This window comes from Pseudomonas sp. BNK-44-b, from assembly GCF_047456245.1.
GTDB classification, from domain to species: Bacteria; Pseudomonadota; Gammaproteobacteria; order Pseudomonadales; family Pseudomonadaceae; genus Aquipseudomonas; species Aquipseudomonas machongensis.
The window spans coordinates 4,429,552-4,487,222 of record NZ_CP179908.1 but is presented as its reverse complement, the minus strand read 5'-3'; the positions used below and the strand labels follow the sequence as shown (position 1 = coordinate 4,487,222).

39 protein-coding genes and 2 rRNA genes (2 of these 41 only partly in view) are annotated in these 57,671 nt (G+C 65.0%); 33 read left to right on the top strand and 8 right to left on the bottom strand.

Annotated elements, in window-relative coordinates; all coding sequences use genetic code 11:
• The 8 genes from ACMGGG_RS20470 to ACMGGG_RS20435 form a co-directional block, all read left to right on the top strand.
• Window positions 1-1,268: ribosomal RNA gene (locus ACMGGG_RS20470) — 23S ribosomal RNA — on the top strand (it extends 1,625 nt beyond the left edge of the window).
• A 133-nt stretch (window positions 1,269-1,401) separates the two neighbouring features.
• Window positions 1,402-1,517: ribosomal RNA gene (gene rrf, locus ACMGGG_RS20465) — 5S ribosomal RNA — on the top strand.
• A 166-nt stretch (window positions 1,518-1,683) separates the two neighbouring features.
• Window positions 1,684-5,166, top strand: a complete 3,483-nt coding sequence (recC, locus tag ACMGGG_RS20460) for an exodeoxyribonuclease V subunit gamma (RefSeq protein WP_414154323.1) — start codon at window positions 1,684-1,686, stop codon at window positions 5,164-5,166.
• Complete coding sequence (recB, locus tag ACMGGG_RS20455; RefSeq protein WP_414154322.1) at window positions 5,163-8,840, top strand: exodeoxyribonuclease V subunit beta; 3,678 nt, start codon at window positions 5,163-5,165, stop codon at window positions 8,838-8,840. Before recC ends, recB begins: the two co-directional genes overlap by 4 nt.
• A complete protein-coding gene (recD, locus tag ACMGGG_RS20450) occupies window positions 8,837-10,912 on the top strand; it encodes an exodeoxyribonuclease V subunit alpha (RefSeq protein ID WP_414154321.1) in 2,076 nt (691 codons plus the stop codon). The genes recB and recD overlap by 4 nt, the downstream gene beginning before the upstream one ends.
• Window positions 10,913-10,988: 76 nt before the next feature.
• Window positions 10,989-11,564, top strand: a complete 576-nt coding sequence (locus ACMGGG_RS20445) for a YfiR family protein (RefSeq protein WP_371105626.1) — start codon at window positions 10,989-10,991, stop codon at window positions 11,562-11,564.
• Window positions 11,561-12,805: a diguanylate cyclase domain-containing protein gene (locus ACMGGG_RS20440; RefSeq protein WP_414154320.1), complete on the top strand. Its 1,245-nt coding sequence runs from the start codon at window positions 11,561-11,563 to the stop codon at window positions 12,803-12,805. The genes ACMGGG_RS20445 and ACMGGG_RS20440 overlap by 4 nt, the downstream gene beginning before the upstream one ends.
• A 63-nt stretch (window positions 12,806-12,868) precedes the next feature.
• On the top strand, window positions 12,869-13,336 hold the full coding sequence (locus ACMGGG_RS20435) for an OmpA family protein (RefSeq protein WP_414155830.1): 468 nt from the start codon (window positions 12,869-12,871) through the stop codon (window positions 13,334-13,336).
• A 32-nt stretch (window positions 13,337-13,368) separates the two neighbouring features.
• On the opposite strand, the gene ACMGGG_RS20430 is transcribed toward ACMGGG_RS20435, so the two are convergent.
• Window positions 13,369-14,319 carry a LysR family transcriptional regulator gene (locus ACMGGG_RS20430; RefSeq protein WP_054894277.1) on the bottom strand — a complete coding sequence of 317 codons (951 nt, stop codon included), beginning with the start codon at window positions 14,317-14,319 and terminating at the stop codon, window positions 13,369-13,371.
• Between the two features lie 131 nt (window positions 14,320-14,450).
• Here ACMGGG_RS20430 and ACMGGG_RS20425 point away from each other — a divergent pair, with 131 nt between their 5' ends.
• Both ACMGGG_RS20425 and mmsB read left to right on the top strand, forming a co-directional pair.
• Window positions 14,451-15,974, top strand: a complete 1,524-nt coding sequence (locus tag ACMGGG_RS20425) for a CoA-acylating methylmalonate-semialdehyde dehydrogenase (protein WP_414154319.1) — start codon at window positions 14,451-14,453, stop codon at window positions 15,972-15,974.
• A gap of 10 nt (window positions 15,975-15,984) precedes the next feature.
• Complete coding sequence (mmsB, locus tag ACMGGG_RS20420) at window positions 15,985-16,872, top strand: 3-hydroxyisobutyrate dehydrogenase (RefSeq protein WP_063546218.1); 888 nt, start codon at window positions 15,985-15,987, stop codon at window positions 16,870-16,872.
• A gap of 103 nt (window positions 16,873-16,975) precedes the next feature.
• On the opposite strand, the gene ACMGGG_RS20415 is transcribed toward mmsB, so the two are convergent.
• Window positions 16,976-17,659: a FadR/GntR family transcriptional regulator gene (locus tag ACMGGG_RS20415; protein WP_414154318.1), complete on the bottom strand. Its 684-nt coding sequence runs from the start codon at window positions 17,657-17,659 to the stop codon at window positions 16,976-16,978.
• A gap of 341 nt (window positions 17,660-18,000) precedes the next feature.
• Here ACMGGG_RS20415 and ACMGGG_RS20410 point away from each other — a divergent pair, with 341 nt between their 5' ends.
• Together ACMGGG_RS20410 and gudD are read left to right on the top strand one after the other, a co-directional pair.
• Window positions 18,001-19,353, top strand: a complete 1,353-nt coding sequence (locus ACMGGG_RS20410; protein ID WP_414154317.1) for an MFS transporter — start codon at window positions 18,001-18,003, stop codon at window positions 19,351-19,353.
• Between the two features lie 20 nt (window positions 19,354-19,373).
• Window positions 19,374-20,723 carry a glucarate dehydratase gene (gudD, locus tag ACMGGG_RS20405; RefSeq protein ID WP_372822005.1) on the top strand — a complete coding sequence of 450 codons (1,350 nt, stop codon included), beginning with the start codon at window positions 19,374-19,376 and terminating at the stop codon, window positions 20,721-20,723.
• Between the two features lie 97 nt (window positions 20,724-20,820).
• Here gudD and ACMGGG_RS20400 read toward each other — a convergent pair whose 3' ends face one another.
• On the bottom strand, window positions 20,821-21,927 hold the full coding sequence (locus ACMGGG_RS20400) for a peptidase C39 family protein (RefSeq protein WP_414154316.1): 1,107 nt from the start codon (window positions 21,925-21,927) through the stop codon (window positions 20,821-20,823).
• Window positions 21,928-22,127: 200 nt separating this feature from the next.
• On the opposite strand from ACMGGG_RS20400, the gene ACMGGG_RS20395 reads away from it, so the two are divergent.
• The 16 genes from ACMGGG_RS20395 (at window position 22,128) to ACMGGG_RS20320 (ending at window position 41,115) form a co-directional block, all read left to right on the top strand.
• Window positions 22,128-23,606: a RimK family protein gene (locus ACMGGG_RS20395; protein WP_231100340.1), complete on the top strand. Its 1,479-nt coding sequence runs from the start codon at window positions 22,128-22,130 to the stop codon at window positions 23,604-23,606.
• A 12-nt stretch (window positions 23,607-23,618) separates the two neighbouring features.
• The gene (locus tag ACMGGG_RS20390) at window positions 23,619-24,551 is read left to right on the top strand and encodes a magnesium transporter CorA family protein (protein WP_414154315.1); all 933 of its coding nucleotides are present in this window, start codon (window positions 23,619-23,621) and stop codon (window positions 24,549-24,551) included.
• A 418-nt stretch (window positions 24,552-24,969) separates the two neighbouring features.
• Window positions 24,970-26,361, top strand: a complete 1,392-nt coding sequence (gene gabP / locus ACMGGG_RS20385; protein ID WP_063546206.1) for a GABA permease — start codon at window positions 24,970-24,972, stop codon at window positions 26,359-26,361.
• Window positions 26,362-26,509: 148 nt separating this feature from the next.
• Entirely contained in the window at window positions 26,510-27,535 is a 1,026-nt protein-coding gene (locus tag ACMGGG_RS20380) for a PDDEXK nuclease domain-containing protein (RefSeq protein ID WP_414154314.1), read from the top strand.
• Window positions 27,536-27,784: 249 nt separating this feature from the next.
• A complete protein-coding gene (locus tag ACMGGG_RS20375; protein WP_414154313.1) occupies window positions 27,785-29,134 on the top strand; it encodes an NAD(P)/FAD-dependent oxidoreductase in 1,350 nt (449 codons plus the stop codon).
• Window positions 29,135-29,146: 12 nt separating this feature from the next.
• Entirely contained in the window at window positions 29,147-30,577 is a 1,431-nt protein-coding gene (locus ACMGGG_RS20370) for a gamma-aminobutyraldehyde dehydrogenase (RefSeq protein WP_414154312.1), read from the top strand.
• A 114-nt stretch (window positions 30,578-30,691) separates the two neighbouring features.
• Window positions 30,692-31,720 (top strand): ABC transporter substrate-binding protein, encoded by a 1,029-nt coding sequence (locus tag ACMGGG_RS20365; RefSeq protein ID WP_063546200.1) that lies wholly within the window; start codon window positions 30,692-30,694, stop codon window positions 31,718-31,720.
• Between the two features lie 50 nt (window positions 31,721-31,770).
• Window positions 31,771-32,802 (top strand): ABC transporter substrate-binding protein, encoded by a 1,032-nt coding sequence (locus ACMGGG_RS20360; RefSeq protein WP_112899221.1) that lies wholly within the window; start codon window positions 31,771-31,773, stop codon window positions 32,800-32,802.
• Between the two features lie 69 nt (window positions 32,803-32,871).
• Complete coding sequence (locus tag ACMGGG_RS20355) at window positions 32,872-33,954, top strand: ABC transporter ATP-binding protein (protein WP_063546196.1); 1,083 nt, start codon at window positions 32,872-32,874, stop codon at window positions 33,952-33,954.
• Window positions 33,951-34,835: an ABC transporter permease gene (locus tag ACMGGG_RS20350; protein WP_112899220.1), complete on the top strand. Its 885-nt coding sequence runs from the start codon at window positions 33,951-33,953 to the stop codon at window positions 34,833-34,835. Before ACMGGG_RS20355 ends, ACMGGG_RS20350 begins: the two co-directional genes overlap by 4 nt.
• Window positions 34,836-34,839: 4 nt before the next feature.
• Window positions 34,840-35,661, top strand: coding sequence for an ABC transporter permease (locus ACMGGG_RS20345; protein WP_054894290.1), 822 nt, complete (start codon window positions 34,840-34,842; stop codon window positions 35,659-35,661).
• Window positions 35,658-37,121, top strand: coding sequence for a 2Fe-2S iron-sulfur cluster-binding protein (locus ACMGGG_RS20340; RefSeq protein WP_414154311.1), 1,464 nt, complete (start codon window positions 35,658-35,660; stop codon window positions 37,119-37,121). Before ACMGGG_RS20345 ends, ACMGGG_RS20340 begins: the two co-directional genes overlap by 4 nt.
• Window positions 37,118-38,287, top strand: a complete 1,170-nt coding sequence (locus ACMGGG_RS20335) for an NAD(P)/FAD-dependent oxidoreductase (RefSeq protein ID WP_414154310.1) — start codon at window positions 37,118-37,120, stop codon at window positions 38,285-38,287. Before ACMGGG_RS20340 ends, ACMGGG_RS20335 begins: the two co-directional genes overlap by 4 nt.
• An 89-nt stretch (window positions 38,288-38,376) precedes the next feature.
• Complete coding sequence (locus ACMGGG_RS20330; protein WP_054894293.1) at window positions 38,377-39,168, top strand: IclR family transcriptional regulator; 792 nt, start codon at window positions 38,377-38,379, stop codon at window positions 39,166-39,168.
• A gap of 89 nt (window positions 39,169-39,257) precedes the next feature.
• On the top strand, window positions 39,258-39,617 hold the full coding sequence (locus tag ACMGGG_RS20325) for a RidA family protein (protein ID WP_414154309.1): 360 nt from the start codon (window positions 39,258-39,260) through the stop codon (window positions 39,615-39,617).
• Between the two features lie 4 nt (window positions 39,618-39,621).
• Window positions 39,622-41,115 (top strand): CoA-acylating methylmalonate-semialdehyde dehydrogenase, encoded by a 1,494-nt coding sequence (locus tag ACMGGG_RS20320; protein WP_414154308.1) that lies wholly within the window; start codon window positions 39,622-39,624, stop codon window positions 41,113-41,115.
• A 149-nt stretch (window positions 41,116-41,264) separates the two neighbouring features.
• Here the strand turns inward: ACMGGG_RS20320 and ACMGGG_RS20315 are convergent, their stop codons facing one another.
• Genes ACMGGG_RS20315 through ACMGGG_RS20300 form a run of 4 tightly spaced genes read right to left on the bottom strand, consistent with a single transcriptional unit; the run spans window position 41,265 to window position 51,049 of the window.
• On the bottom strand, window positions 41,265-43,106 hold the full coding sequence (locus ACMGGG_RS20315) for a peptide transporter (protein WP_414154307.1): 1,842 nt from the start codon (window positions 43,104-43,106) through the stop codon (window positions 41,265-41,267).
• Window positions 43,107-43,114: 8 nt separating this feature from the next.
• Window positions 43,115-46,948 carry a filamentous hemagglutinin N-terminal domain-containing protein gene (locus ACMGGG_RS20310; protein ID WP_414154306.1) on the bottom strand — a complete coding sequence of 1,278 codons (3,834 nt, stop codon included), beginning with the start codon at window positions 46,946-46,948 and terminating at the stop codon, window positions 43,115-43,117.
• 10 nt (window positions 46,949-46,958) lie between these two features.
• Complete coding sequence (locus tag ACMGGG_RS20305; RefSeq protein WP_414154305.1) at window positions 46,959-49,991, bottom strand: ShlB/FhaC/HecB family hemolysin secretion/activation protein; 3,033 nt, start codon at window positions 49,989-49,991, stop codon at window positions 46,959-46,961.
• A 41-nt stretch (window positions 49,992-50,032) separates the two neighbouring features.
• On the bottom strand, window positions 50,033-51,049 hold the full coding sequence (locus ACMGGG_RS20300) for an alpha/beta fold hydrolase (protein WP_414154304.1): 1,017 nt from the start codon (window positions 51,047-51,049) through the stop codon (window positions 50,033-50,035).
• A 286-nt stretch (window positions 51,050-51,335) separates the two neighbouring features.
• Here ACMGGG_RS20300 and ACMGGG_RS20295 point away from each other — a divergent pair, with 286 nt between their 5' ends.
• From ACMGGG_RS20295 to ACMGGG_RS20285, 3 genes are all read left to right on the top strand, one after another.
• Window positions 51,336-52,928, top strand: coding sequence for an argininosuccinate lyase (locus tag ACMGGG_RS20295; RefSeq protein WP_414154303.1), 1,593 nt, complete (start codon window positions 51,336-51,338; stop codon window positions 52,926-52,928).
• Between the two features lie 1,118 nt (window positions 52,929-54,046).
• Window positions 54,047-54,295: a hypothetical protein gene (locus ACMGGG_RS20290; protein ID WP_414154302.1), complete on the top strand. Its 249-nt coding sequence runs from the start codon at window positions 54,047-54,049 to the stop codon at window positions 54,293-54,295.
• Between the two features lie 13 nt (window positions 54,296-54,308).
• Window positions 54,309-54,548 (top strand): DUF3077 domain-containing protein, encoded by a 240-nt coding sequence (locus ACMGGG_RS20285; RefSeq protein WP_065861877.1) that lies wholly within the window; start codon window positions 54,309-54,311, stop codon window positions 54,546-54,548.
• Window positions 54,549-54,684: 136 nt separating this feature from the next.
• Here the strand turns inward: ACMGGG_RS20285 and ACMGGG_RS20280 are convergent, their stop codons facing one another.
• A complete protein-coding gene (locus tag ACMGGG_RS20280; protein WP_414154301.1) occupies window positions 54,685-55,899 on the bottom strand; it encodes a cation:dicarboxylate symporter family transporter in 1,215 nt (404 codons plus the stop codon).
• A 101-nt stretch (window positions 55,900-56,000) separates the two neighbouring features.
• Here ACMGGG_RS20280 and ACMGGG_RS20275 point away from each other — a divergent pair, with 101 nt between their 5' ends.
• Both ACMGGG_RS20275 and ACMGGG_RS20270 read left to right on the top strand, forming a co-directional pair.
• The gene (locus ACMGGG_RS20275; RefSeq protein ID WP_063546177.1) at window positions 56,001-56,948 is read left to right on the top strand and encodes a LysR substrate-binding domain-containing protein; all 948 of its coding nucleotides are present in this window, start codon (window positions 56,001-56,003) and stop codon (window positions 56,946-56,948) included.
• 269 nt (window positions 56,949-57,217) lie between these two features.
• On the top strand, window positions 57,218-57,671 hold the 5' portion of the coding sequence (locus ACMGGG_RS20270; RefSeq protein WP_197893285.1) for an MFS transporter. 1,070 nt of this gene lie beyond the right edge of the window; the window shows 454 of its 1,524 coding nt (coding positions 1-454); it begins with the start codon at window positions 57,218-57,220; its stop codon lies beyond the right edge, outside the window.

The window sequence follows — 57,671 nt, the reverse complement described above, 5'->3', positions numbered from 1 at the left end:
AATACCAAGGCGCTTGAGAGAACTCGGGTGAAGGAACTAGGCAAAATGGCACCGTAACTTCGGGAGAAGGTGCGCCGGCGAGGGTGAAGGACTTGCTCCGTAAGCCCATGCCGGTCGAAGATACCAGGCCGCTGCGACTGTTTATTAAAAACACAGCACTCTGCAAACACGAAAGTGGACGTATAGGGTGTGACGCCTGCCCGGTGCCGGAAGGTTAATTGATGGGGTTAGCGCAAGCGAAGCTCTTGATCGAAGCCCCGGTAAACGGCGGCCGTAACTATAACGGTCCTAAGGTAGCGAAATTCCTTGTCGGGTAAGTTCCGACCTGCACGAATGGCGTAACGATGGCGGCGCTGTCTCCACCCGAGACTCAGTGAAATTGAAATCGCTGTGAAGATGCAGTGTATCCGCGGCTAGACGGAAAGACCCCGTGAACCTTTACTATAGCTTTGCACTGGACTTTGAGCTTGCTTGTGTAGGATAGGTGGGAGGCTTTGAAGTGGGGACGCCAGTTCTCATGGAGCCATCCTTGAAATACCACCCTGGCAACCTTGAGGTTCTAACTCAGGTCCGTGATCCGGATCGAGGACAGTGTATGGTGGGTAGTTTGACTGGGGCGGTCTCCTCCCAAAGAGTAACGGAGGAGTACGAAGGTGCGCTCAGACCGGTCGGAAATCGGTCGTAGAGTATAAAGGCAAAAGCGCGCTTGACTGCGAGACACACACGTCGAGCAGGTACGAAAGTAGGTCTTAGTGATCCGGTGGTTCTGTATGGAAGGGCCATCGCTCAACGGATAAAAGGTACTCCGGGGATAACAGGCTGATACCGCCCAAGAGTTCATATCGACGGCGGTGTTTGGCACCTCGATGTCGGCTCATCACATCCTGGGGCTGAAGCCGGTCCCAAGGGTATGGCTGTTCGCCATTTAAAGTGGTACGCGAGCTGGGTTTAGAACGTCGTGAGACAGTTCGGTCCCTATCTGCCGTGGACGTTTGAGATTTGAGAGGGGCTGCTCCTAGTACGAGAGGACCGGAGTGGACGAACCTCTGGTGTTCCGGTTGTCACGCCAGTGGCATTGCCGGGTAGCTATGTTCGGAAGAGATAACCGCTGAAAGCATCTAAGCGGGAAACTTGCCTCAAGATGAGATCTCACTGGGATCTTGAATCCCCTAAAGGGCCGTCGAAGACTACGACGTTGATAGGTTGGGTGTGTAAGCGCTGTGAGGCGTTGAGCTAACCAATACTAATTGCCCGTGAGGCTTGACCATATAACACCCAAGCAATCTGCTTTGCAGATTGTGGTGGTGAAGACGAAACGAACCGAAAGTTCGAAGCGACTCACAAAGATCACATATCCGAATTGGCTGGCGTGTCTGCAAAGACGCACTGGCAACCGAATTTCTTGACGACCATAGAGCATTGGAACCACCTGATCCCATCCCGAACTCAGCAGTGAAACGATGCATCGCCGATGGTAGTGTGGGGTTTCCCCATGTGAGAGTAGGTCATCGTCAAGATTCATTTCGCAAAACCCCTATCTGCGCGAGCAGGTAGGGGTTTTGTCTTTCTGGCGTTCGCCAGATCTCATCGCTCCCCCGCGCCGACACCACGCACGCCACGGGACAAGCCTGCCTCTACAGGGTATGGTTCCGTCAGCGCACCCCGTCTTCCAGAGAGCACCCAATGGCCAACAGCACGTCACTGCACCCAGGTTTCATGATCGTCCAGGGCAACCGCCTGGACGATTTGCGCAACCTGGTCGTGAGCGTGATGCGCAACTATCCTCTGGCGCCTCTGGAGAACGAAATCGCCCTGGTGCAGAGCAACGGTATTGCCCAATGGCTCAAGCTCGCACTGGCCGAAGATCCGCAGGACGATGATCAAGGCGGCTGCGGTATCGCGGCGGCCATCGACGTCCAGTTGCCCGGCACTTTCATGTGGCAGCTCTATCGCCTCGTGCTGGGCCGCGACGAGATTCCCGAGGTGTCGCTGCTCGACAAGGCACCGCTGACCTGGCGCCTGGTGCGCTTGCTGCCAGCACTGATCGAGCGACCGCACTTCGAGCCACTCAAGCGTTTTCTCACCGACGACAACGACCTGCGCAAGCGCTACCAGCTCGCCGAACGTCTGGCTGACTTGTTCGACCAATACCAGGTCTACCGCGCCGACTGGCTCAAGGACTGGGCCGCTGGAGAGCACGTGCTCAACACCGCCCGCGGCGAGCGCAAGCCGCTGGCGGATGGCAACCGCTGGCAGGCCGAGTTGTGGCGTGCATTGCTCGACGATGTCGGTGCAGAGGGGATGGCGCAGAGCCGTGCCGGCGTCCATCAGCGTTTCATCGCGCGCATGGATACCCTTGAGCAAGCTCCCGCGGGCCTACCGTCGCGGGTAATCGTCTTTGGTATCTCGTCGCTGCCGGCCCAGGCCCTTGAAGCCCTGGCCGGGCTGGCCCGCTTCAGCCAGGTATTGCTGTGCGTGCACAACCCTTGCCGCCATCATTGGGGGGATATCGTCGCGGACAAAGACCTGCTCCGGCACCAGTACAAGCGCCAACAGCGCAAGCACGGCATGCCCCTGCAACTGGACGACGAATCGATGCACCAGCACGCTCATCCGCTGCTGGCCGCCTGGGGTAAGCAGGGCCGTGACTACATCAACCTGCTCGATAGCTACGATGATCCCAACAGTTACCGTGGTGTCTTCAGCGACGGGCGTATCGACCTGTTCAGCGACGCCCAGCCCACCACGTTGCTCAACCAGTTGCAGGACGACATCCTCGAACTGCGTCCCCTGGCTGAAACCCGCGACACCTGGCCTGCCATCGATCCCAGCCGCGACCGTTCGGTACGTTTCCACATCGCCCATAGTCCGCAGCGCGAAGTGGAGATCCTCCACGACCAGTTGCTTGCGCGCTTCAGCAGCGATCCGACCCTGCGTCCGCGCGACGTCATCGTCATGCTTCCGGCCATCGATGACTACGCCCCGCATATCCGCGCTGTCTTCGGCCAACTCGACCGCCATGATCCGCGCTACATCCCCTTCACCCTCACCGACCAGGGCCAGCGCGGCCGCGATCCATTGCTGATCGCCCTGGAGCATCTGCTCAAGCTCCCCGACAGCCGTTTCGCCGTGAGCGAGATCCTCGACCTGCTCGATGTCCCCGCCGTGCGCGCCCGCTTCGGGATCAAGGAGAGTGACCTGCCGACCCTGCACCGCTGGATCGAGGGGGCCGGCATCCGTTGGGGCCTGAGCGGTGAACAACGTGCCCGCCTCGGGTTGCCCGAAGGCCTGGAGCAGAACAGTTGGCGGTTCGGCCTGCGCCGGATGCTGCTGGGTTACGCCGTAGGTGTCGGCGAGGCCTGTGACGGCATTGAGCCCTATGACGAGATCGGTGGCCTCGACGCGGCCCTTATCGGCCCGCTGGTGGCCCTGCTCGATGCCCTGGACGTGGCGTTCCAGACACTCGCCGAGCCGGCCAGCCCCGTGGCGTGGGGGGCGCGCCTGCATGCGCTGTTGCAGGTGTTCTTCCTCGCCGAGGAGGAGCACGACGAGCTGCTGCTGGTGCAATTGCAGGACCTGCGTGATACCTGGCTGGAAACCTGCGAGACCGTCGGCCTGCACGATCCACTGCCGCTCACGGTCGTGCGCGAGGCCTGGCTGTCGGGGTTGGACCAGGGCAAGCTGTCCCAGCGTTTCCTGGCCGGCTCGGTGAACTTCTGCACCTTGATGCCCATGCGCGCCATCCCATTCCGCGTAGTCTGCCTGCTGGGCATGAACGACGGCGACTATCCTCGCGCCCAGCCGCCGTTGGACTTCGATCTGATGGCCAGCGATTACCGTCCTGGCGATCGTTCGCGCCGCGAAGATGACCGCTACCTGCTGCTCGAGGCGCTGCTGTCTGCCCGCGACCAACTCTATGTGAGTTGGGTGGGGCGCAGTATTCGCGACAACAGCGAACGCCCAGCCTCGGTGCTGGTTGGCCAGTTGCGCGACCATCTTGCCGCCGGTTGGCTACTGGCCGGTGCCCAGCAAGGCCAGCGTGATGACCCCGGCCAGCAGTTGTTGCATGCCCTGACCCAGGAGCATCCCCTGCAACCCTTCAGCCAGCGCTACTTCCAGAAGGGCAGCGCACTGTTCAGCTACGCCCACGAATGGCAGGTCTTGCATCAGCCCGTCGAGCCGGTCTCGGAGGTCGATCAGGCGCTGCCGCCCTACGACAGCGATGAGCCACTGAACCTGACGCAACTGCAGGATTTTCTCCGCCATCCGGTCCGGCATTTCTTCAGCCAGCGCCTCAAGGTGTTCTTCGAAGCGCTGGAGGCGCCAACGCCGGACGAGGAGCCTTTCGTGCTCGATGCCCTGCAACGCTACAGCCTCAGCGAGCGGCTGCTTGGCGCTGCATTGGCCACACCCGACGACGCCGAACAAGCGCTGCGTACCCAGGCCCGACGCCTGCAGGCATGTGGGCTGCTGCCATTGGCGGGTTTCGGCGAGTCGCTGCAGGCGGAACTGATCCAGCCCCTGCCAGACCTACTGCAACGCCATCGCCAGCTGTTGCAGCGCTGGCATACCGTGGTAGAGGGCGCTCTGCCGCTGCACTTCGAGCGTGGCCCGCAGCGCCTGGAAGGTTGGCTTGGGCGCGTCTATCAGGATGATGAACAGAGCCTTCTGAGCATCACCACCGTGCCCAACAGCCTGGGTGCCGGGCGCAACAGTCTCAAATGGCATCGGCTGATTCCAGCGTGGGTCATGCACCTGGCGGCCTGCGCTGCCGGTTATCCATTGCACACGGCCCTGGTCGCCAGTGACCGCACCTTGCTGCTCGCACCGATGGCCGCGGCACAGGCGGGGGATCTGCTTGCCGATCTTCTGGTGGCGCGTCAGGCTGCAATGAATGCGCCCCTGCCGGTGGCGCCCAAGACTGCTTTCGCCTGGCTGGCCCAGCCAGACCCGGACAAAGCCCAGGCTGCCGCCGAGCGCGCCTATGAAGGCGACGGCCAGAACAGCTTCGGCGAGCGCAGCGAGAGCCTTGCACTGATGCGTCAGTTCCGCGACTTTGCTGCGCTCACGGCCGACGAGACCTTCGAAGGCTGGTGCGAATCCCTCTACCGACCCCTGTTTGCCGCCGCCTGGCAGACCCAAGGCAATCCGGAGACCGTCGCATGACCCAGGCCCGTCCCCTGGCCCTGAGCTTTCCCCTGCACGGCAGCCAGCTGATCGAAGCCAGTGCCGGCACCGGCAAGACCTTCACCATCTCGGCGCTCTACCTGCGTCTGATCCTCGGCCATGGCGGCGAGCAAGGCTTCGCCCGCGAGCTGCTGCCGCCGCAGATTCTCGTCGTGACCTTCACCGACGCTGCGACCAAGGAGCTGCGCGAGCGGATTCGCGCGCGCCTGGCCGAGGCTGCACGTTTCTTCAGGGGCGAGCTGGACGACGCCGACCCCTTGCTGCACCTGCTGCGCGACGATTATCCACAGGAGCTCTGGGGCCGTTGCGCCAGTCGCCTGGAGGTCGCAGTGCAGTGGATGGACGAAGCGGCGGTCTCGACCATTCACGGCTGGTGCCAGCGCATGCTGCGCGAGCATGCCTTCGACAGCGGCAGCCTGTTCACCCAGAGCCTGGAGACCGATCACAGCGAGCTGCTCGGCCAGGTCATGCGCGATTACTGGCGGCGCTTCTGCTACGGCATGCAGGGCGAAGCGCTGGCCTGGGTGCGCAGCCATTGGGTGAGCCCGGACGCGTTGCTGCCGCGCATCCGTCCGTTGTTCGGCCGCGTCAGCAGGGAAGACGACGGTGCCGATCCACAGGCGCTGATCGAATCCGCTCTGCAGCGACGCCAGGCGCAACTGGGCGCGCTGAAGGCTCCCTGGGTCCAGTGGGCCGACGAGCTGCACGAAATCTGCCGCGCGGCGGTGGCCGCCAAGCAGGCCGATGGCCGCAAGTTGCAGGCGCGTTACTTCGACCCCTGGTTCGACAAACTGCGCGCCTGGGCGGGTGACGAGCAGGCCATGGAGCTCGACCTGGGCACCGGCTTCACCCGCCTGACGCCTGCAGGCATGGCCGAGGCCTGGAAATCGGGCGAGCCACCTGAGCATCCGGCATTGCACGCCATGGAGACACTGCGCGAAACCTTGCAGGGGCTGCCTGGCCCCGATTCGGCGGTGCTGGAACATGCTGCCGCGTGGGTGGCGGCGCGTTTCGAAGTGGAGAAGCGCCGGCGCGCCGAAATGGGTTTTGACGATATGCTGTTGCGCCTCGAGCAAGCGCTGCGTAGCGAGGCCGGCGAGCGCCTTGCCGCGCTGATCCGCGAGCAGTTCCCCGTGGCCTTGATCGACGAGTTCCAGGACACCGATCCGGTGCAGTACGGCATCTTCGAGCGCATCTACCGGATCGCCGAAAACCGCCCGGAAACCGGCCTGTTCATGATCGGCGACCCCAAGCAGGCGATCTACGCCTTCCGCGGCGCCGATATCTTCACCTACCTCGGTGCCCGCCGTGCCACGGCTGGGCGCCTGCACAGCCTGGACACCAACTACCGCTCCAGCCAGGCCATGGTTGAGGCGGTCAACCGCGTGTTCCTGCTGGCCGAGCAACGCCCCGAAGGCAAGGGGGCGTTCCTGTTCCGCGAGGCCAACGACAACCCGCTGCCGTTCATCGAGGTTCATGCCAAGGGCCGCAGCGAGCGCCTGCTGATCGACGGCCAGCCCTGCGCCGCCCTGCATTGCTGGCAGTTGCACAGTGACGAGCCGGTTGCCAACACACTGTACCGTCAGCAACTGGCCGCCAGCTGCGCCAGCCATATCGTTGCCCTGCTCAACGGCGGCCAACGAGGTGTGACGGGGTTTGCCAATGCGCAGGGCGAAGTGCGCGGCTGTCTGCCTTCGGACATCGCCATCCTGGTGCGCGATGGCCGCGAGGCGCAGTTGGTCCGTGCCGAGCTGGCTGCCCGTGGAGTACGCAGTGTCTATCTGTCGGACAAGGATTCGGTCTTTGCCGCCCAGGAAGCCCACGACCTGCTGGCCTGGCTCAAGGCCTGCGCCGAGCCCGACGCCGAGCGCCTGCTCAAGGCCGCCCTGGCCAGCCTGACGCTGGACCTGCCGTTGCTCGAACTGGAGCGGCTTAACCAGGACGAGCGGGTCTGGGAAGACTGGGTGATGCGTTTTCGTCTGTACCGCGACACCTGGCAGCGCCAGGGCGTGCTACCCATGCTGCGCCGCCTGCTGCATGACTTCCAGCTGCCACGCACGTTGATCGCTCGCACCGATGGCGAACGTGTGCTGACCAACCTGCTGCACCTGGCCGAACTGCTGCAACAGGCGGCCGGCGAGCTGGATGGCGAGCAGGCCCTGATCCGTCACCTGGCCGAGCACCTGGCCAACGCCGGGCAGGCCGGTGAAGAGCAGATCCTGCGCCTGGAGAGCGACGAGCAACTGGTCAAGGTCGTGACCATCCACAAATCCAAGGGCCTGGAGTACCCGCTGGTCTATCTGCCGTTCATCTGCACCAGCAAACCGGTGGATGGGCAGCGCCTGCCATTGGCCTGGCACGACGAGAATGGCCAGGTGCTGCTGACGCTTACCCCCACCGACGAGCAGATTGCCCTGGCCGATGATGAGCGTCTGGCCGAAGACCTGCGCCTGCTCTACGTGGCTCTGACTCGTGCCCAACATGCCTGCTGGCTGGGTGTTGCCGACCTCAAGCGTGGCAGTCAGAAAACCTCGCAATTGCACCGCTCGGGCCTGGGTTACCTGCTGGGCGGCGGTGTCCCTCTGGCGGCTTCCGTGCAGTTGGCCGATTGGCTGCAGGCGCTGTGCGCCGAGGATGCACCTATTGCCTGCGCACCGGTGCCCGACGCTGACGAACAGTGCTATCGCGCACCGCAGGACGGCGCCGAACGCCTGCCTGCTCGCAAGCCGCGCCGCGCCGCGGCAGAGCAGTGGTGGATCGCCTCCTACAGTGCCTTGCGCGTCGGCGACCAGAGTCTCGGCGCCGACAGCTCCCAGGCCCAGCAATTGCTCGACGATGAGAGCGTCGACGCACAGCGGCTGCGTGAAGTCCCGGCGGAAAACGGCGATATCCACCGCTTCCCTCGCGGGCCGAACCCCGGCACCTTCCTTCACGGCCTGCTCGAGTGGGCCGGGCGTGAAGGGTTTGCCGACGTGGTCAGCCAGCCTGCGTTGATCGAACGCACTGTCGGCCAACGCTGCAACCGCCGCGACTGGACCGGATGGATCCCGACCCTGGTGCCCTGGCTGCAGCAGTTGCTGACGCAGGCCATGCCGCTGTCGTCGGATGGCCCGGTCCTGACCCTGGCGCAGCTTCAGCAGTACCAGATCGAGATGGAGTTCTGGTTCGCCAGCCATCAGGTCGACGTGCTGCGCCTCGATCAGCTCGTCGTCCGCCACACCCACGGTGGCGCCGCGCGACCGGCAGCGCTGGCGACCCAGCTCAATGGCATGTTCAAGGGCTTCATCGACCTGGCGTTCGAGCTGGACGGGCGCTACTACGTGGCCGACTACAAGTCCAACTGGCTCGGCCCCGATGGCAGCGCCTACAGTACCCTGGCCATGGAACAGGCGATCCTCGACCACCGCTACGACTTGCAGTACGTGCTCTACCTGCTGGCCCTGCATCGCCAGTTGCGCGCACGGCTGCCCGACTACGACTACGACCGCCATGTGGGCGGTGCCCTGTTCATCTTCCTGCGCGGTATCGGCAGCGCCGGTCATGGCCTGTATTTCGCCCGGCCGCCCCGTGAGCTGATCGAGCAGCTCGATGCGTTGTTTCGGGGCGCCTGTGCGCCCGAGCAGCAGGACCTGTTTGCCGGAGCCGCACCATGAGCCGCACCCTCGATGACCTGTTGCCGACACCGTTGCAGGCCGAGCACCTGGCGGCCCTTGCGCCGTTGAAACACAGCCAGGACCTGCTGGCCCTGCTCGACCGTTGGGTCGAGCGCGGTTGGTTGCGTGCGCTGGACCGGGCATTCGTCAGCTTCCTCGAGGAGCGTGAGGCGGGCAGCGATCCCTTGCTGTTGCTGGCTGCGGCGCTGGCCAGTCACCAGTTGGGGCATGGGCATGTCTGCCTCGACCTCGAGCAGACCCTGGCCGAGCCCGATTTCGCCTTGTCGCTGCCGCCAGAGGGCGATGCACTGGCGGGGCCGTTGCTGTTGCCGTCGCAGTTGCTCGCCACGCTTGAACCGAGCACCTGGCGCCAGCGCATCGCGGCCAGTCGGCTGGTGGCGTTGGGCGATGCCGAGGGCCAGGACGCGCGGCCCCTGGTACTCAGCGGCCAGCGTCTGTACCTGCGCCGTTACTGGAGCTATGAACGGCGTATCGACCGGTCGCTGCAGCAACGCATCGTGGCAGATGAGTCGATTCCCGCCGACCTGCCCGCGCGCCTGGAGCAGTTGTTCGAGGACGGCGCCCCGGCCGGTCAGGTGGACTGGCAGAAGCTCGCCTGTGCCCTGGCGACGCGTGCCGCGTTCAGCATCATCACCGGTGGCCCGGGCACCGGCAAGACCACCACGGTCGTACGCTTGCTGGCCTTGCTCCAAGGGCCGGCGGTGGAGCAGGGCAGGCCCTTGCGCATCCGCCTGGCCGCACCCACCGGCAAGGCTGCTGCGCGCCTGACCGAATCCATCGGCCAACAGGTCGAGCGTTTGCGGGTCAGCGCCGAGGTGCGGGCCCAGATTCCTACCGAAGTGAGCACGGTACACCGCCTGCTGGGCAGTCGCCCCGGTTCGCGGCATTTTCGGCATCACGCCGGTAACCCACTGCCGCTGGACGTGCTGGTGGTCGATGAAGCGTCGATGATCGATCTGGAAATGATGGCCAACCTGCTTGATGCCTTGCCAGCGCAGGCTCGCCTGGTGCTGCTGGGCGACAAGGACCAATTGGCCTCGGTGGAGGCCGGCGCGGTGCTCGGCGACCTGTGTCGGTATGCCGAAGAAGGGCGTTACACGCCCGCCACCCAGGCCTGGCTCGAGCAGGTCGGCGGCCAATCGCTGCAGGGCAGCGGTCTGCAGCCAGGTGATGCGCACCAGCATGCGCTGGCCCAGCAGGTGGTGATGTTGCGTTACTCCCGGCGTTTCGGCGAAGGCAGTGGCATTGGCCAGTTGGCGCGCCTGGTCAACCTGCAGCAAGCCCGCCAGGCGCGGGATCTGCTGAGCATGCCGCCTGAGGATGTGTTCGGCCTGTCCCTGCGTGGTGAGCATGACCGCGCCTTCGATCGCCTGCTGCTGGACGGCCTGGGTCGCGGTGAAGACGGCCCGCAGGGGTATCGCCACTATCTGCGCAGTATCGGTCGCCATCGGCCGGCGCCCGGCACCCCCGCCGATGCCCCGGCATGGGAGCAATGGGCTGCCCAGGTGCTCAACAGCTTCGAAAGCTTCCAGCTGCTGTGCGCGGTGCGCAAAGGGCCCTGGGGGGTGGACGGGCTGAACGAGCGTGTGGCGCGGGTGCTGCACAACGCTGGGCTGATCGACACCCGCCAGTCCTGGTACGAGGGCCGTCCGGTGCTGGTCACCCGCAATGACTACGGCCTCGGCCTGATGAACGGTGATATCGGCATCGCCCTGCGCCTGCCCGACGAGAATGGCGAGCCATTGCTGAGGGTCGCCTTCCCGCGCAACGACGGCTCGGGCGGGGTGCGCTTCGTGTTGCCCAGTCGCCTCAATGAAGTGGAAACGGTGTTCGCCATGACCGTACACAAGTCCCAGGGCTCGGAGTTCAGCCATACCGCGCTGGTGTTGCCTGATGCGCTAAATCCTGTGCTGACCAAGGAACTGGTGTACACCGGCATCACCCGTGCCAAGCACTGCTTCAGCCTGGTGGAACCACGGGCGGGGGTCTTTGAGGAGGCTGTCGAGCGCAAGGTGCGTCGGATTTCTGGCCTAATGCTCGACCAAGGGTGACATTCGTCAATACCTTGGCACTGCGGCCTTATGCTATCGTGCGGGTTATCTGAATCTAATTTGAGAGATTTCCCACATGACAGTGGTTGTCTCGCCCAGGGGGCGAGTGACGGGCTGTGTGCTTTCGCTAGTGATTGCCGCCCTGTCGCTGTTCGCCTCACCGGCCTGGGCGGACCTCCCTGCCACTGCAGCCCAGGTGCAGCAACGCGCCAAAGCGGTGACCCAGGTCGTGCTGGGTATCTTCAGCTATGCCCGCTGGCCTGCTGATCCTTCGCCGCTGCGCCTGTGCCTGGTCGGCCCCACCGAATATGCCGACGACCTGATCAAGGGCAATGTGCAGAATGCCGGCCAGCCCCTGCAGGTGCGTCGCCTGCTGGTCGACGATTCGGGCGTTTCCGGTGCCTGCGACGCGGTGTACATCGGCAAGCTCGACGCCGGACAGCGTGACCGCCTGTTCCAGGCCCTGGTCGGGCATCCGGTCCTGAGCATCAGCGAGGCCGATGACCCGTGCACCGTCGGCAGCCTGTTCTGCCTGCACGTCGATGACGAACAGGTCAGCTTCGATGTGAACCTCGACTCGGTGGCGCGCAGTGGCGTGCGCATCCACCCCAGCGTGCTGCAATTGTCGCGGCGCAGGGCGGCGCAACCATGAAACTTACCGGCAGCCGCAGGACGCGGCCGACCTTGCGGTCAGTGCTGGGGCGAGGGCACCTGGGTGTCGCGCTGATCGCCGTCGGACTCGTGGGCGTGTCCCTGACCGTGCTCGGGGTAGCGGCATTGCGCGTCTATGCCAATCACAACCTGCACCTGATCGCCCGCTCGATCAGTTATACCGTGGAGGCGGCGGTGGTGTTCGACGACAGCGGGGCGGCCAGTGAAGCCCTGGCGGTGATTGCCGCCACCGAAGAAGTGGCAGATGCCAAGGTCTTCGACAGCCAGGGGGAGCTGCTGGCGCACTGGCAACGCGATGACACGGGCTTGCTGGCACCCCTGCAGCGCCAGGTGGCCAAGGCCTTGTTGGGCGAGGCCATCCACCTGCCGATCGTCCGTCAGCAGCGCACGGTCGGGCACATCGAGCTGCTGGGCCAGGGCGGCAGCCTGCTGCGTTTCCTGCTCAGCGGCCTGGCGGGCATCCTCTTTTGCAGCTTGCTCAGCGCCGCAGTCGCCATCCACCTGTCGCGCCGGCTGTTCGGCGATATCGTCCGTCCTCTGCGGGGCCTGGCCAGCGTCGCCCATGCGGCGCGGCGCGAGCGCAGCTTCGACCGGCGCGTGCCCGAGGCTCGGATTGCCGAGCTCAATGAGCTGGGCAACGACTTCAACGCGCTGCTCGACGAGCTGGAGGTCTGGCAGAGCCACTTGCAGAGCGAGAATGAGACCCTCGCGCACCAGGCCAGCCATGACAGCCTCACCGGCCTGCCCAATCGCGCCTTCTTCGAAGGGCGCCTCAACCGTTGCCTGCGCAACGCCGCCCGGCAGCAGGACCATTTGGCGCTGCTATTCCTCGACAGTGACCACTTCAAGCAAATCAACGACAACCTTGGCCATGCCGTTGGCGACGAGGTGCTGATCAATATCGCCAGCCGCGTGCGTGCGCAGTTGCGCGAGCACGACCTGGTGGCGCGCCTTGGCGGTGACGAATTCGCGGTACTGCTGACCCCCCTTCATTCGCGCGAGGATGCCCAGCGCATCGCCGAGAAGATCGTCGCCAGCATGAGGCTGCCGATCCTGCTGGACGATGGCCAGCGCGTCAGCACCTCGCTGAGTGTCGGCATCGCCTATTACCCGGACGATGGCCAGGATTCGGCCAGTCTGCTCAATGCCGCCGATGCGGCGATGTACCAGGCCAAGCGCAATCGGCGCGGCCATTGGCAAGTGGCCCAGACGGAACGCTGAGCCAAGGATATGAACAACAGGAGCTGAACCGTGAAACACCCCGTTTCCCTACTGCGTTTTTCCATGCTGGCCATGTTGCTGGCGGTATTGGCCTTGACCGGTTGCCAGACCGTACCGCCCAGCGGGCTGACCCCTGAACAGATTGCCGTGCTCAAACGCGAAGGGTTTACCCCAAGCGACGAGGGCTGGGCGTTCGACCTGTCGGGCAAGGTGCTGTTCGGCAGTGACCTGGACGGGCTCAACGGCCAGAGCCAGGCGATTGTCGAGCGGATCGGCAAGGCGTTGCTGTCGGTGGGCATCGTGCGTGTGCGCGTCGACGGCCATGCCGATGCCTCGGGCAAGGCGGCCTATAACCAGCAGCTCTCAGAACGTCGGGCCCAGAGTGTGGCCGAGGCGCTGATCGGCGTCGGCATGCAGCCGCGCAATATCGAGACGCGCGGGTTGGGCAGCAGTCAGCCGGTGGCGGACAACCGCACCAGTGCCGGACGTACCGAGAATCGGCGGGTGTCGATCGTGGTGGCGTCGAACTGAGGAATCGGGGAATGGCACCGGTGCCATCCGTCTCAATCCTGCGCAAACACCATTTCCCGTGTCTGCCCCATCAACAGCGGCGCATTCGCCTCGGTCACATCGCGGATGTAATCCCACAGCAGGGTGATCCGCTTCAACTTGCGCAGGTCCTCCCGGCAGTACATCCAGAACTGCCGCGTCACCTCCACCTCCTGCGGTAGCACCGTCACCAGCCGTTCGTCCTGCGCCGCCAGGAAGCACGGTAGGATCGCCAGCCCGCGTCCCTGCAGGGCAGCGGTGTATTGCGCGATCACGCTGGTGCTGCGCAGGTGGGCGCTGGCGTTGGGGATGAGGTTGGCCAGGTACAGCAGCTCGGAACTGAATGCCAGGTCGTCCACGTAGCTGATGAACGGATGGCGCACCAGGTCGGCGACCTGGCGGATCGGTTCGTGGTGGTCGAGGTACTCACGGGTCGCATAGAGGCGCAGGCGGTAGTCGCACAGCTTGCAGCACACGTAGGGCCCATGCTCGGGGCGCTCCAGGGCGATGACGATGTCAGCTTCGCGCTTGGACAGGCTGATGAAGTGCGGCAGCGGCAGAATGTCTACCGAGATCGCCGGCCAGGTGTCGACGAAGCGGCTCAACTGAGGGGTGACGAAGAAGCTGCCGAAGCCCTCGGTGCACCCCATGCGTATGTGCCCCGACAGCGCAACGCCCGAGCCCGACACCTGCTCGCAGGCCATGTGCAGGGTGCTTTCGATCGACTCGGCATAGCCCAGCAGGCGCTGGCCTTCGGCGGTGAGCACGAAACCGTTGGTTCGCGATTTCTCGAACAGCAAGGTACCCATCGCCCCTTCCAGCGAGCTGATGCGCCGCGACACCGTGGTGTAGTCCACGGCCAGGCGTTTGGCTGCACTGCTGGCCTTGCGGGTGCGCGCTACCTCAAGAAAGAACTTGAGGTCGTCCCAGTTCAGCGCGCTGAGGGAGGTCAGGTCTTTTTGCATGTTGATCCGGTTTTTTTGTGCATTCTTGTTGGATGTTTGCACATCTATACTCGAACTCAGCCCCTGCACGCCACCCCGTTCGCTGCGGCGTAGGCGTCTTCGTTCCGACAATAATTCCAAGGAGAGCGCAGATGAACGCACCCCACACGCCCCACACCCAGGTCGAGCAGGTCAAGCTGCTGATCGACGGCCAATGGGTCGAGTCCAAGACCACCGAATGGCGCGACATCGTCAACCCGGCCACCCAGAAGGTACTGGCGCGCGTTCCCTTCGCCACCCCCGAGGAAGTCGCCGCGGCTGTCGCTGCTGGCGAACGAGCCTTCAAGACCTGGCGTGACACGCCGATCGGCGCGCGCATGCGCATCATGCTCAAGTTGCAGGCGTTGATCCGCGAGCACAGCAAGCGCATCGCCGCGACCCTGAGCGCCGAGCAAGGCAAGACCCTGGCCGATGCAGAAGGCGATATCTTCCGTGGCCTGGAAGTGGTCGAGCATGCGGCGTCCATCGGCACCCTGCAGATGGGCGAGTTCGCCGAGAACGTCGCCGGGGGCGTCGACACCTACACCCTGCGCCAGCCCATCGGCGTGTGCGCCGGCATCACCCCGTTCAACTTCCCGGCGATGATCCCGCTGTGGATGTTCCCGATGGCCATCGTCTGTGGCAACACCTTCGTGCTCAAGCCCTCCGAGCAGGACCCGCTGTCGACCATGATGCTGGTCGAGCTGGCGCTCGAAGCCGGCGTGCCGGCCGGTGTGCTCAACGTGGTGCACGGCGGCAAGCAGGTGGTCGATGCGCTCTGCACCCACCCGGACATCAAGGCGATCTCCTTCGTCGGCTCCACCGAGGTGGGCACCCATGTCTACAACCTGGGCAGCCAGCACGGGAAGCGCGTGCAGTCGATGATGGGCGCCAAGAACCACGCCGTAGTGCTGCCTGACGCCAACCGCACCCAGACCATCAACGCGTTGGTCGGCGCGGCCTTCGGTGCGGCAGGCCAGCGTTGCATGGCCACGTCGGTGGCGGTGCTGGTGGGCAAGGCGCGTGAATGGCTGCCGGATATCAAGGCGGCGGCAAGCAAGCTCAAGGTCAATGCCGGCAGCGAGCCGGGCACCGATGTCGGGCCGGTGGTTTCCAAGCGCGCCAAGGAGCGTGTGCTGGGGCTGATCGAAAGCGGCATCAAGGAAGGCGCCAAGCTCGAGCTGGACGGCCGCGACGTGAAGGTGCCGGGGTACGAGCAGGGCAATTTCGTCGGCCCGACCCTGTTCTCCGGGGTGAAGACCGACATGCAGATCTATACCCAGGAAATCTTCGGCCCGGTGCTGGTCACCCTCGAGGTCGATACCCTCGACGAGGCCATCGCCCTGGTCAATGCCAACCCGTTCGGCAATGGCACCGGCCTGTTCACCCAGAGCGGCGCGGCAGCGCGCAAGTTCCAGAGCGAGATCGACATCGGTCAGGTCGGCATCAACATCCCGATTCCGGTGCCGGTGCCGTTCTTCAGCTTCACCGGTTCGCGCGGCTCCAAGCTCGGCGACCTCGGCCCGTACGGCAAGCAGGTGGTGCAGTTCTACACTCAGACCAAGACCGTCACCGCCCGCTGGTTCGACGACGACAGCGTCAATGACGGTGTGAACACCACCATCAGCCTGCGCTAAGGAGACTGCCATGCGCATTGCATTCATCGGTCTGGGCAACATGGGCGCGCCCATGGCCCGCAACCTGATCAAGGCCGGGCATCAGCTCAACCTGTTCGACCTGAACAAGACCGTGCTGGCCGAGCTTGCCGAACTGGGTGGGCAGATCAGCACCTCGCCCAAGGATGCCGCCGCCAACAGCGAGCTGGTGATCACCATGCTGCCGGCCGCGGCCCATGTGCGCGGCGTGTACCTGAACGAGGACGGCGTGCTTGCCGGCATCCGCCCCGGCACGCCGGCGTTGGACTGCAGCACCATCGACCCGCAGACCGCCCGCGACGTGTCCAAGGCCGCGGCGGCCAAGGGCATCGACCTGGGTGATGCGCCGGTGTCCGGTGGCACCGGCGGCGCGGCGGCCGGCACCCTGACCTTCATGGTCGGCGCCAGCGCCGAACTGTTCGCCACGCTCAAGCCGGTGCTCGAACAGATGGGGCGCAACATCGTGCACTGCGGTGAGGTCGGCACTGGCCAGATCGCCAAGATCTGCAACAACCTGCTGCTGGGCATCTCGATGATCGGCGTGTCCGAGGCGATGGCCCTGGGCAACGCGCTGGGGATCGACACCCAGGTGCTGGCCGGCATCATCAACAGCTCGACGGGCCGTTGCTGGAGTTCGGATACCTACAACCCCTGGCCGGGCGTGATCGAGACCGCCCCTGCATCGCGCGGTTACACCGGTGGTTTCGGTGCGGAGCTGATGCTCAAGGACCTGGGCCTGGCGACCGAGGCCGCGCGCCAGGCGCACCAGCCGGTGATCCTCGGCGCTGTGGCGCAGCAGCTGTACCAGGCCATGAGCCTGCGAGGCGAGGGCGGCAAGGATTTCTCGGCGATCGTCGAGGGGTATCGCAAGAAGGATTGATACGCGAGTGGGCTTGATCGCGGGCTGGATGGCCTTTCCCCTGTAACTGCGCACCAGGGGGAGGGCGCCGGTTCCGCGATTTTTTTTGCCCGCTGCACGCAGCTCAGTCGGGTAGCAGGCGATCACGGCTGTTGGACAAGTGCAGGCAGATCGCTGCCCTGGCCGCGTCCGGGTCCTGGCGGCGGATGGCGTTGAGAATCGCCTCGTGTTCCAGGTTGGCCAGATAAGCATGCCCCGCCAGGTTGGCCCCGGCGCGCTCGGCCTGGGCCATGCGCTTGCGCGGGATCAGGCCGTCACCCAGTTGTGCCATCATCTCGCTGAAATACAGGTTGCCGGTGGCCTCGGCGATCAGCAGGTGGAAGCGCCGGTCGGCTTCGATGCAGCTGTCACCGGCGGCGGCCAGGTCCTGGTAGTCGTCCAGGGCCTGGCGCATCTGCGCCAGTTGCCGGTCGTTGCGGCGCAGGGCCGCCAGCGCGGCGGCCTGGCCCTCCAGGCTGATGCGCAGCTCCAGCAGGTCGCGCACGCTGGCCGCGTTCTCGGGGCCTACGCGCAGGCCGGAACGGGCCTGGCGTTCGATGACGAACGTACCGATCCCGTGACGTGCCTGCACCAGGCCCGCAGCCTGCAGCTTCGACAGCGCCTCGCGGACCACGGTGCGGCTGACGCCGTAGTCGCGCACCAAGGTGTTTTCCGAGGGCAGCTTGTCGCCCGGCTTGAACGTGCCCAGCAGCAATTGCTGGGTGAGGCTCGAGACCAGGTCGTGGGCGCGGCTGTGGGTGCGGGGCATGGCGTGGGCTCTAAGTAATACCTGTGGAAGCGGCGGCTCGCCGCTGCGACGTGTTCAGCGAAAGGACTCGGCTGAACGCCCTCACATTACTTGTATGACAAGTTATCCACAAAGATTTTTTTCATCCTGATATTCACCCTCCCATTGCCTTGGTTAATCGACGTGATAAAAGCATTTCGCCGATTTTTACCCAGTTAACCGCTTGTATTTTGCTTTTTTCGCTCAATTTTCAACTTGTCGTACAACTCAGCCGGGAATATGCTCATTTCCACCTGGATGTCAGACAACTGCCTCGTCTACCGCCAGCACCCTCAATAAAAACAATGACTGGGAGATATCCCGTGAACGACACCCCCCCTGCGTCTGCCCTGCCCGGCGACGATGCGCTGGCCAGCGCCGTGACCAAGGTCAAGCGCCATGTCCTGCCGCTGTTCGTCATCATGTTCGTGGTCAACTACCTGGACCGCGTCAATATCGGCTTCGTCCGCCCACACCTTGAAAGCGACCTGGGCATCAGCGCCGCCGCCTATGGTTTCGGTGCCGGTCTGTTCTTCATCGGCTATGCGTTGTTCGAGGTGCCGTCGAACATGCTGCTGCAACGGGTCGGTGCGCGTCTGTGGCTGACCCGCATCATGTTCACCTGGGGCCTGGTCGCCACCGCCATGGCCTTCGTGCAGAACGAAACCCAGTTCTACGTGCTGCGTTTTCTGCTCGGGGTCGCCGAAGCCGGCTTCTTCCCCGGGGTGATCTACTACTTCACCCGCTGGCTGCCCGCCGCTGAACGTGGCAAGGCGATCGCCATCTTTCTCAGCGGCTCGGCCCTGGCCTCGCTGATCTCCGGGCCACTGGCCGGTGCGCTGATGCAGATCCAGGGCATGGGCCTGCACGGCTGGCAATGGATGCTGTTCATCGAGGGCATGGCCTCGGTGATCCTGTGCTTCTTCGTGTTCTTCTGGCTCGACTCCCGCCCGCAGGATGCCAAGTGGCTGAGCCAGGCCGAGCAGCATGCGCTGGTCGAGGCCATCGACCGCGAGCAGCGCGAGCGAGAGGCGGGCGGGGTGATCAAGACCTCGGCCTGGCGCCTGCTCAAGGACCGCCAGATCCTGCTGTTCTGCCTGATCTACTTCTGCATCCAGTTGACCATCTACGCCGCGACCTTCTGGCTGCCGAGCATCATCAAGCGCATGGGCGAGCTGAGCGACCTGCAGGTCGGCTTCTTCAACTCGATCCCCTGGCTGATCTCGATCCTGGCGATGTACGCGTTCGCCGCCGGGGCCGCACGCTGGAGATTCCAGCAGGCCTGGGTCGCCGCCGCGCTGGTGGTGGCCGCCATCGGCATGTTCATGTCGACCACGGGCGGGCCGGTGTTCGCCTTCGTTTCGGTGTGCTTCGCCGCCATCGGCTTCAAGGCCGCCTCGTCGCTGTTCTGGCCGATTCCGCAGGGGTACCTGGATGCGCGCATCGCTGCGGCGGTGATCGCACTGATCAACTCGGTGGGCAACCTCGGCGGCTTCGTTGCGCCCACCACCTTCGGCCTGCTCGAGCAGCAGACCGGCTCGATCCAGGGCGGGCTGTATGGCCTGGCGGTGACCTCGGTGCTGGCCGCCATCGCCGTGTTCTTCGTCCGCACCCGTGCCAAGGGTGCCCCTGTCCCTGACCTCAAGGCCCCATCGGCCCTGGGCCAATCCCATTGAACGCCTGCCAGACAAGGACAATGACCATGCAGACGACGCCTCACTCCTCGACCCCGGTCGTCACCGACCTGCGCGTGATCCCGGTGGCCGGCCACGACAGCATGCTGCTCAACCTGAGCGGCGCCCACGGCCCGTTCTTCACCCGCAACATCGTGGTACTGCGCGACAGCGCGGGCAACACGGGCCTGGGCGAAGTGCCTGGCGGCGAGAACATCCGCCAGACCCTCGAAGACAGCCGCAGCCTGGTGGTCGGCCAGCCGATCGGCCATTACCAGCGCGTGCTCAATGCCATGCGCCAGACCTTCGCCAACCGCGATGCAGGCGGGCGCGGGCTGCAGACCTTCGACCTGCGTATCACCGTGCATGCAGTGACCGCCATCGAGTCGGCCCTGCTCGACCTGCTCGGCCAGCACCTGAACGTGCCGATGGCAGCGCTGCTGGGTGAAGGCCAGCAGCGCGAGTCGGTGAAGATGCTCGGCTACCTGTTCTACATCGGCGACCGTACCCGCACCGATCTGGCCTACCGCAACGAAGCCGAGGCCGATGACGACTGGCTACGCTTGCGCCACGAGCAAGCCCTGACGCCCGAGGCGGTGGTGCGCCTGGCCGAGGCCGCCAAGGCCCGCTACGGCTTCAACGACTTCAAGCTCAAGGGGGGCGTGCTGCGTGGCGAGGAAGAGATGGAGGCTGTCACTGCGCTGGCCGAGCGTTTCCCCGAAGCGCGCATCACCCTCGACCCCAACGGTGCCTGGTCGTTGAAGGAGGCCATTGCCCTGTGCCGCGACAAGCACGATGTGCTGGCCTACGCCGAGGATCCGTGCGGCGCGGAGAATGGTTATTCCGGCCGCGAAGTGATGGCTGAGTTCCGCCGCGCCACCGGCCTGCCCACCGCCACCAATATGATCGCCACCGACTGGCGGCAGATGGGCCACGCCATCCAGTCGCAGTCGGTGGACATCCCGTTGGCCGACCCGCATTTCTGGACCTTGCAGGGCTCGGTGCGGGTGGCGCAGATGTGCCATGACTGGGGCCTGACCTGGGGTTCGCACTCCAACAACCACTTCGATATTTCGCTGGCCATGTTCACCCAGGCGGCGGCTGCCGCGCCGGGCGAGATCACCGCCATCGACACCCACTGGATCTGGCAGGACGGCCAGCGTCTGACCCGCGAGCCGCTGCGTATCGTCGACGGCCATGTACGGGTGCCGACGCGGCCGGGGTTGGGCGTCGAATTGGATGAAGACCAACTGATGAAGGCCCATGAGTGCTACCGAAACATGGGCCTGGGCGCCCGGGATGACAGCGTGGCGATGCAGTTCCTGGTGCCGGGGTGGACCTTCGACAACAAACGGCCTTGCCTGGTGCGTTGAGGCGATTGACCCGCCTGTGTGCAGGCTTGCCCGTGAAAAGGATCGCGCAGTGATTGGGGCCAGCAAACCGCTGCCAATCACCGCGCCCCAGCGCCCTTTACGCAGACGTTATCCCCCGCTCGAACAGCACCACCGCCGCCCGCACCTTGCGCCCACCGAACAGGCTCATGCGCTGGAACTCGCCATGGCTCACCGGCAGGTGCTGGCAGTCCAGCGCCAACCGGTGCCGGCCGTGGTCGGTGTCCGGATCGTGCAGGTAGACGAAGTCGGCATTGCAGCCAGTCACCAGCACCCAGTGCGGCGCCTTGCTGCCGGTCAGGCGGTAGTTGCTGATCAGCACCAGTGCCAATCCGCCCTCGGCCAGCAGTGACGGCAGGTCGAGCGGGCCGTAGCCGAGTTGCACGTCGGTGCCCTGCAGTTGCGTGCAGAAATCCTCGTGTACCAGGCGCATCACCTCTTTCTTGTTGGCCTGGCGCACGCCATCGAGAAACAGCGGGCCGTCGTTGCTCAGTTGCAGGCGCACGCGAAAACCGCGGCGCCAAGCGGCCAGGGCCAGACCGTGCGGGCTGCAACCGCCGTGTCCTGAGGTCATGAACACGGTGGTTGCCTCGCGCCACAGGCGCACCTCTTCCTGGCGTGTCGGTTGCAACTGCGGGCGCAGCGCGGCCATGGCCATCAACAGGCACGCCGGGCCACAGGTGAAGTCGGTGGTCTGCGGGTAATAGGGCACCGCGCGTGCCTCGCTGGTCGGGCGCTGGAGGATGCGCTTCTCGTAACGCAGGGCGCTGACGTGGTCCTCATAGTAGTCCTCGACCTGGGCGAAGCGTCGGTAGCCGTGGCGTTCGTACAGTGCGATGGCGCGCGGGTTGTCGACGCGCACCTCCAGGCGCAGGTAGGCGCGATCGTGCTCCAGTGCGCAGCGCTCGGCACGTTCCAGCAGTCGCGCACCAAGCCCTTCACCGCGCGCCGCTGGGGCGATGGCGATGGAGTACAGCCGCGCCAGCGAGGTGTTGCGATGGAGCAGCAGCAGCGCGTAGCCCATCAATTGCCCATCGCGCTGTGCCACCAGCAAGCTGGCGTTGGCGTGGGCAATCATCCAGCGCAGGCTGCGGGCGTTGAGCCGGTCCGAGACGAAGCACTGGTTCTCGAGGGCCAGCAAGGCCGGCAGGTCTTCAAGTGTTGCCAGGCGAAATTCGATTTGCATGGGGCCGCCGTAAAAGTTGCGTAATGAAACGAGACATTCGAAAAACATCGTGCTTAATAGAAGCGTGTGTCCCAAACACAGGGCTTCAGGCAATGTCTTCGTTTCAAGAAACCTTATCGACCGGCTCCGAGGAAAGTGCGTTATCCGGCGTGCACGCTGCGAGTTATCCGCCGACGGGCACCCCCAAGTCAAGTCAATTGATGATTATCGTGGAGCGCCGTGAGGACTGGGCTTCGTACCTTCCAAGCGAAGATATGATGACCGCTCAGGAATACCTCGAACAATCGCCAGATCCTTCGCCAGGTCAACGTGTGCAAGTTATAAACTTGTGCCGAAACTATAAGTATCTGGGTCACGGTTATTATTGTTCTTTATTAGCCGAGGCCCGGGGTCATCATGTCATTCCGTCTGTAAAAAGTATCAGCGAACTGACGCGCAAGTCGTTATATGGGTTGGCGCTGGATGAGATGGCAGGCCGCCTGGAAAGTGCGTTGGTCAATCACCCTTATGGCGAAACCGAAGGTTTCACCTTGAGCCTGTATTTCGGTCGAACCGATCTGGAACCGCTGCAGGACATCGCTCGGCAGTTGTTCGAGGCGTTTCCCTGCCCGATCCTGCTGGTGGAGTTTCGCAAGACCACCTCCTGGCACATCGCCGGGGTCAAGGCCGGGGCGTTGCACAAGTTGCGGGAAAACCAGCAGGACCAGTTCGCCAACGCCCTGGACGGTTTCAGCCGCAGGATCTGGCGCCAGCCACGCTCACGGCGGATGGCGCGCTACGACCTCGCCATCCTGCATGACCCCGACGAGGCCCTGCCACCGTCCAATGCCAAGGCGCTGGAGCAGTTCGTCAAGGCCGGCCACCGCTTGGGTATCGATGTCGAGCTGATCGAGCGCAAGGACTACGCCCGCCTGGCTGAATACGACGCCTTGCTGATCCGTGAGACCACCAGCGTCGACAACCACACCTACCGTTTCGCCAAGAAGGCCGAAAGCGAAGGGCTGGTGGTGATGGACGATCCGGCGTCGATCCTGCGTTGCACCAACAAGGTCTACCTGACCGACCTGCTGCGCAGCAACCGCCTGGCCATGCCGGCCAGCGAGATTCTCTACCGCGACAACCCGCAGGACCTGGAGCGGGTCGGCGAGCGCCTCGGTTTCCCATTGGTGCTGAAGATTCCTGACGGTTGTTTTTCCCGGGGGGTGATCAAGGTCAAGGACCAGGCCGAGCTGCTCGAGGCGACCAGCGAGCTGTTCGAGCACTCGGTGCTGCTGCTGGCTCAGGAGTACCTCTACACCGAATACGACTGGCGTATCGGCGTGCTCAACCGCAAGCCGATCTTTGCCTGCCAGTACTTCATGTCCAAGGGCCACTGGCAGATCTTCAACCACCAGGCCAAGCGCGACGAGGTCAACGGCGAATGCCGCACCCTGGCCGTGCACGAAGCGCCACGGGCGGTGGTGGAGTTGGCGGTCAAGGCCGCCAACCTGATCGGTGACGGGCTGTACGGGGTGGACCTCAAGCAGGTGGGCGAGCGCGTGGTGGTCATCGAGGTCAACGACAACCCCAACCTGGATGCCGGCATCGAAGACGCCTACCTGCACGAAGATCTCTACACCTTGGTACTCGAAGAGTTCATCCGCCGCCTGGAGCAGAAGCGCCGCGGCCAGGCCTGGTAAGGAGGATTGAGCATGATCACCTGCTATACCCTGGCCCACGGCCAGTTGCGCGAAGGTGACGGGCTGGACAGCGAGGTGCTGCTGTTCGTCGACCCCGACAGCGCCGAGCGCGAACTGCTGCAGGCATGGTTCCACCTGGATGCCCACGCCCTGGCCTCGGCGCTGGACCCGGACGAGGTGTCGCGCATCGAGGCGCATCGCGACGGCCTGTTCCTGATCTGGAAGCGCCCACAGAACTACTCCGGTGGTGACAGCTTCGCCTTTCAGGTGTCCTCCTTCGGCCTGTTGCTGGATGAACGTCGCCTGGTACTGATCGCCCCGGACAGCTCGCCCCTGGACGGCCTGGGCAATCGCCATGCGCTCGAGCGCCCGCTGGATGTGCTGCTGGGCATCCTGCTCGACAACCTGCACCACTACCTTGGCCACCTGAAGGTGATCAAGCTGGTTGGGCGCGAGTTGCAGCAGCGCTTCGAGCAGTCGCTGGAAAACCGTCACCTGATGCAGATGTTCAACCTCAGCGAGAGCCTGATCCACTACATCAACGCCATCCACAGCAACGGCGCAGTGCTTGCCCGCCTGCGCAGCCACGGCGAGAAGCAGCATTTCGACGCCGCTGCGCTGGCGCTGATCGACGACCTGGTCATCGAGAACACCCAGTGCCACAAACAGGCCGAGATCTACTCGATGGTGTTCGCCGGGCTGATGGACGCGCGCGGCAACCTGGCCAACAACGCGATGAACGAAACCTTGCGCAAGCTCACCCTGATCAACGTGGTGTTCCTGCCGCTGAACCTGATCGCCAGCATCGGCGGGATGTCCGAGTTCAGCATGATGACGGCCGGGGTGCCGTGGTGGGCGTCCTATTCGTTGCTGGTGCTGGCGATGATGCTGCTGGGGGCGGGAATGGTACTGGGGCTCAAGCGCATGGCGCGGAGGATGGCATGAGCAATCTGCAGATAGGGCTGTGCGTGGTGTCGGTGATCGTGATCTTCGCGGTGGTGAACTACTACTGGGATCACCGTCGCGACCAGTAGCAACTGTCTTGCTCAAAATCTGAAGGTCCAGCCCAATTCCTTTGGGAGCGGGCTTGCCCGCGAAAAAACTTTCGCGGTGGATAGCATCGATTTGACCCGCCTTCGCAAGTCCCGGTGTCGTGATCGAACAGCTTCATGGCGCGCTGGAACAATTTGCCCTGCACCCGCGCTGTTTGAATGAAGCCGATCTCGACGCCGCCGCTCGCCCAACCCGTGAACAACGTCAATAAAATCACTTGAGCCGCGTGCAACTCATTGTCCAGAAAGGAGATAGTTTTCGCCTACGCCTGCCCGTCCTTCCTTGTGTCAGCAAAAAGAGAACAAGATCAATGAACACCGTGGGAACTGATGGCAACCTTGCACAAGGTTTCAAGCCACGTCATGTAACGATGCTGTCCATCGCCGGCATCATCGGTGCAGGACTTTTCGTCGGCTCCGGACACGCCATCGCGGCTGCCGGGCCCGCCACCATCCTCTCCTATTTCGTCGCCGGCACGCTGGTCGTGCTGGTCATGCGCATGCTCGGCGAAATGGCCGTCGCCCATCCCGACACCGGATCGTTTTCCACCTACGCCGACCAGGCCATCGGCCGTTGGGCCGGCTACACCATCGGCTGGTTGTACTGGTGGTTCTGGGTGCTGGTCATTCCCATCGAAGCGTTGGCCGCAGGCCATGTGCTCAACGCCTGGTTCCCGCAGGTCGATAGCTGGATCTTTGCCCTCGCATCGGTATTGCTGCTGGCCTGCACCAACCTGTTCAGCGTGGCCAAGTACGGCGAGTTCGAGTTCTGGTTCGCGATCCTCAAAGTCACGGCGATCCTGGGCTTCATCGGCCTGGGCTTTGCCGCGCTGATGGGCTGGTTGCCCAACCGTGAAGTCAGTGGCCTGAGCACACTGATGAGCGAGCACGGCGGCTTCGCGCCCAAGGGCTGGTCGGCGGTGATCGGCGCCTTCATCACCGTGATGTTCAGCTTCATCGGTACGGAAGCGGTGACCATCGCCGCCTCCGAATCCAACGACCCGGCGCGCAACATCGCCAAGGCCACCCGCTCGGTGATCTGGAGGATCAGCACCTTCTACATCCTGTCGATCTTCGTGATCATCTCCGTGGTGCCGTGGAACGATCCGCAGCTTGCGGTGGTGGGCTCGTACCAGCGGGCGCTGGAGATCATGAACATCCCCAACGCATCGTTCATGGTCGACCTGGTGGTGCTGATCGCCGTGACCAGTTGCATGAACTCGTCGATCTACATCGCCTCGCGCATGATGTTCTCGCTGGCCAAGCGCGGCGACGCCCCGGCCATGCTCAAGCGCACCTCGAAGGTTGGCGTGCCGCGTGCGGCGGTGTTCGGCAGCACACTGATCGGGGCGGCCATCGCCATCCTCAACTACTTCGCCCCCAAGGGCGTGTTCGAATTCCTGCTCGCCAGTTCTGGCGCTATCGCCCTATTGGTGTACCTGGTGATCGCCATCTCGCAACTGCGCATGCGCCGGCGCCTGGAGCGCGAGAGCACGGAACTGAAGTTCCGCATGTGGCTGTTCCCCTGGCTGACCTGGGGAGTGATCGTGTTCATCAGCTGCGCGCTGGCAGTGATGATGTATACCGAGGAGCACCGCGCAGAGGTCAGCGCCACGCTGAGCCTGGCGATCCTGATCTCGTTCCTCGGCATCGTCACCACGCGCGGGCATGACCGCAAGGTAGCGGTGCGGTCGATGGGCTAGGCAGGGCGCATGTAACGGTTTATGACGAGGGGCGCTTTTACCAGGCGCCCCTCTGTCGTTTACCACAGCGACCTCGGAGCGGTCCGACATCTTTAGGATGCACCCCTGGATAGGCTTCCTGGCTTCGAACCATGCCAGGAACCCTTCGATGAAAGACCCACAACAACATGACCACGCAACCACCGCCGCTCCCGCCAGGGAGGAGCGCTTCGACGAGGTCGTGAGCCTCATCCACTCGGCACGACAACGCTGCATGCAAGCCGTAAATACGCAGCTCATCGAGCTGTATTGGCAGGTCGGTGCCTACATCAGTCGCAAGATCGAGAATGCCGAATGGGGCGACGCCGTGGTCAGCCAACTGGCCGCCCACCTGGCGCGCACGCAGCCGGGTTTGCGTGGTTTCACGCGACCGAACCTGTTCCGTATGCGCCAGTTCTTCGAGGCCTATCGTCACGACGAGGTTGTCTCACCGCTGGTGAGACAACTGCCGTGGACCCACAACATGATCATTCTCGGGCAGAGCCGACGCGTGGAGGAGCGAGAGTTCTATCTACGGATGGCCATCAAGGAGGGATGGTCCAAGCGCGAACTGGAGCGCCAGATGAAAGCCGCCCTGTTCGAGCGCAGCGTTGCCGACCCGCTCAAGGCATCAGCCTCTCTTGCCCAGGCCCACCCGCAAGCCCTCTCGGTGTTCCGTGACGCCTACCTGCTGGACTTTCTCGACCTTCCCCAGGGGCATGCCGAAGCCGATCTGCACAAGGGCCTGCTGCAGCGTTTGAAGGACTTTCTCGTGGAGCTTGGCCGCGACTTCTGCTTCGTTGGCTCGGAGTATCCACTGCAGGTCGGTGGGCGTGACTTTGCCGTGGATCTGGTGCTGTTCCATCGCGGGCTGAACTGCCTGGTCGCGGTGGAGCTGAAGGTCGGGCGCTTCGAGCCCGAGTACATGGGCAAGCTGGATTTCTATCTCGAGGCGCTGGATCGCAACGAGCGCAAGGCGCATGAAAACCCCGCCATCGGCGTACTGCTGTGCGTCAGCAAGCATGACGAGGTGGTCGAGTACGCGCTCAACCGCAGCCTGTCACCGGCCCTCGTCGCCGAGTACCAGACCTGCCTGCCGGACAAGGCGCTGTTGCAGGCCAAGCTGCAAGAGTTCTACGCCCTCGACGCACGCTGACCCTCCCCCGAAACCGGCTCGATCCCTATCTGAACGCCAGCCCAACCGTTGTAGGAACGGGCTTGCCCGCGAACACGGGCGTAGCCCGCGCCAGGCAGCGGGATGTCTTTTTCTCGGGCAGCCCGCTCCTGCAAGTGCGCCGGAGCTATCACCACTCGTCAAATAATCAATTGACGAATATCAAATTCACTATTAGCTTAACCATTAAATCGAACAATAAATATCGCACAGCGATACGTGAGGCTTGAATTGTACGATCCATTGGTTGATGCGAACCCAGGCCGGGCCCAGCCCCATGCGCCGTCCTACTGGGCCGATACTGCAGGTTTGCCGGTCGCCGACGATGGCCCGGTGCGTGGCAACGAAGACGTGGAAGTGGCGATCATCGGTGCCGGCTACACCGGCCTCAGCTGCGCGCTGCACCTGGCTCGCGAGCACGGGGTGCGGGCGGTGGTGCTGGAGGCGAACCAGACTGCCTGGGGTTGCAGCGGACGCAATGGCAGCTTCGCACGCATTTCCGGTGGCCGCGTGCCGCTGGCTGCGCTGATCGAGCGCTACGGCGCCGACACCGCGCGCCAGTACTTCAACGAGATGCGCCAGGCGCTGGACACCACCCGCGGGCTGATCCGCGACGGCCACATCGACTGCGACGCGCAGCCGGATGGCGTGTACAAGGTCGCCAGCAAGGCCATTCACGTCGAGTCGCTCAAGCGCGAAATGGGCCTGTACAACGACCTGCTCGACTACCCGGCCCGCTTCGTCGAAGCCGCCGACCTGCAGGCGGTACACGCGGGTGCCGAGTCGTTCGGTGCACTGCACATGCCCGACGGTTTCAGCATGCATCCGCTGAAACTGGCCTGGGGCGTACAGCGCATGGCCCGCGAGGCTGGCGCGCGGGTGCACACCGGCTCGCCGGTGACCGCCTGGACCAGCAGCGCGCTGGGCCATCGCCTGGTTACGCCAGGCGGAGTGATCACCGCGCGCAAGGTGGTGGTCGCCACCAACGGCTACACCTCGCGCCAACTGCACCCTGCACTGACCGGGCGGATCCTGCCGGTGCATTCGCAGATCATCGTCACCCGGCCGATGAGCGCCGCCGAGAAGCAGGCCAGCCTGCCGGGTGCCGACTGCATGTTCGACACCCGCAACCTGCTGTTCTATTACCGCCGCCTGCCGGACGATCGCATTCTCTTCGGCGGTCGCAGCGCGGTGAACGGCCGCGACGCGGAAAACCCACTGCACCGCGAGCGCCTGCTGGCGGCGCTGTGTCGCAAGTTCCCCGCGCTGCAGGGCATCGACGTGGATTACAACTGGGGCGGCTGGGTCGCGGTGACCAACAACTCGCTACCGCACTGCTACCCGATCCAGGGCGTGGCCAATGCCTACACCGGCGGCGGTTATGCCGGCAGTGGCGTGTCGTTCTCGCTGCAGACCGGCAAACGCCTGGCGCAGATGGCCTGCGGTGAAGCCCGGCCCACACCGGTGCCGTTCCTGCACCAGGCGCCCAAGCCGTTCCCGTTCCAATCCTTCCTGCGTGTCGGCCAGCGCATGGCCTACGCCTGGTATCGCTTCAAGGACGCCGAGCGCGCGTCCGTCTAACTGGAGAGCGTCATGATCTATAGCGAGTACCTTATCGACGGTGAGCTGGTGCGCGGGCAGGGCGACGAGTCGCCGATCCTGGCCCCAGCCGACGAGCGTGTGCTGCATGTGCTGGCCGATGCCTCCCCGGCCCAGCTGGATGCCGCCGTCGATGCCGCCGAGCGTGCCTTCACCGGTTGGGCGCGCACACCACCGCGCCAGCGTGGCTACCTGCTGCTCAAGCTGGCCGAGCGCATCGAAGCCGACGCCCAGGCGCTCGGCACCCTGGAAAGCCAGAACTGCGGCAAGCCGCTGCAAAAGGCGATTGGCCACGAAGTGCCGGCGGTCGCCGATGTGTTCCGCTTCTTCGCCGGGGCTGCGCGTTGCCTGCCGGGCAGCGCCGCCGGTGAATACGTCGCCGGTAGCACCAGCATGATCCGTCGCGACCCGCTCGGCGTGGTCGGGCTGATCGCGCCGTGGAACTACCCGCTGCTGATGGCCGCCTGGAAGCTGGCCCCGGCCCTGGCCGCAGGCAACACCGTAGTGTTCAAGCCGTCCGAGCTGACGCCACTGAGCGCCCTGTACCTGGCGCGGCTGTGTGCCGAGATCTTCCCGCGCGGGGTGGTCAACATTCTCTCCGGGCGCGGTGCCACCCTCGGCGCGCAGCTCAGCGCCCATCCCAAGGTGCGCATGGTCTCGGTCACCGGTGACATCGCCACCGGGCAGGCTGTGGTCCGCGCCGCTGCAGGCAACCTCAAGCGCACCCACCTGGAGCTGGGCGGCAAGGCGCCGGTGCTGGTGTTCGCCGATGCCGACATTCCGGCTGCAGTGCGCATGATGCGTACTGGGGGTTACTACAACGCCGGGCAGGACTGCACCGCAGCCTGCCGCGTGTATGTCGCCGAGTCGGTGCGCGAGCAATTCCTCGAACAGCTGGCTGCCGAGGTCTCGACCCTGCGTACCGGGCACCCGGAAGATCCGGCCAGCGACTTCGGCCCGCTGATCAGCCGTCGCCAGCAAGAGCGCGTGCAGGGCTTCGTCGAGCGTGCCGCGGCGCTGGCGCACAGCGAAGTGCTGGTCGGCGGCAAGGTGGTCGATGGCCCGGGCTTCTTCTTCCAGCCGACCGTCATCGCCGGTGTGCGCCAGGACGACGAGATCGTGCAGAAGGAAGTGTTCGGGCCGGTGGTGTCGGTCACGGCGTTCGACGATGAAGAGCAGGTGCTCACCTGGGTCAACGAAAGCGAATACGGCCTGTCGGCCTCGGTATGGACGCGCGATGTGAAGAAGGCCATGCGCACCGCCAGCCAACTGCAGTACGGTTGTGTCTGGGTCAACCAGCACATGACCCTGGCCACCGAGATGCCCCATGGCGGGCTGCGCCAGTCGGGCTACGGCAAGGACCTGAGCCTGTACGGTCTGGAGGATTACACCAGCGTGCGGCACATCATGATCGACATCGGCTGAGGCCGAGCAACTACACAAGAACACAAGAACACAACAACAAGCAGGGATGACTGCAGGACTGGATGTCCAGACGTTTCGCCAACTGTCTAACTACAACAAATGCAGGGGTTGAACATGAAACGATTCGAATGGCGTGCAGGCACCGTGGCGGTATTGCTGGGGCTGTGCACCTGGCAGGCCCACGCGGCCGAAAGCGTGACCTTCGCCGGCTGGGGTGGCGCCTTGCAGGACGCCGAACGCAAGGCCTACCTGGAGCCCGCGGCGAAGAACCTGGGCATCGCCGTCAAGGAAGACAACATGGACGGCCTGGCGGCGGTACGCGCCCAGGTGATGTCCGGCAAGCCCAAGTGGGATGTGGTTGAGCTGGCCTCCAACGACTGCATGGTGGCCGAGAAGGAAGGCCTGACCGAGCCGCTGGACTTCTCGGTCATCAAGACCGAGGGCGTCGATCCCAGGTTCTACGGCAAGAACTGGATCGCCAGCCACGCCTATTCGACGGTCCTGGCCTGGAGCACCGAAGGCGGTGCCGCCAAGGCCCAGACCTGGAAAGACTTCTTCGATCCGTCCGTGAAAGGGCCGCGCGCCCTGTACCGCAACCCGTTCACCACGCTCGAAGTGGCCCTGCTGGCCGACGGCGTGGCGCCCAAGGATCTTTACCCGCTGGACGTCGAGCGCGCCTTCAAGGTGCTCGAGCGGATCAAGCCGCAGGTGGTCAACTGGTGGAGCAGCGGCACCGACTCGGCGCAGCTGCTGCGCAGCCATGAGGTGGATTTCCTGGCTATCTGGGCCTCGCGTGTCGAAGACCTGAAGAAGGCCGGCCAGCCTGTGGACTACACCTACGACAAGGCGCTGCTCGACTATGACTGCGTGGTAGTGCCCAAGGGCGCGCCGAACAAGGCCCAGGCCATGAAGCTGATCGCGCAGATCATGTCGCCGCAAAGCCAGGCCATGCTTGCCACGCTGATCCCCAATCCGCCGGTCAACAGCAAGGCCTTCGACACCGGCATCATCCCGGCGGAGCTGGCCAGCAAGCTGCCCACGGCACCTGCCAACGTCGACAAGGTGGCCTTCTTCGACCCGGCCTGGTGGCAAGGTCGCCAGGCCGAACTCCAGCAACGTTTCGACCTGTTCATCCAGAACTGATCGACCTTTCCGCGCCCGCTGCGAACGGGCGCGCACCTGGAGAAAAGCACATGCACAAACACATGATCAAAGGCGCTGCGTTCAGCCTGCTGGCCAGCGCGCTGTTCGCTGCCACGGCACATGCCGACGGCGGTATCACCTTCGCCGGCTGGGGTGGCGCCCTGCAGGACGCCGAGCGCAAGGCGTACCTGGAACCTGCCGCCAAGGCGCTGAACATTGCCATCCGCGAAGACAACATGAACGGCCTGGCCGCCGTGCGCGCCCAGGTGATGTCGGGCAAGCCGAAGTGGGACCTGGTCGAGCTGGGCATCACCGACTGCGTGCAGGCCGAGAAAGAAGGGCTGTCCGAGCCGCTGGACAAAAGCGTGATCGATACCCGTGACATCGACCCGGCCGTGGTCGGCAACAACTGGATCGCCAGCCATGCCTACGCCTCGGTGGTGGCCTGGGCCAAAGACACCGGCAAGCCGGTGGCCCAGACCTGGCAGGCGTTCTTCGACCCCAACGTCAAAGGCGCACGGGCCATGTACACCAAGCCCTGGCAAACGTTGGAGGCCGCGCTGATCGGCGATGGCGTGGCCCCGGCGCAGCTGTATCCCCTGGACATCGACCGCGCGTTCAAGGCCCTGGAGCGGATCAAGCCGCAGGTCGTCAACTGGTGGAGCGCCGGTGCCGATTCGGCGCAATTGCTGCGCAGCCGCGAGGTGGACTTCCTGGCAATCTGGAACGGGCGCGTGGCCGAGGTGGCCAAGTCCGACGATGCGGTCGACTACAGTTTCGATGGCGCCATCCTCAGCTACGACTGCCTGATCGTGCCGCGCGGTGCGCAGAACAAGGACCTGGCCATGCGTGTGATCAACCAGATCATGCAGCCGACCAGCCAGGCGACGCTGGCGACCTTGATCCCCTACGCGCCGGTCAACAGCCGCGCCTACGAGGTCGGCCTGATCAGCGCCGAGCAGGCCAGTCGTCTGCCGACCTCGCCGCAGAACATTGCCAAGGTGGCGAAGATCGACCCGCATTGGTGGGTGCAGAACCAGCAGGCGGTGCAGCAGCGTTTCGAGTTGTTCATCGCCCACTAGGACGAGGCGGGCCGTGTTGGCCCGCGTCATAACCCGTGTTCCGTGCCGCTTGCGGCCCCGAGTCTGACCATGTCTGAAGATACGAAGCTCTCGACCTCCATCGACATCGAGCATGTCACCAAGACCTACGGCAGTTTTGCCGCGCTCGATGACGTCTCCCTGAACATCCGCAGTGGCGAGTTCCTGTCGCTGCTGGGCTCGTCCGGTTCGGGCAAGACCACCTTGCTGATGGCCCTGGCCGGCTTCGTGCGCCCGGACGCCGGCAGCATTCGCTTCGGCGGGCGGGAAATGGTGTTCGAGCCGCCGCACAAACGCGACCTGGGCATGATGTTCCAGAACTACGCACTGTTCCCGCACATGAACGTGTTCCAGAACGTCGCCTACCCACTGAAGTTGCGCGGCTACAGCCGTGACGAGATCCGCAAGCGGGTCGGCGAGGCGCTGGAAATGGTCGAGCTGGACAAGCTGGTCGGGCGGCGCATCGACGAGATGTCCGGCGGCCAGCGCCAGCGTATCGCCCTGGCCCGGGCGATCGTCTTCGAGCCGAAGATCCTGCTGATGGACGAGCCGCTGTCGGCGCTGGACAAACGCCTGCGCGAAACCATGCAGCTGGAGATCCGCCGCCTGCACGAGCGCCTGGGCATGACCGTGGTCTACGTCACCCACGACCAGCGCGAGGCACTGACCATGTCCGACCGCATCGCGGTGATGAGCCAAGGCCGGATCCAGCAGATCGATACCCCCGAAAGCCTCTATGAACGCCCGGCCAACCGCTTCATCGCCGAGTTCGTCGGCGAGTCGTCGTTCCTGCCGGTGGCCATGCGCGAGGGCAGGGCGTGGTTCCGCGACCAGCCGTTGCAGGCGGTGTTCAGCGAAGGCTGCCTGAACAACCCGAGCATCCTCCTGCGCCCCGAGAAACTGCGCTTCGTCGATGACGGCCAGCAGGGCCTGAACCTGTTCCGTGGGCAGGTCCACGACGTCATCTACCAGGGCGAAAGCCAGTTGCTGCAAGTGGACCTGGGCGAAGGCACGCAGGTGTCGATCCGCCGCCCCTCGCGCAGCTCCTCCGGTGACCGCCTGCCAACGCGTGGCGATCGCGTGGTGCTCGGCCTGCACCCGCAGGACAGCCTGATCGTGGGGGACTCGGCATGACTGTGCTCAACCTGCAAGGCGCGCTGCATGGCCAGGCCCTGCAACGCGCGGGCAAGCGCCACGGCTGGTTCCTGCTCTCGCCGATGCTGCCGGCACTGCTGCTGGTGCTGGTGACCTTCGTGCTGCCGATCGGCTGGCTGTTCGGCCTGTCGCTGTTCGATGCCGACGGCAACCTCAGCGCCGAGAACTACACGCGCCTGCTGCAACCGATCTACGTGCTGGCGTTCACCCAGACCTTCAAGATCGCCCTGATCGTCACCGTGGTCTGCGTGTTGCTCGGCTATCCCTACGCCTACTTCATGGTCCACGCACCGCGCCGCCTGGCGGGCCTGGCGATGGCGCTGCTGCTGATCTCGCTGTGGACCTCGCTGCTGGTGCGCACCTACGCCTGGCTGGTGCTGCTGCAGCGGCGCGGCCTGGTCAACGACGTGCTGACCTCGCTGGGCATCGTCGACACGCCGCTGGCGCTGGTGCACAACCTCACCGGCACGGTGATCGGCATGACCCACATCATGCTGCCGTACATGGTGCTGCCGCTGTATGCGGCGATGAAGAGCATCAACCCGCTGTACCTGCAGGCCGCCTCGACCTTCGGCGCATCGCCGGTGCGGGCGTTTCGCGATGTGTTCCTGCCGCTGTCGCTGCCAGGCCTGGCTGCGGGCGCGACCTTGGTGTTCGTGCTCAGCCTGGGCTTCTACGTGACCCCGGCGCTGCTCGGTGGCGGCAAGGTGCAGATGCTGTCGATGCGCATCGAGAGCGATGTGTCGATGTACGCCAACTGGGGCGCTGCCTCGTCGCTGGGCGTGGTGCTGCTGGTGGCCACCCTGCTGATCCTGTTCATCGTCAAGAAGATCGCCGGCCTTGGCCGGCGCAGCGAGTGAAGCCATGAACCGACCCCTGAACCACTGGCTGGGCCTGGCCGCCCGCCGCGCCTGGCTGTACTTGCTGGTGCTGGCGATCATGGTGTTCCTGCTGACGCCAACCCTGATCGTGCTGCCGATGTCGCTGTCGGATGCGCGCTACCTGAGCTTTCCGCCCAAGTCGCTGAGCCTGCAGCCGTTCTTCAGCTATTTCGCCTCGATCGAGTGGCAGAGCGCAACACGCATCTCGCTGATCACCGCGACCCTGACCATGATCCTGGCCACCACCCTGGGCACCGCGGCGGCCTACGCCTTGCACAACAGCCAGCAACGCTACCTGGGTGTGCTGCGCGGGTTGATGATGGCGCCGATGATCGTACCGTCGATCTTCATCGCCATCGGCCTGTTCTTCGTCTATGCGCGGCTCGACCTGAACAACAGCATTCCGGGGCTGGTGCTGGCGCATACGTTGTTGGCGCTGCCCTACGTGATCATCAACGTCGGCGCCGGGCTCAAGAGCTACGACATGACCCAGGAGCACGCCGCCTGCATTCTTGGCGCCAGCCGCCTGCGTGCATTCTTCGACGTGACCCTGCCGCAGATCCGCTTCTCGGTGGTGTCTGCGGCCATGCTGGCGTTCGCCGTGTCGCTGGATGAGGCGGTGATCTCGCTGTTCATCAGCGGCGGGGACAGCGCCACGCTGACCAAGCGCATGTTCAGCTCGCTGCGTTCGGAGATCGATCCGCTGATCGCCGTGGTCGCCACCTTGATGACGCTGTTGTCGATCATCATGCTGGCGGTCAGCCTCACTGCGCAGCGTCGCGCCCAGCGCCGGAGCGAGTCATGAGCCTGCGCCTGCCAGGCGCCAGTGGCGCGCCGCTGAGCTTCAGCTGGAATGGCCGCCGCCTGCAGGCCCTGGCTGGCGACAGCGTCGCCCAGGCACTGCTGGCCAACGGCATTCGCGGCCTGGCCTGGACGCGCAAGGCGCACCGGCCCATGGGCCTGTCGGGGCTCTACACCACGGGCGTGCTGGCGCGTGTCGATGGTGTACCCAACGTGCGCCTGGACCAGTGCCTGGTGCGCGAGGGCATGCAGGTCAGCCGGCAGAACAGCTGGCCGAGCCCACGCTTCGACCTGCTGCGCCTGGCGCGGCTGGTGCCGTCCGGCTGGATCAAGGGCGGTTTCGAACAGAGCAACCTGGTGCCCAGCGGTGGTCGACTGTTCCAGCACTGGGAGGTGTTGCTGGCGTTCCTGGCCGGGGTGGCCGAGCCCGCCGACCAGGGCTTCGCCGGCCCACCTCCGTCAGGCCAGCGGCTGCAAGCCGAGGTGTTGGTGATCGGTGCCGGGCCTGCTGGCTGCGCAGCGGCCAACCGCGCTGTGCAGGAAGGGCGCGAGGTGCTGCTGGTGTCCCGTGGCGAGTCGCCCGCGCGCTATGCCCGGCAAGCCGGTGCTGCGCTGCCGACGCTTGATCCGCGGGTGCGCTGCCTGTTCGGGGTGGAGGTGTTCGGTGCCTACCGTGAAGGTCGCCTGCTGCTCGGCGCACCGATCGATTCTGCTCGCGGCGCCGTGGCGCTTGAGGCCGGCGAGGTGATCCTGGCCACCGGGCGCAGGGTGGTGCCGACCTTGGTCGCCGGTGCCTGGCTGCCCGGGGTGATGGATGCGCGCACGGCCCTGGCGCTGGCCAGCGACCGCCGCATTGCGCCGGGCAAATCGGTAGTCGTGCTTGGCGACGGGCAACAGCAGGCCTTGGCCAACCGCCTGCGCCAGTTGGGGGTGCAGGTGGTGGCCGTGGCCGAGGTCAGTGAGCTGCAGCGGGTCGTGGGGCACAACCGGGTCAGGGCTGTACAACTCGAGCGCCTGCAGCCCTGCGATGCGCTGGTGCTGGCCGGCCCCGGGCTGTTCGACGACAGCCTGAGCTTCCAGGCCTCGGCCAGTGGGCGTCTGCAACTGGTCGGTTCGCGTTCTTCGCTACGCCGCGCAGGCAGCGCCGCCGAACCGGACCCGGCGCTGGCCCCCGCGCAGGATGCTGCCGTGTTGCTGTGTCCCTGCTTCGACGTATCCGGACGCGAGGTCGATGAACTGCTGGAGCAAGGCATCGACGACCTGGAGGTGATCAAGCGCCTGACCTCCTGCGGCATGGGCCCGTGCCAGGGCCAACCGTGCTGGGACTCGCTGCGAGCCTACGTCGCCGGACGCCTCGGCGTGCCCGTGCTGCAACTGGCCCGACCGACCCTGCGCCCGCCGCGCCGGGCCCTGACCGTGGCCCAGGCCGCCGGTCTTTGCGACGTCGTGGAGCCTCTGCAATGAACCTGAATGCCCCGCTGCCCAAGCGCTGCAGCATCCTAATCGTCGGCGCCGGCATCCAAGGCCTGTCGCTGGCGTTCAACCTGGCCGAGCGCGGCGTGCGTGACATTCTCGTGCTGGATGCCGGCTACTGGCAGGGCGGTGCGTCGGGGCGCAACGGCACCCTGATCCGCGGTGCCTTCAGCTCGGTGGAGTGGACGCGCTTCTTTGCCTACTCCAACCAGCTCTGGCATGGCCTGTCGCGGCGCCTGGGCGAGAACGTCATGTACTCGATGCGCGGCTACAGCATGATCGGCGAGCGCACGGCCACCGCCGAACTGCTGCACCGTACCCGCGAAGTGCACCGCGAATGCGGCATCGATTCGCAGCTGCTCGACCCGGCACAGTTGCGCAGGGTGCTGCCGGCCCTGGCCCACGAACGGGTCAGCGCCGCCCTGCACCTGCCGGGCAGTGGCGTGGCACCGCACCATGCGGCGATGCATGCCTATCACAAGGCCTGCGAGCGCCTGGGCGTGACCCTGCGCTATCGCACGCCGGTCGCGGCCATCGACCGCAGCGCGGGCCGCGTCAGCGGCGTGCGGGTAGGGGAGCACCGCATCGATGCCGACGTCGTGGTGCTGGCCGGTGGCGCCAACAGCAATGCCCTGGCGCAGATGGCCGGCGTGCCGCTGGAGGGTTACCCGATGCGCCTCGAAGCCATGGCCCTGGAGCCGACCCGCCCGCTGATCGGCCCGGCCGTGGCCCTGCTCGACCGGCTCTGCTACATGCACCAGACCGCCCGTGGCGAGGTGGTGGGCGGCGCCGAGGTGGCCGAGCGCCCGCAGGACACCCTCAATGCCGACGTCCCGGTGATGGCGGCGACCGCGAAGGCCTACATGGAGATGTTCCCGCAACTGGGCCAGGCGCGTATCCTTCGCCAGTGGGCCGGGCTGGTCCACATTTCGCCCGATTTCGGGCCATTGCTGGGGGCGCATCCCGCCTTGCCGGGGCTGTTCGTTAGTGCCGGCTGGTGCTACGGCCATGCCGGGGCGCCAGCGGCCGGCGAGCTGCTGGCCAGGGCCATCGTCGAAGGGACGGTGGACGAACGCATGAAACCCTTCGCTGTCGAGCGCTTCGTACAAGGGCGTCCGGTGGTCGAGCCGGGCATCGTGCTGAGTCATTTCGAATGAACAACCGTGAATGGGAGCATCCTTTCGCGGCGGCCGAGCCGGCCGTCCGGGTTGCCTCCCTCAGAGCTGTCAAAAAAGGATCGAACGCCATGAGCGCCGCTGAAGAATCGCCCCTGTTCGTCACCGCCCTGTCCAAGGGGCTGGCGGTCGTCACTGCGTTTCGCAGTGGCCGGCCGAGCATGAACCTGGTCGAGCTGGCCGAAGCCACGGGCCTGAACAAGAGCACGGTGCAGCGCTCGGTGTACACCCTCGAAACCCTCGGCTACCTGGCCAAGGATGCCGTGACCAAGCGCTATCGCCTGACCCCGCGCTCGCTCGACCTGGGCTCGGGCTACCTGCAGACCAGCGAGCTGGTCGAGCGCGCCAACCCCTACCTGCACGAGCTCAACCGCGACACCGGCGAGAGCTGCAACCTGCTCGAGCCCTGCGGCATGGACATGCTCTATGTGGCGCGCTTCCCCAGCCACAAGCAGATCCCGATCCACGTGCCACTGGGCCGTCACCTGCCGATGTACTGCACCGCCGCCGGCCGTGCCTACCTGGCGGCGCTGCCGGAGCGCGAGAGCGAGGCCATCCTCGATGCCTCGCAGCTGATCGCGCACACCTCCAGCACTGTGACCGACCGCGAGCGCCTGCGCGAGATCATCGCCAATGCGCGCAAGGACGGCCATGCCTTCGCCAGCGAGCAGTACTACGTCGGTGACATCAGCGTGGCGGCGGCGGTGGTCAATGCCGATGGCTACCCGCTGGGCGCGGTCAACGTCGCCGTGCCGCTGGGGCGTTGGAGCCTGGAGGAGGCCAGGAAGGACCTGGCGCCGAAGGTGATCAACACCGCGCGTTCGATTGCCAGTGCCGTGCGCAGCCTGCGCCCTTTGACCTGAAAAAACCTGTGAAGCCCTGTGGGAGCGGTGAATCCGCTCCTGCACGGCACCGCTTTGCCCAAAAACCAGCCCAACCCCAGGAGCCAACCATGTCCATCCAACGTTTCCAGCCCAACAACAACCGCCTCAGCCACGCCCTCGTGCACAACGGCATCGTCTATGTCACCGGCCAAGTCCCGGCCGACCGTACCCAGGACGTGCGTGGCCAGACCGCCCAGGTGCTGGCGCGCATCGACGAGCTGCTCGCCGAGGCCGGCTCCGACAAGTCGCACATCCTCTTCGCCCAGGTGTGGCTCAAGCACGCGGTGCAGGACTTCGCCGAAATGAACGCCGCCTGGGACGCCTGGGTACCGAAGGATGCACTGCCAGCCCGCGCTACCGTCGAGGCCAACCTTGCCGCCGAGAATATCCTCGTTGAAATCGCCGTTCAGGCCGCACTCAAGGAGTAAGGTCATGGCGACGATCAAGCATCTGATCCACGGCGAATCGGTCGCCAGCGGCGGGCGCACTGCCGAGGTGTTCAACCCCGCCACCGGCCAGGTCATCCATCAACTCGAACTGGCCAACCGTGCCACCGTGCAGGCGGCCATCGATTCGGCCAAGGCCGCGTTCCCGGCCTGGCGTAACACGCCACCGGCCAAGCGTGCCCAGGTGATGTTTCGCTTCAAGCAATTGCTGGAGCAGAACGAGGCGCGCATCGCGCAGATGATCAGCGAAGAGCACGGCAAGACGATCGAGGATGCTGCTGGCGAGTTGAAGCGCGGTATCGAGAACGTCGAGTTCGCCTGTGCTGCGCCCGAGATTCTAAAGGGCGAGTACAGCCGCAATGTCGGGCCGAACATCGACGCCTGGTCCGACTTCCAGCCGCTGGGTGTGGTGGCCGGTATCACGCCGTTCAACTTCCCGGCGATGGTGCCGCTGTGGATGTATCCGCTGGCCATCGTCTGCGGCAACGCCTTCATCCTCAAACCCTCGGAGCGCGATCCGAGCTCGACCCTGTACATCGCCCAACTGCTGCATGAGGCCGGCCTGCCCAAGGGCATCCTCAATGTGGTGCACGGTGACAAGGAAGCGGTGGATGCGCTGATCGAAGCACCGGAAGTCAAGGCCCTGAGCTTCGTCGGTTCGACGCCAATCGCCGAATACATCTATGCCGAAGGCACCAAGCGCGGCAAACGCGTGCAGGCGTTGGGCGGGGCGAAGAACCATGCGGTGCTGATGCCCGATGCCGAGCTGGACAATGCGGTCAACGCGTTGATGGGCGCCGCCTACGGCTCGTGCGGCGAGCGCTGCATGGCGATCTCGGTGGCGGTGTGCGTGGGCGACCAGGTTGCCGATGCGCTGATCGCTAAACTGCAGCCGCAGATCAAGGCGCTGAAGATCGGTGTCGGCACCCAGTGCGGCCTGGACATGGGCCCTCTGGTGACGGCGGCTGCACGCGACAAGGTGCTGGGCTATATCGACGATGGTGTCGCGGCAGGGGCCGAGCTGGTGGTCGATGGTCGCGGTTTCTCGGTGGCGGGCAACGAGAACGGCTACTTCGTTGGCGGTACCTTGTTCGACCGGGTGACGCCGCAGATGCGCATCTACCAGGAGGAGATCTTCGGGCCGGTGCTGTGCGTGGTGCGCGTGCAGAGCCTGGAGCAGGCCATGCAACTGATCAACGATCACGAATACGGCAATGGCACCTGCATCTTCACCCGCGACGGCGAAGCTGCGCGGCTGTTCTGCGACGAGATCGAGGTAGGCATGGTGGGTGTGAACGTGCCGCTGCCGGTGCCGGTGAGCTACCACAGCTTTGGTGGCTGGAAGCGCTCGCTGTTTGGCGACCTGCATGCCTACGGGCCGGATGGCGTGCGCTTCTATACCCGACGCAAGGCGATTACCCAGCGCTGGCCGCAGCGCAAGAGCCACGAGGCGTCGCAGTTCGCGTTCCCTAGTCTTTGAGGATGATCTGACTGGCGCTTTCGCGGGCAAGCCCGCTCCTGCAGGTTTATGAGCAGCCTCTCAAATGTTGGACACCCGTCCGCTTTTGGGGGGCAGCTCATGTGGGAGCGGGCTTGCCCGCGAAAGCGCCGGTCAGGCCACCACAACACTCAGCTACGGCACGCCAGCAACGCCAACAAATGCTCGGCAAAAATCTCCGGCCTGCCCTCGAACAACCGCTGTAACGGCTTTCCACTCCCCAGATGCGCATACAGCGCGCCACGCTGCGTCGGCTCGCTCACCATGCGCACTGCCGCCTCGATGTACTGCTCCACCGTCGCGGCAATGGTCCACCCAGGCAACCCCGCCCGCCTGAACAACCCCTCGTCGATATGCTCGAACACCTCCGGCCCGGTCTTGCACACCCCCGGCAACCCCAAGGTGAAGGCGTCGATGATGCCGTTGGTGTTGCCGAACGGAAACGGACTGAGGAACAGGTCGCAACGGTCGAAGGTGTCCAGGTACTGCGCATAAGGCTGGTGTGGGTGCACTACGGCATCCGGGACATAGCGGCGGATCAGGCGCTGTAGCTGCGGATAGAGCAACCCCTGCGCCTGGCCGATGAGAAAGTGCAGGCGCACGCGGCGGCCATGGCGCTCGCGGCTGAGCTCGACGATCTGCTGGCAGGCCTGGAGAAACTTCGGGTTGAGCTTCATGGTGGTGGCCGCCACGGCAATGGCCACCTCGGGGCTGTCGAGGCGTTCGCGGGCACCGAGCCTGACTTCGATCGCCGAGGGGCGGTACGGCTGGCCGTCGCTGGGCAAGAGCAGAAGGCGCTCGCTGAAGCACGCAGGGTCGCCGACGAAGTCCTCCTCGACACTGATGTAGTCCACATGCCGCGAGCCGGTGGTCGCCGGGTGCCCGAGCGCGGCCACCTGCAACGGCGCCAGGCGCAGGTTGGCGACGAACAGGGTGAGCGGGAACATGCCGACACTGGGCATGTACAGCACCTGCGGGCGCGCTTGTTCGGCGAGACTGCGCACCTGGCGCACGCAGGCGAGCAGGTCGTCCGGGGCCTTGAGTTCGATGAAGCGGTCGAACACCTTGCGCCCCAGTTCGTCGACATTGTTGGCATAGCCGACTGCCCACAGCTCGAAATGCTCACGGGCCGCTTCCAGGGTGCGCGAGTGGGTGCGGTAGATCGAATGAGCACCGGAAAACCATTCCAGCACCACCAGCATGCGCGGCTTGCCTTGGCGCGTGCTGGCTGGCGCAGACAGCGAGGCGATGCCTTCGGCGTCCAGCTTGCGCTCGATCAGGCGGCAGATCGAACGCTTGATGCGGTGGCGCTGCGGCAGGTCGGCGTAGCTGCAGTGCATGTACACGTCGTGGATGATCGCCAGCGGCAACTGATCGAGGCTGTCGAGGCTGTCCAGCCGTTCGGGCAGCCAGGCCAGCAGCGCCTCGCGCTTGGAGTGCGCCGCAGGCGTGCCGAGAAAGCGCGGCGACAGCAGGGCCATGAACAGCGCCATCGCCAGTTGCGGGTTCTGCGTCCACAACAGCTCCACATCCAGCGGCAACTGCGACTCCGGCGAGTAGAGGATGCAGAACTTCACCCGTTGTTCCGGCGCCACTTCGAAGCGCTGGCTGTCCTGGCCGTGCAGGTTGAGGGTGCGCAGGATGTGGTCGGCGTTGATGAAGGCGCTGGCGGCGAACAGCGCCGACAGCCAGCGCTGGAAGTTGATCAGCTGGTCGAAGCCACCGGGGCTGATCTGGAACTGCGGATCGCTGAACAGTGCGCTGATCGCGCAGGTCAGGCGCGTCAGCACGTGGGCTTCGAGTTCGTCCTCGGGCACTGCCGGCGACACCGACAGCCTGAACTCCCCGGACAGCTTGCCGTAGTGGCGGTCGATGATCAGCAGCAGGCGCACCAGCTCGCGCGCCGCCTCCTCGTGCTGGCGCGTGTAGCAGAGCTGTTCGAAGTGTTCCAGCGCGAACGGGGTCTGGTTCATGGCGGGCCTCAGTCTTGCGCGAGCGTGGCGTCGCCGAGCAGGGCCAGGTCCAGGTGGATCTGGTCGAGCTGCGGCTGCAACGGCGTTTGCCGGTAGTCAGGGTAGAGCACCTGGCTCCAGTTGGCGTTGGCCATCTGTTTTTGCTGGTAGCCACGCACATCGGCGCTGCTGCGCTCGAGCAGCGTGGCGTTGACCAGCCCGCCCAGGCGCTGCAGCACCGCGCCGCCGTTGGCGGTGAGGGTGGTGCTGTCGCTGCCGTGGACGATATAGGCGCCGCTGTCGCTGTCGGCATCGATCAGCAGCACACCGTCGTCGACCTGCAGCAGGTTGCTGCCGCTGGCGAAGTTCAGCGCCGTGCCACTGTCGCTGCGGGCGGTGAGGGTCAGGTTGCCGTGGCCAGCGGCGATCAGGCTGTTGGCACCGCTGCCCGAGCCGTTGAAGGTGATGCCGGTGGCGCCGTTGCTGCCGGTGCCGCTCAGGCTGATATCGCCACCTGCCGACTGGATCATCACGCCATTGGGCCCGGTGCGCAGGAACACGCCGTTGCCGTTGGCGCCGCCGTCGCTGCGCCCGTTCAGGCTGATGGCGCCATCCTGGGTGGCGATGGTGACCGAGCTGCTGGCGCTCGAAGGGTAGAAGTGGATGCCGTTGGCCTGCTGCGAATAGCCCTGGAGGCTGATCGAGCCGCTGCCGGTGGCGCGCAGGTCGGTCTGCCCGGTGAGCATGCTGATGCCATGGGCAGCGACCGCGCTGCCGTCGAGGCTGAGGGTGCCGTTTTCGACGCTCAGGCGGTTGATGCCACTGCTGTAGAAGTCGATGGCATCACCTGCGGCGGTAGCGCGGCCGACCAGGCTGACATTGCCGGAGCCGGTGGTCTGGATGATGTTGGTGACGCTGAGCAGGGCGATACCGTGGTCCAGTTCGTCGTTGTTGGGCGAGTGGAAGTGGCCGTCGAGCAGGATGTTGCCGCCGTTGGAACTGATGCGGTTGGTCGAGGCGGTGCCGCTGCCGCCCAGGGCGATGGCATCGGAGGTGCCGACCGAGTCGCCACGCAGGGTGATGTTGCCAGTCCCTGTGGTGATGGCTACGCCGCGCGAGCTGCCCGTGGAGTTGAGGAAGATGCCGTAGCCGCCCCAGCTGTTGCTGCTGGTGCCGCTGATCAGCACATCGCCGCTATCGCTGCCCAGGTCGATGGCGGCGCCACGGCCGGATGGCGCGATGTCGACGCCGCGCCCCGAGGCGCTGGTGCCTTCCAGCACCAGGTTGCCGCTGGCGCTGTTGACGCGGATGTTCGAGTAGTCGCCGCTGGCATCCAGGTAGAGCGCACGGAACGAGCCGGAGCCGGTGTTGATCACCGCGTTGTCGGCCCTGAGCCGCACGTCGCCGGCGCTGCTGGCGATGTTGATGCGTGAGCCCGGTGTGTTGGCGTTGCCGTTGCCCGCTGCGATCAGCGCCAGGGCCGGGGTGCTGCCGCCAGTGGTATTGCCTTCGACGGTGATGTCGCCGGCGCTGGTCAGGTTGATCGAGGCGCTGGCGCCGGTGACGTTGAGCGCGGTGCCATAGCTGCCGCCGCTGTCGCCACCGAGCACGATGCGCCCGCCGTTGTCGCCGCGCAGGTTGACCGCGCCGGTGCCGGAGGCGGCCACATACAGGCCGCGGTTGCTGGCGCTGCTGCCCTTGAGCGTAAGCGTACCGCTGCCCACCGAAAGATTCTGCGTGGAGCCTGCGGCGGTGGAGCAGACCAGCACGCCGAAACCTAAGACGGCATTGCCGCTGAGGGTGACATTGCCCGCGCCGCGGGCGGCGATGTTGTTGCTGGTGCTGAACACCCGCGCGCCGTTGCCGCCGCCGAGGTTGTCGGCGCTGATGGCGATCGAGCCTGCGCCGTCGGTGAGCAGGTTGCTGCCGCCGGTGAGGATGAAGGCATCGCCTGTGCCGCTGGTGCTGGCCTGGCGGGCAATGATGTTTATGTTGCCGCCACCGGCATCCAGGGTACTGCCGGAGATGTTCACCGCCGTGGCGCTGGAGCCTGATGCCAGGGTGCTCGAGGTCGCGCCACGGAGGCTGATGTCGCCGCCGTTGGTGGTGATCCGCGTGCCGTTGCTGATGGCCACGCCCGTGCCGTTGCTGACGTTGGTGCTGGCGTAGCCATTGACCGGGTCGGCCGCGCTGCCGAGGGTGAGCTTGCCGCCGTTGGTGTTGATGGTGGCGTTGTTCAGGGCGATGGAGCCGTTGCCGCTGTTGTTGAAGTTCGACAGCATCGAGACGTTCAGCGACTTGCCGTCTGCGTTGCTGATGCTGGTGCCGTTCATGTTGACGTTGCGGTGGGCGATCAGCGTCAGACTGGCATTGCCTCGGGCCTTGACGTTGTCCAGGACGTTGATGTCGCCGGAGGTGCCCGCCCCGGAAGAGGTCTGCACGATGATATTGGCACCTTCGCTGAGCGAAGCGTTGAGCGTCGCCGAGCTGAGGTTGGAGCTGCGCCCGGCGTTGGGGGTGAACGGGCTGCTGCTGGAGGTGCCATTGCTGGCACCGCTGGTGATGTTGATGTTGAACGGATCGAGCAGCCAGGTGCCGCCCTGGCCGGACGCTGCCGCCAGGTTGACCAGGCCGGTGACGTCCAGCGCGTTGCCGGAGGTCTCGACCAGGCCGCCCTTGCCGGCACCGGCGCCCGTGGCGCTGATCCCCCCTTCGAAGCGGGTGCTGTCACGCGACCAGAGGATGACCTTGCCACCGTCGCCGTCGCCCAGTGCGTTGGCCTCAATGCGCGCATCCTCGCCCATGTAGGTCGCCGTGGCCTGGTGCAGCGGGCCGCTGCCCTGATAGTCGCCGCCCAGCAATACGGTGCCGCCGCCGGTGCTGCCGGAGGTGTCGATGCGGCCTTGCTCGAACAGGCCGACGTATTCGCCGGTCAGGGTCACGTTGCCGCCATGCTCGCCTGCGCCACGACCGGAGGCGTCGATCACCCCGCTGTTGGCGACTACGCCATTGTCGCCGCCGTCCAGGACGATTCGGCCGTTGCGCTGTTGCAGGCTGCGCGCCTCGATCACGCCTTCGTTGTTGACCACGCTGCCGACCATTGCATCGCTGGTGCGCGCGCTCATCAGCACGGTGCCGCCGTCGGCCTGCAGCAGGCCGCGGTTGGCGACGCTGGCACCGACTGCCGCTTCATCGACCTGCAGGTTGATCAGGCCGTCGCCGTTGTAGTCGAGGGTAATCTTCTCGCCCCCGCCGAGTACCACCGAGCCCATCCGCGCGATCACCGCGCCTTCGTTGCGCACCTCGCCGCCGAGCAGGGCAACGCTGCCACCGTCGGCGGCGCGCAGGGTGCCCTGGTTGATCACCGCGCCGCGCTGGCCGTCACCCTGGAAGCGCAGGCGACCGGCCTTGAAGTCGTCGTCGTTGATATCCAGGGTACTGGCGACCAGGCCGCCGACGTCGACCGATGCACCGTTGCCGAACAGCACGCCGCTGGGGTTGATCAGGTACACCTGGCCGTTGGCGTTGAGCTGGCCGAGGATCTGCGAGGCGTCGCTGGCGGTCACCCGGTTCAGCGCCACCGCCGAGGCGTTGGGCTGGTGGAAGTTGACCTGGGCGTCCTTGCCGATGTTGAAACGCTCCCAGGTGGCGATCAACTGCTGGCTGTTCTGGGTCACGTCCAGCACGTTGCCGGCCTGGCTGATGCCGCCGCTGCCGGAGGTGATCTGGCCGTTCGTTGGCAGGGCGCCTGCGTCCAGCGCCATGGCGTGCTGCGGCATCAGGCCGTGCACGGCGCAAAGTACCGCGAGGGCCAGGGGTTTGAGTGTCGGTCGTTGGCGACGACGGGAAAGGGTGGCGTGCATGGTCGTCTCCTCAGAACGAATAGTTGAAGCCGGTGCCGATGGCGTTGATCGTGGTGCCCACGCCCGGCGAGTAACCGCTGGCGGCAAAGGCGCCGACCACGGCGAAGTTGTAGTTGGCCAGCGACTCGTTCTGCAGCAGCACGTAGTGGGCGAAGATCTCGCTGTTGCGGCTCAGGCGATAACCCACGCCCAGGGCGTACTGGCGTGCACCCATGCCACTGGTGTCGCACTGATAACCGGCCGCCGAGATCATCTTGCAATCGCCGGCCAGGGCGCGGGCGTAGCTGGCACGCAGGCGCCAGGCGCCGAGGCGGTGGCTGACGCCGAGCATGTAGGCGCGGCGCTTGTAGTCGGACAGGTCGCTGACGTTGAGGCTGTTGTTCACCACGCCATCCTCGGAGTAGTGCAGTTCGTCGGCCACCAGCGACAGCTGGGTATTGCCGATCTGGTAGCCCAGGCCCAGGCGGTAGCTGTAGTCGTTGGACGAGGTGCCGTAGGTGACGTGGGTGTTGCTGCCGACCCCACGCGAGTTGCGGCCCAGGCTGGCGATGCCGAAGTAGTCGACATGGCGCTCGGCCGCAGCCACCGCGGTGAAGCCACCGTTCTGGTAAGTCAGGCTGCCGCCATAGAGGTAGCCGTTGTCGACGTCTTCCGCGGCGCGGGTGCCGTTGTTGGAGTAGGCCAGCTTGAGCGTCAGGCCGTTCCACTCCGGCGACCACCAGGCGACCATGCCGGACTGGCGCCGGTTGAACGCGGCATCGGAGCTTTCGCTGCTGTCGGCCCTGCTGGCCGGGCCGTTGACGTTGCTGGCCATGCTGACGTTGAAGCCCGGCGAGCCGATGATGTTGTAGTAGGCGCCAGCGGTCTTGCCGTTGAACGGATCGAGGCTGGTGGTGCTCTCCTTGAGCGGCATGTCCCAGACCCCGTAGAGCAGGGTGCCGTAGCGGTCGTCGTCGAAGGCCACGGCGGAGTTGCGCAGGCGGGTGTTGGGCGAAATCGACTTGGGCGCGGTTTCGTCGCCCGACAGCGTGTAGTTGACCGAGATGCCGTATTCGAGCTGCCAGAGGAAGCGCGAGGTGTCGCTGATCGGGATACCGGCACGGGCACCGACATAAGAAACGTTGTCGCGGGCACGCAGGTAGCTGTTCATGTTGCGCCCGTTGGGCGTGGCCAGTTTGCTCTGGTCGGCGGGGGCGGCGCGGGTCGAGTCGCGCCGATCGACGTACTCGGGCACCAGGCCCAGCGAGCCGTAGAGGGTCAGCTCGGTGCTCTTGTCACGAAAGTCCTCGCGGGTGCCGAGGTCTTTGGCCAGGCCCGCGAAGGCCTGCGGCGAGCCACTGACCGAGAGCCAGAAACGCTTGGCGTCGCGCTCGTCGCTGGTCGGATCGTCGCCGTTGGAGAAGGCCAGGCTGGCGTTCATCACCAGGTCGCGGTGATAGATGTTCAGGCCCACTCCGTAGCCGTGGCGGCTGAGGCTGTTCTCGCTGTCGTCCCAGGGCTTCTTGTTGACCTTCACCCGCCCCGCATCGGCGAACAGCGCGCCTTCGGCGATGGCGCCGTGGATGTTGCCCAGGTACTTGCGCAGCTCGACCCGGCCGAGCAGGCCTTCGTCACCGGCCGCTTCGCCGACCCCATAGGCGCGCACACCGTTGGGGCCGCCGAGTGTGAATTTCTCCGAGCTGTCGAGGTTCTTGTCGGCCCACTGGCCGCTGATGGCGGCATACAGCGAGTAACCGCCGCCGAGCGCCTGCAGGCGGCTGAACGACAGGGTGCCCTTGTGGTAGGTGCCGGCGGCCTCGGCGGTCAGCGCGTCGAGGGCTGCGTCGAGCGGGGTGTTCTTGTCCAGGTGGCCGATGCCATAGCCCAGGCTCCAGCGGTTGCTGCCGGCCCAGCCGTCACGCCAGTCGCCGTAAAGGGTCAGGCCGCGGAACACGGCGCTCTTGCGCACCTCGAAGGCGCCAGCGGCGTCGTCGAAGTAACGGTGTTCCTGGGCCAGGTTCAGGCCGATGTTGGCGTCGCGGCTGCGCAGCAGCGAGGCATCGACGAACAGTGCCGAAACCTCGGCGCTGCCGCTGGCGTTGGCGGTCTTCAGGCCCTTGCCGATGCTGTAGTCCATCTCGGCGTAGCTGGCGCCGACGCTGACGCCGCTGGCACCCAGCGGCAAGCGCATGCCCACGCCCTTGATATCCAGGCCCTCGAAGCTGGCCTGGTTGTTGAAGTACAGGCTTTCGCCGAAGCCGAAGGCGTCGTTGAGGCTGACGTTGGTGCTCATCCGGTTGCTGCCGGTGTAGTAGTTGCCGTAGTTGTCGAAACTGACCCGGCCGGTCCAGGCAGTCATCTCGCTCAACTTCAGTACGATGTCGGCGGCGCCCGGCTGGCGCGAGGGTTGCAGAACCGCGCGCACGGAAACCCCGGCGATATCGGAGAGGCGCAGCAGTACGCGCTCCATGTCCTGCTCGCGAATCACGCTGCCGCTGGGCAGTGCGTCGACGAAACGCTGCTGCATGCCGGCATTCAGGCGCACACCCGGGCCCGGCTCGGTGCGCACCGTGCCGACCTTGCCCTCACGCACCTCAAGGGTGACCACGCCGCCTTCGATTTCCTGCGGCGGCAGGTAGGCGCGGGCCACCAGGTAACCGCGGCTGCGGTACAGCGCGGTGACTCGGTCGGCGGCGGCGCGCAAGCCGTTGAGGTCGAGTTCGCGGCCGAGGTCGTTCTGCAATTCCTGTTGCAGGCGCGATTCGCTGATCTCGCGGTTGCCGGTGAGCTTGAAGGCCGTGACCTTGAAGCTGAACGAGGGGGCCGCCGGATGATTGCCCTGGGCCTGGCGCTGGTCGTCCTCGGCCTCGATGCGCACGTTGCCTTGGGGCTGCTGGCTGCGCTGCGCCGGGCGCAAGCTGTCGCGGTTGGTGTCGAACAGTGAGCCGGCGCTGGGCAGGGTTTCACCCTGGGCCTGGCCGGCGAGCACGGCGGCGGTGAGGAACGTCAGGGCGCGCGGGTGCAACGCCCGGCGCACGGAGGCGGCGAGATAAGTCCGGGTCATGGCAGATGCTTTTGTTGTTTTTGTAGGAAGTGCGAACGGCGTCAGCGGGTCGGGAACAGGGTCCTGGCAACGCTTTTCGCGGCAAACAGGCGGGCGGCGTTATGGCCGACCTTACTGACCTGGAATTGCAGGTGGTCGATGGGGATGTGCCATTTCTGCGCGAGGAAGGCTTCGTAGCGCAGGTAGTTGAGCTGACGCTCGACACGGGTAGCGCCCTGCATGGCAGCGCCACAGGCGCGGTCCATGACCCGGTCGTCCGGTTTGTTGTCGAGCTCGCCGACCATGTAGGTCAGGTTGCGTGCGGCATAGCGCTGGAACACCTGGGTGGCGTTCAGGCCCTGGCGGGTGAAGTACGCCGGTGCCCGCTCCAGGCCATAGCGGTATTGGTTGTAGCTTGGGCACATGACCGTGAGGACCGGCTTGAAGGCGCCGTCCTGCACGCGGTTGTCGTCCAGGTAGAGGTAGGACGAGGGGCTCGACACCACGTAGCGCACCTGGATGCCGCTGGCGCGCAGGCGTTGGTCGCCGTCGCCGAGCAGGGTGTAGCGCTGCATCAACTGACCACCGGCGGAGTGACCGATGAGCACGATTTCCTTCAGTGCCGGGAAATGCTGGCGGTTGCCGAGGTAGGCGAGCAGGTCGTCGAGCACGGTGAAACCGGCGATACCGGCGCGCCCGCTCTGCGACTCGGTGCCGTGCATCCACTTGTCCTTGGGCCACAGCGGCATGTCGTCGCCGGCACGGCGGTCGCTGGGGGTGAGGAAGTTGGGCGCCAGCAGCAAGGTGTCGCTGGCGCTGAAACCCGCGTTTTCCAGCAGCTTTTCGCCGCTGTCGTAATAGTCGTCGGCGTTGCGGCGCACACCATGCAGCAGCACCACGGCGCGCTGCACGGGCAGGCTGGCACGCTGCAGGTCGTTGTTGGCGAAGGCAAGGAAGTTGTAGGGGGCAGTGTCGCCCAGGCGCAGGGTCTGGGGGGCGGCGACGGCCTGGACGGCCAGCAGGCTGGCGGCCAAGAGCAGCAGGGAGCGGGCGAATGTGCGCAGGACGTGATGCGGCATGTAACCACCTCGTAAGCGTGCGGTCCGGTCGTATCCCGTGGCAGTGTGTGGGGATCGGCCGGTTTGATTGGAGTTATGGCGCCGATCCTAGCAGCGGTTTTTGCCGAGATAAAATATCTTGAATCGAGTGTCTTGATATCTTGAAAGTATCAAGTTGCCATTGCTGCTCTCCATACTAGAAAAATATTGGTTGGATATTTTTAATATATTTTTAATCTTCCAAACCCGCCGCTAGCATCCCGCCAAGTTCGCCCCTCCTGAGCGACACACTCGCGGAACCGAAACCATGACAACAAGAAAGACCCCGCTCTACCTGGCCATTGCCTACGCCCTGTTCGCCGCTGCCACGGCCCAGGCCGCCAACACTGCCGACCTGCCGTGCAAGACCACCGCTGAATGCGCCGAGCAGGCGCGCAAGATCGGCGCCACCGTCGACAAGTCCGCGCTCAAGGGTGGCCAGCAGGAAAGCCAGTTCGACTGGCTCAACCGCATCAACAAGGCCTCCATCGTCATGCTCACCGAGCAGGGCATCGTGCCGGCCGACCAGGGCAAGGTGATTGCCGGCGGCGTGCGCTATGCCATCGACCAGGCCAAGCAGCCCGACGGCAAGCGCCCCAGCGATGTGTTGCAGCTCGAGCAGGTGATGATCGACAAGATTGGCCCGCAGGCCTCGTTGATCCACTCCGGGCGCAGCCGCCAGGACATGTACGCCACCTATCGCCTGGCCTCGCTGCGCGCCGAAGTGCTGGACTACAGCGACGCCCTGAACGCCACCCGCCAGCGTCTGCTCAAGCTGGCCTCGGTCAACGTCGACACTCTGGTGCCGGCCTACACCAACGGCGTGCAGGCCATGCCGATCAGCTACGCCCACTACCTGCTGGCCTACGAGGCGTCGTTCCAGCGCGATGCCCAGCGCATCCATGACCTCTATGCGCGCCTGAACCTGAGCCCGATGGGCACCGCGGTGCTGGCCAACTCCGGTTACCCGCTCAACCGCGAGCGCCTGGCAACGCTCTTGGGCTTCGATGGCCTGCGTGAGAACTCGCTGGATGCCAGCCAGGTGTCGACCTACGACATTCCGCTGGAGGCTGCGAGCATTGCCTCGTCGTCGGCCATTCGCGTGGGCGCGATCATTGGCGATATCCACACCCAGTACCACCAGACCCGCCCGTGGCTGCTGCTCGACGAGGGTTCGACCTACACCAGCAGCGCCATGCCGCAGAAGCGCAACCCGGGCTTGCTGATGCGCACCCGCGAGTCGGCCTCCGATGTGGTCGGGCTGGCCAACGCCACCACCGTGCGAGCGCATAACGTCACTACCGGTATGACCGACTACAAGGCCGCGTTCGACGACCTGGGGCTGTTCAAGTCGGCCAACGAAATGTTCGAGCGCATGGACCTGGTGCTCGATGCCCTGCAGATCAACGCTGCTCGGGCCGAAGAGGAACTGGACGCAGACTGGACCACGTCGATGGAGCTGGCCGACACCCTGGAGCGCCAGCACCACGTGCCGTTCCGCATCGGCCACAGCTTCGCCTCGCTGATCGTCGAGAAGGCCCGCGCCGAGGGCACGCTGCCCAAGGACTTCGCCTACGCCGATGCCCAGGCGCTCTACACCCAGGCAGCGAAGAAGTACAAATGGCAGGACGACCAGCTGCCGCTGAGCGAGGCCGCCTTCCGCGCCAGCCTGTCGCCACGGGCGATGGTCGAGAGTCGCCAGGGCACTGGTGGGCCACAGCCGAACGAAGTGCGGCGCATGCTGATGGAAGCGGGCAAGCGCCTGGCGGCGGACCAGGACTGGATGAAGCTGCACCGGCAGAAGCTGGTGGATGCCGATGCGGCGCTGGACAAGGCGTTCGACAAGCTCGCCGGGCAATAACGGCATCGCAATCTCAAAAATCTAAGGCGTGCCCAATCCCACAGGGATTGGGCTTGCTCTAAGATTTTGAGCAAGACTGTTGCTCCTACAGATGTGGTGGATGCCTGTGGAGCGGCGGTGTCTTCATACTTCAGAAAACTCCGAATCTCGCCGGCATCCCTTCAGTTCAAGGTTGCTTGGGAATTATCCTGCGCGTCACACAGCCGTTTCTCTGTTGTTGAAGATAAGCATCGGGACTAACTTCCCTGGTCGCCATAGGGTGAGCCGGGTTTGAGAGCTATGCCTTTCAAGGTGTTTGTGTAGAGGCTGGCAGGTGCTTGCCGAAAGTTTTTCAGCGCCTATGAGATCGAGCGCCGCCCGCGCGGCGCTTCGCGGGCAAGCCCGCTCCTACAGTTTGTTTCGGGCCAATGAATCCTGTGGCATTTTCGCGTGACCCCTTTGGCGCACGGCGCGTTACCGAGTCGTACACACCAGGCGTCGAGCGCCTATGGCACAGGCATAACTGGCCCGAAACAAACTGTAGGAGCGGGCTTGCCCGCGAAGCGCCGCGCGGGCGGCGCTCGATCTCACAGGCGCTGAAAAGCTTCAGGCAAGCACCTGTCAGCCCTCACGCAATCACATGCGCACACCTTGAAAGAGAAGGGTGTGAGAACCCGCTATCTAGTTGCAGTTCAACGCTGTCATGGCAGCTGTGTGTGGGCAGGCTTTATGCCTGGCCGGCTTTTGCTCTGTGTTGGTCCGGTCTCTCACCCCACCACAGCTGCCACCCGGGGGAAATATGATGTCCCCATGCCTCAGAAAATTCCGAATCTCGCCAGCACCCCTTCAGTTCAAAGTTGCTTGGGAATTATCCTACGCGCCACGCAGCCGTTTCTCTGTTGTTGAAGATAAGCATCGGGACTAACTTCCCCGGGTCGCCCATATGGCGACCGGGTGTGAGAGCCCGCTATCCATTTTGCAGATCAACGGCTGTCATGGCAGCTGTGCGTGGGCAGGCTTGCGCCTGGCCGGCTGATTGATCTCTATGGACCGGTCTCTCACCCCACGTAACAGCTGCCACCCATCCTGTGAGAGGGATGGTGGGGTTGGCTTCCTGAAACGCCATTGAGATCACAGTGATGAAAAAGATCGTCCCCGATCCACCCCGCCTCAAGCTCATCAATACTCCCTACTTCTCCATCCACGCCGACCTGATTCCCCCGGACGCCCTGGCTCACGCCAGCGAGCTGTTGCGCGGCGTCAGCGAGACCCTCGACGAACACTGTCGCTCCGTGGCCGGTACTCCCGGTCTGAACATGCTCACCAACGCCGCGCATGCCGCCGAAACAGCGCGGGCCTTGATCGAACACGCCCTCAAACGGATGTGATGGAGGTTTGTCCATGAATGAAAACACCACGCCAGGCATCGCCACGGCCCTTGGGATGTTCCGCGTACAACCCGGTATTCCCGTGGATCAGGCATTCGACGAAGTGTCGTTGCTGCTCGGTTGCGTGCGCGACCTGAGCCAGGGCAGTGACGAGGATATCGCTCCTGCTGCCCTGACGGCATTGAGGTATCTCAGCGCAATGGCCAAGGCCTTGCTGAACGACCTTGAGGTGGCCAGAAACCAGCAGGTCTGACTGCAGGCCAACTTCTTGGGGCAATCCAGACCTGTGGGAGCGGGCTTGCCCGCGAAAGTACACCGCGATGCATGGCACCGGCTGTGCCGGTGTTCGCGGCGGTTCGGCGCCCGACAAGCCTGCTCCCACAGTTGCCCTAACCCAACACCTCGCGCAATCGTGCCCGATCCACTTTCCCGTGCCACCAGGCAATCGCCAGGCACGCCACGCAATTGCCCACCACATTGGTCACCGACCGGCATTTCATCAGCCGCTCCACGCCAATCAGCAAACCGATGCTCTCCAGCGGCACGATGTCCAGCACGCTCAAGGTCGCCGCCAGGGTGACGAAGGCCGAGCCGGCCACGCTGGTCGAGCCGAGCGAGGTGAACAGGCTGACCAGCACGATGGTCGCCAGCAGCGAGGGAGTCAGGTCGATATGCCCAAGCTGTGCGAGAAACAGCACCGCGACGATCAGGTACAGGCTCGAGCCATTGAGGTTGAAGCTGTAGCCGGCAGTGAGGGTCAGGCGCAGGGTCTGGCTGTCGCAACCCGCCGCTTCGAGCTTTTCCACCAGGCGCGGCAGTGCGGCCACCGACGAGCCGGTCGAGATCACCAGCAGCAATTCTTCCTTGATGTAGCCCACCAGCCGCGCCAGGCGACAGCCGAGCAGACGCATCACCAGCAGCGGCACCAGCAGCAGGTAGGCCAGGCACGCGGCGTAGGCAGCAACGACGAACTTGGCCAGGGGAATGGCGGCGTCCAGGCCGTACTTGCCGATGATGAAGGCGATGGCACCAAACGCGGCCAGCGGCGCGAAGCTGACGATCAGGCGCATGATGCGGAACATCCAGGCCATGGTCCGGTCGAGCTGGCGGGCCAGGCGCCGGCCGGTTTCGCCGCTGCGCCCCAGCAGCAGGCCACATACCAACGCGGCCAGCAGCACCTTGAGGATCGGGCTTTCTTCCAGCGAGTCGAGCAGCAGGGTCGGCAGGCGCGAGAGCATCGGACCGTCGCCGGCCAGCAGCGGCACCGACCACACATGGCTGGAGCTTTCCAACCCTGCGCCAGGGCGCAGCAGCAAAGCCACCACCAGGCCAATCAGCAGCGAAAGCAACGACATCAGTTGCCAGTAGGCCATGGCCTTGAGGCCGAGGCAGGCGGTGGCGCGGTAGTCGCTCAGGGCAGCCGTGCTGGAGCAGACCAGGATGAACATCACCACCGGGGCACAGACGCCGATGATGGAAATGAACAGGTCGCTGAGCGGCTTCATCTGCACCGCCAGGTCTGGCTGCCAGACGCCCAGCAGCGCACCGGCCAGCAGGGCGAGCAGGAGCAGGGCAAGGTCTGAGCGAGAGCGATTACGGATCATCGGGATTTTTTGTTGTTTTCCGGTTTGCCGATTCTAGCGTGAATGGTGCGAGGACTGCGCATGCGCCACAATGCTCCTCGCCACCCGTCCCCGGAGCCTGCATGGAACTTCGTCACCTTCGTTACTTCGTCATGGTCGCCCAGGAAAAGCACTTCACCCGTGCCGCCGCGCGGCTGAACATGCAGCAACCGCCACTCAGCCAGCAGATCCGCGCACTGGAACAGGAGCTGGGCTTCGACCTGTTCATCCGCCATGCCAAGGGTGTCGACCTTACCGCTGGCGGCGAGGTCTTCCTTCAAGAGGCACTGGACATCCTGCAACGGGTCGAGAACGGTGCGCAGAAGGCGGCGCGCACGGCCAAGGGCATCGAAGGCAACCTCAAGGTCGGCTTCACCAGCTCGGCGGCGTCCCATCCATTGATCCCCCGCATCATCCGGCGCTACCGCGACCTGTACCCGGACGTCGATATCGCCTTGCACGAAGGCAACGCCCGCGAACTGACCGACGAGGTGAGCGACGACAGCGTCGATATCGGCATCCTTCGCGCGCCGGTCGACCGTCCACGCGGCATCGCCTATCACCGGTTGCTCAACGAAGAACTGGTGCTGACCCTGCCGGTTGGCCATCGCCTGCTCGACAGCGGTGCGGCCATTGCGCTCAAGGACCTGGCCGACGAGCCGTTCATCCTGGTGCGTCGCCCGGGGGCGCCGGGGATGTACGCCAATTTGCTGCAGGCGTGTCGCAATGCCGGGTTCGAGCCGAAGGTGGCGTTCGAGGTCGAGCGCATGCTGACCAACGTCAGCCTGGTGGCCGCAGGGGCTGGGGTGTCGGTGGTGCCGACCTCGATGCGCGGGTTTCATGAGCACAGCGTGGCCTACCGGCCGATTCGCGATGCCCGGCCCCGGCTGGCGGCGCCGATTACCCTGCTGTGCCGGCAGGACAACCCGTCGCCGCAGGCGGTGAATTTTGTGGCGTTGGCGCGGGAGCTGGGCAGCGAGTTGCGCCGTGAACGACGGGAGGCCGGTGGTGCTGCGTTAGCTACAGGCTAATGACAACGCGGCGCCTGGCTAACAAGGGCTGGGCGTTGGAAGGGTAGGGTGGTCGCAACACTGCAAAGCCTGCGGCGAAACGATTTTGGCCGACAGGCTTGTGGTGGCTGTTCCGGCCTCATCGCGGGACAAGCCCGCTCCCACAGGTATTGGGCTGGCCTTTAGATTTTGAACAAGACAGTTGCTCCTACATGTTGTACTACCTCTGTGGGAGCGGGCTTGTCCCGCGATGAGGCCCTGAAGATCACCCCCCCTTCGGGAGCCTCACCATGTCATCCGCCCGCTTCACCCTGTTCACCGCCTCGGCGGTGTGCGCCCTGATCATCCTCGACACCAACATCGTCGCGGTCAGCCTGCCCAGCATCGCCCGTGACCTGTCCGGCTCGTTCGCCGACATCGAATGGGTGGTCAGTGCCTACCTGCTGGCCTTCGCCGCAGCCCTGCTACCGGCCGGCAGCCTGGCCGATCGTTTCGGCCGACGGCGCATGCTGCAACTGGGGCTGGGCCTGTTCGGCCTGGCCTCGCTGGCCTGCGGCGCCGCGCCGACACTGATGTTCCTCGACCTGGCCCGGGCCGCCAAGGGCCTTGGTGCGGCGCTGCTGCTCACCGCCGCGCTGGCGGCCATCGGTCACCGCTTCCACGAACCCGAGGAGCGCCTGCGCGCCTGGGCGTTCTGGGGCGCGTGCATGGGCGCGACCATCACCTTCGCACCGCTGCTTGGCG

Excerpts from the sequence above, each read along its gene's own strand:
- recC (WP_414154323.1), top strand. The coding sequence starts at position 1,684 with ATGGCCAACAGCACGTCACTGCACCCAGGTTTCATGATCGTCCAGGGC.
- recB (WP_414154322.1), top strand. The coding sequence starts at position 5,163 with ATGACCCAGGCCCGTCCCCTGGCCCTGAGCTTTCCCCTGCACGGCAGC.
- recD (WP_414154321.1), top strand. The coding sequence starts at position 8,837 with ATGAGCCGCACCCTCGATGACCTGTTGCCGACACCGTTGCAGGCCGAG.
- ACMGGG_RS20445 (WP_371105626.1), top strand. The coding sequence starts at position 10,989 with ATGACAGTGGTTGTCTCGCCCAGGGGGCGAGTGACGGGCTGTGTGCTT.
- ACMGGG_RS20440 (WP_414154320.1), top strand. The coding sequence starts at position 11,561 with ATGAAACTTACCGGCAGCCGCAGGACGCGGCCGACCTTGCGGTCAGTG.
- ACMGGG_RS20435 (WP_414155830.1), top strand. The coding sequence starts at position 12,869 with ATGCTGGCCATGTTGCTGGCGGTATTGGCCTTGACCGGTTGCCAGACC.
- ACMGGG_RS20430 (WP_054894277.1), bottom strand. The coding sequence starts at position 14,319 with ATGCAAAAAGACCTGACCTCCCTCAGCGCGCTGAACTGGGACGACCTC.
- ACMGGG_RS20425 (WP_414154319.1), top strand. The coding sequence starts at position 14,451 with ATGAACGCACCCCACACGCCCCACACCCAGGTCGAGCAGGTCAAGCTG.
- mmsB (WP_063546218.1), top strand. The coding sequence starts at position 15,985 with ATGCGCATTGCATTCATCGGTCTGGGCAACATGGGCGCGCCCATGGCC.
- ACMGGG_RS20415 (WP_414154318.1), bottom strand. The coding sequence starts at position 17,659 with ATGCCCCGCACCCACAGCCGCGCCCACGACCTGGTCTCGAGCCTCACC.
- gudD (WP_372822005.1), top strand. The coding sequence starts at position 19,374 with ATGACCATGCAGACGACGCCTCACTCCTCGACCCCGGTCGTCACCGAC.
- ACMGGG_RS20400 (WP_414154316.1), bottom strand. The coding sequence starts at position 21,927 with ATGCAAATCGAATTTCGCCTGGCAACACTTGAAGACCTGCCGGCCTTG.
- ACMGGG_RS20395 (WP_231100340.1), top strand. The coding sequence starts at position 22,128 with ATGATTATCGTGGAGCGCCGTGAGGACTGGGCTTCGTACCTTCCAAGC.
- ACMGGG_RS20390 (WP_414154315.1), top strand. The coding sequence starts at position 23,619 with ATGATCACCTGCTATACCCTGGCCCACGGCCAGTTGCGCGAAGGTGAC.
- gabP (WP_063546206.1), top strand. The coding sequence starts at position 24,970 with ATGAACACCGTGGGAACTGATGGCAACCTTGCACAAGGTTTCAAGCCA.
- ACMGGG_RS20380 (WP_414154314.1), top strand. The coding sequence starts at position 26,510 with ATGAAAGACCCACAACAACATGACCACGCAACCACCGCCGCTCCCGCC.
- ACMGGG_RS20370 (WP_414154312.1), top strand. The coding sequence starts at position 29,147 with ATGATCTATAGCGAGTACCTTATCGACGGTGAGCTGGTGCGCGGGCAG.
- ACMGGG_RS20365 (WP_063546200.1), top strand. The coding sequence starts at position 30,692 with ATGAAACGATTCGAATGGCGTGCAGGCACCGTGGCGGTATTGCTGGGG.
- ACMGGG_RS20360 (WP_112899221.1), top strand. The coding sequence starts at position 31,771 with ATGCACAAACACATGATCAAAGGCGCTGCGTTCAGCCTGCTGGCCAGC.
- ACMGGG_RS20355 (WP_063546196.1), top strand. The coding sequence starts at position 32,872 with ATGTCTGAAGATACGAAGCTCTCGACCTCCATCGACATCGAGCATGTC.
- ACMGGG_RS20350 (WP_112899220.1), top strand. The coding sequence starts at position 33,951 with ATGACTGTGCTCAACCTGCAAGGCGCGCTGCATGGCCAGGCCCTGCAA.
- ACMGGG_RS20345 (WP_054894290.1), top strand. The coding sequence starts at position 34,840 with ATGAACCGACCCCTGAACCACTGGCTGGGCCTGGCCGCCCGCCGCGCC.
- ACMGGG_RS20340 (WP_414154311.1), top strand. The coding sequence starts at position 35,658 with ATGAGCCTGCGCCTGCCAGGCGCCAGTGGCGCGCCGCTGAGCTTCAGC.
- ACMGGG_RS20335 (WP_414154310.1), top strand. The coding sequence starts at position 37,118 with ATGAACCTGAATGCCCCGCTGCCCAAGCGCTGCAGCATCCTAATCGTC.
- ACMGGG_RS20330 (WP_054894293.1), top strand. The coding sequence starts at position 38,377 with ATGAGCGCCGCTGAAGAATCGCCCCTGTTCGTCACCGCCCTGTCCAAG.
- ACMGGG_RS20325 (WP_414154309.1), top strand. The coding sequence starts at position 39,258 with ATGTCCATCCAACGTTTCCAGCCCAACAACAACCGCCTCAGCCACGCC.
- ACMGGG_RS20320 (WP_414154308.1), top strand. The coding sequence starts at position 39,622 with ATGGCGACGATCAAGCATCTGATCCACGGCGAATCGGTCGCCAGCGGC.
- ACMGGG_RS20315 (WP_414154307.1), bottom strand. The coding sequence starts at position 43,106 with ATGAACCAGACCCCGTTCGCGCTGGAACACTTCGAACAGCTCTGCTAC.
- ACMGGG_RS20310 (WP_414154306.1), bottom strand. The coding sequence starts at position 46,948 with ATGCACGCCACCCTTTCCCGTCGTCGCCAACGACCGACACTCAAACCC.
- ACMGGG_RS20305 (WP_414154305.1), bottom strand. The coding sequence starts at position 49,991 with ATGACCCGGACTTATCTCGCCGCCTCCGTGCGCCGGGCGTTGCACCCG.
- ACMGGG_RS20300 (WP_414154304.1), bottom strand. The coding sequence starts at position 51,049 with ATGCCGCATCACGTCCTGCGCACATTCGCCCGCTCCCTGCTGCTCTTG.
- ACMGGG_RS20295 (WP_414154303.1), top strand. The coding sequence starts at position 51,336 with ATGACAACAAGAAAGACCCCGCTCTACCTGGCCATTGCCTACGCCCTG.
- ACMGGG_RS20290 (WP_414154302.1), top strand. The coding sequence starts at position 54,047 with ATGAAAAAGATCGTCCCCGATCCACCCCGCCTCAAGCTCATCAATACT.
- ACMGGG_RS20285 (WP_065861877.1), top strand. The coding sequence starts at position 54,309 with ATGAATGAAAACACCACGCCAGGCATCGCCACGGCCCTTGGGATGTTC.
- ACMGGG_RS20280 (WP_414154301.1), bottom strand. The coding sequence starts at position 55,899 with ATGATCCGTAATCGCTCTCGCTCAGACCTTGCCCTGCTCCTGCTCGCC.
- ACMGGG_RS20275 (WP_063546177.1), top strand. The coding sequence starts at position 56,001 with ATGGAACTTCGTCACCTTCGTTACTTCGTCATGGTCGCCCAGGAAAAG.